This is a genomic window from Paraburkholderia fungorum, from assembly GCF_046026025.1.
GTDB classification, from domain to species: Bacteria; Pseudomonadota; Gammaproteobacteria; order Burkholderiales; family Burkholderiaceae; genus Paraburkholderia; species Paraburkholderia fungorum_E.
This window is the reverse complement of sequence record NZ_JAQQFL010000003.1, coordinates 339,711-395,595: the sequence shown is the minus strand read 5'-3', so window position 1 is coordinate 395,595 and position 55,885 is coordinate 339,711. Positions and strand designations below refer to the sequence as shown.

At 61.6% G+C, this 55,885-nt stretch carries 57 protein-coding genes and 1 pseudogene (1 of these 58 running past the window's edge); 42 read left to right on the top strand and 16 right to left on the bottom strand.

Annotated features, from left to right (window positions below):
* The 10 genes from PQR67_RS06095 to PQR67_RS06050 form a co-directional block, all read left to right on the top strand.
* Window positions 1-49: the end of a MarR family winged helix-turn-helix transcriptional regulator gene (locus PQR67_RS06095; protein ID WP_408455842.1), read on the top strand. The gene continues 509 nt to the left of window position 1, outside the view; 49 of the gene's 558 nt are visible here — the last part of the coding sequence; the start codon falls outside the window, past its left edge; it ends in the stop codon at window positions 47-49.
* Window positions 50-127: 78 nt separating this feature from the next.
* Window positions 128-979, top strand: coding sequence for an enoyl-CoA hydratase family protein (locus tag PQR67_RS06090; protein ID WP_408455839.1), 852 nt, complete (start codon window positions 128-130; stop codon window positions 977-979).
* A gap of 19 nt (window positions 980-998) precedes the next feature.
* Window positions 999-2,189 carry an acyl-CoA dehydrogenase family protein gene (locus tag PQR67_RS06085; protein WP_408455905.1) on the top strand — a complete coding sequence of 397 codons (1,191 nt, stop codon included), beginning with the start codon at window positions 999-1,001 and terminating at the stop codon, window positions 2,187-2,189.
* Window positions 2,186-2,629 carry an acyl-CoA thioesterase gene (locus tag PQR67_RS06080; protein ID WP_408455836.1) on the top strand — a complete coding sequence of 148 codons (444 nt, stop codon included), beginning with the start codon at window positions 2,186-2,188 and terminating at the stop codon, window positions 2,627-2,629. Before PQR67_RS06085 ends, PQR67_RS06080 begins: the two co-directional genes overlap by 4 nt.
* A complete protein-coding gene (locus PQR67_RS06075) occupies window positions 2,626-3,021 on the top strand; it encodes a RidA family protein (protein ID WP_408455833.1) in 396 nt (131 codons plus the stop codon). Before PQR67_RS06080 ends, PQR67_RS06075 begins: the two co-directional genes overlap by 4 nt.
* 75 nt (window positions 3,022-3,096) lie before the next feature.
* The gene (locus PQR67_RS06070; protein WP_408455902.1) at window positions 3,097-4,737 is read left to right on the top strand and encodes an AMP-binding protein; all 1,641 of its coding nucleotides are present in this window, start codon (window positions 3,097-3,099) and stop codon (window positions 4,735-4,737) included.
* 63 nt (window positions 4,738-4,800) lie between these two features.
* Window positions 4,801-6,024, top strand: a complete 1,224-nt coding sequence (locus PQR67_RS06065; RefSeq protein WP_408455830.1) for a dienelactone hydrolase family protein — start codon at window positions 4,801-4,803, stop codon at window positions 6,022-6,024.
* Between the two features lie 116 nt (window positions 6,025-6,140).
* Window positions 6,141-6,818, top strand: coding sequence for a glutathione S-transferase family protein (locus PQR67_RS06060; RefSeq protein ID WP_408455827.1), 678 nt, complete (start codon window positions 6,141-6,143; stop codon window positions 6,816-6,818).
* A 169-nt stretch (window positions 6,819-6,987) separates the two neighbouring features.
* Window positions 6,988-8,493, top strand: coding sequence for a DHA2 family efflux MFS transporter permease subunit (locus PQR67_RS06055; protein ID WP_408455824.1), 1,506 nt, complete (start codon window positions 6,988-6,990; stop codon window positions 8,491-8,493).
* 88 nt (window positions 8,494-8,581) lie between these two features.
* The gene (locus PQR67_RS06050; protein ID WP_408455821.1) at window positions 8,582-9,415 is read left to right on the top strand and encodes an AraC family transcriptional regulator; all 834 of its coding nucleotides are present in this window, start codon (window positions 8,582-8,584) and stop codon (window positions 9,413-9,415) included.
* Between the two features lie 8 nt (window positions 9,416-9,423).
* Here PQR67_RS06050 and PQR67_RS06045 read toward each other — a convergent pair.
* The 3 genes and pseudogenes from PQR67_RS06045 to PQR67_RS06035 form a co-directional block, all read right to left on the bottom strand.
* A pseudogene (locus PQR67_RS06045) lies at window positions 9,424-9,591 on the bottom strand (VOC family protein); the annotation flags it as partial.
* Window positions 9,592-9,618: 27 nt separating this feature from the next.
* Complete coding sequence (locus PQR67_RS06040; RefSeq protein WP_408455818.1) at window positions 9,619-10,254, bottom strand: alpha/beta fold hydrolase; 636 nt, start codon at window positions 10,252-10,254, stop codon at window positions 9,619-9,621.
* A 233-nt stretch (window positions 10,255-10,487) separates the two neighbouring features.
* On the bottom strand, window positions 10,488-11,411 hold the full coding sequence (locus PQR67_RS06035) for a LysR family transcriptional regulator (protein WP_408455815.1): 924 nt from the start codon (window positions 11,409-11,411) through the stop codon (window positions 10,488-10,490).
* 493 nt (window positions 11,412-11,904) lie between these two features.
* Between PQR67_RS06035 and PQR67_RS06030 the strand changes: the two genes are divergently transcribed.
* The 7 genes from PQR67_RS06030 to PQR67_RS06000 all read left to right on the top strand — a co-directional run bounded on the left by PQR67_RS06030 (window position 11,905) and on the right by PQR67_RS06000 (window position 20,690).
* The gene (locus PQR67_RS06030) at window positions 11,905-12,804 is read left to right on the top strand and encodes a tetrahydrodipicolinate N-succinyltransferase N-terminal domain-containing protein (RefSeq protein WP_408455813.1); all 900 of its coding nucleotides are present in this window, start codon (window positions 11,905-11,907) and stop codon (window positions 12,802-12,804) included.
* A gap of 270 nt (window positions 12,805-13,074) precedes the next feature.
* On the top strand, window positions 13,075-13,890 hold the full coding sequence (locus tag PQR67_RS06025; protein ID WP_408455899.1) for a class I SAM-dependent methyltransferase: 816 nt from the start codon (window positions 13,075-13,077) through the stop codon (window positions 13,888-13,890).
* A gap of 208 nt (window positions 13,891-14,098) precedes the next feature.
* Window positions 14,099-15,646 carry an FAD-dependent monooxygenase gene (locus PQR67_RS06020; RefSeq protein WP_408455810.1) on the top strand — a complete coding sequence of 516 codons (1,548 nt, stop codon included), beginning with the start codon at window positions 14,099-14,101 and terminating at the stop codon, window positions 15,644-15,646.
* A gap of 9 nt (window positions 15,647-15,655) precedes the next feature.
* Window positions 15,656-16,597, top strand: a complete 942-nt coding sequence (locus PQR67_RS06015; RefSeq protein WP_408455807.1) for a LysR substrate-binding domain-containing protein — start codon at window positions 15,656-15,658, stop codon at window positions 16,595-16,597.
* A gap of 113 nt (window positions 16,598-16,710) precedes the next feature.
* Window positions 16,711-18,462 carry an L-lactate permease gene (locus tag PQR67_RS06010; protein ID WP_408455804.1) on the top strand — a complete coding sequence of 584 codons (1,752 nt, stop codon included), beginning with the start codon at window positions 16,711-16,713 and terminating at the stop codon, window positions 18,460-18,462.
* 90 nt (window positions 18,463-18,552) lie between these two features.
* Complete coding sequence (locus tag PQR67_RS06005; protein ID WP_408455801.1) at window positions 18,553-19,719, top strand: CaiB/BaiF CoA transferase family protein; 1,167 nt, start codon at window positions 18,553-18,555, stop codon at window positions 19,717-19,719.
* Complete coding sequence (locus PQR67_RS06000; protein WP_408455798.1) at window positions 19,716-20,690, top strand: HpcH/HpaI aldolase/citrate lyase family protein; 975 nt, start codon at window positions 19,716-19,718, stop codon at window positions 20,688-20,690. Before PQR67_RS06005 ends, PQR67_RS06000 begins: the two co-directional genes overlap by 4 nt.
* Before the next feature lie 60 nt (window positions 20,691-20,750).
* Here the strand turns inward: PQR67_RS06000 and PQR67_RS05995 are convergent, their stop codons facing one another.
* Entirely contained in the window at window positions 20,751-21,353 is a 603-nt protein-coding gene (locus PQR67_RS05995) for an NAD(P)-binding domain-containing protein (RefSeq protein WP_494471406.1), read from the bottom strand.
* Between the two features lie 194 nt (window positions 21,354-21,547).
* Between PQR67_RS05995 and PQR67_RS05990 the strand changes: the two genes are divergently transcribed.
* The 4 genes from PQR67_RS05990 (at window position 21,548) to map (ending at window position 24,845) form a co-directional block, all read left to right on the top strand.
* On the top strand, window positions 21,548-22,477 hold the full coding sequence (locus PQR67_RS05990; RefSeq protein ID WP_408455795.1) for a LysR family transcriptional regulator: 930 nt from the start codon (window positions 21,548-21,550) through the stop codon (window positions 22,475-22,477).
* 298 nt (window positions 22,478-22,775) lie between these two features.
* Complete coding sequence (locus PQR67_RS05985) at window positions 22,776-23,651, top strand: hypothetical protein (RefSeq protein WP_408455792.1); 876 nt, start codon at window positions 22,776-22,778, stop codon at window positions 23,649-23,651.
* Window positions 23,652-23,868: 217 nt separating this feature from the next.
* A complete protein-coding gene (locus PQR67_RS05980) occupies window positions 23,869-24,081 on the top strand; it encodes a ParD-like family protein (protein WP_408455790.1) in 213 nt (70 codons plus the stop codon).
* Window positions 24,078-24,845: a type I methionyl aminopeptidase gene (gene map, locus PQR67_RS05975; protein WP_408455787.1), complete on the top strand. Its 768-nt coding sequence runs from the start codon at window positions 24,078-24,080 to the stop codon at window positions 24,843-24,845. Before PQR67_RS05980 ends, map begins: the two co-directional genes overlap by 4 nt.
* An 18-nt stretch (window positions 24,846-24,863) precedes the next feature.
* Here the strand turns inward: map and PQR67_RS05970 are convergent, their stop codons facing one another.
* Together PQR67_RS05970 and PQR67_RS05965 are read right to left on the bottom strand one after the other, a co-directional pair.
* On the bottom strand, window positions 24,864-25,766 hold the full coding sequence (locus PQR67_RS05970; protein ID WP_408455784.1) for a metal-dependent hydrolase: 903 nt from the start codon (window positions 25,764-25,766) through the stop codon (window positions 24,864-24,866).
* Between the two features lie 398 nt (window positions 25,767-26,164).
* On the bottom strand, window positions 26,165-26,602 hold the full coding sequence (locus PQR67_RS05965) for a PaaI family thioesterase (RefSeq protein WP_408455781.1): 438 nt from the start codon (window positions 26,600-26,602) through the stop codon (window positions 26,165-26,167).
* Window positions 26,603-26,773: 171 nt separating this feature from the next.
* Between PQR67_RS05965 and PQR67_RS05960 the strand changes: the two genes are divergently transcribed.
* Entirely contained in the window at window positions 26,774-27,250 is a 477-nt protein-coding gene (locus PQR67_RS05960; protein ID WP_408455778.1) for a winged helix-turn-helix transcriptional regulator, read from the top strand.
* Window positions 27,251-27,308: 58 nt separating this feature from the next.
* On the opposite strand, the gene PQR67_RS05955 is transcribed toward PQR67_RS05960, so the two are convergent.
* Window positions 27,309-28,118, bottom strand: coding sequence for a class I SAM-dependent methyltransferase (locus PQR67_RS05955; RefSeq protein ID WP_408455893.1), 810 nt, complete (start codon window positions 28,116-28,118; stop codon window positions 27,309-27,311).
* Between PQR67_RS05955 and PQR67_RS05950 the strand changes: the two genes are divergently transcribed.
* From PQR67_RS05950 to chrA, 7 genes are all read left to right on the top strand, one after another.
* Window positions 28,044-28,409 (top strand): hypothetical protein, encoded by a 366-nt coding sequence (locus PQR67_RS05950; protein WP_408455907.1) that lies wholly within the window; start codon window positions 28,044-28,046, stop codon window positions 28,407-28,409. The two genes, PQR67_RS05955 and PQR67_RS05950, sit on opposite strands and share 75 nt — an antisense overlap.
* Window positions 28,410-28,663: 254 nt before the next feature.
* A complete protein-coding gene (locus tag PQR67_RS05945; RefSeq protein WP_408455775.1) occupies window positions 28,664-29,539 on the top strand; it encodes a LysR family transcriptional regulator in 876 nt (291 codons plus the stop codon).
* A 103-nt stretch (window positions 29,540-29,642) separates the two neighbouring features.
* Window positions 29,643-29,975, top strand: a complete 333-nt coding sequence (locus PQR67_RS05940; protein WP_408455772.1) for an ArsR/SmtB family transcription factor — start codon at window positions 29,643-29,645, stop codon at window positions 29,973-29,975.
* Window positions 29,972-31,030, top strand: a complete 1,059-nt coding sequence (arsB, locus tag PQR67_RS05935) for an ACR3 family arsenite efflux transporter (RefSeq protein WP_408455769.1) — start codon at window positions 29,972-29,974, stop codon at window positions 31,028-31,030. The genes PQR67_RS05940 and arsB overlap by 4 nt, the downstream gene beginning before the upstream one ends.
* Window positions 31,027-31,449 (top strand): arsenate reductase (glutaredoxin), encoded by a 423-nt coding sequence (gene arsC / locus PQR67_RS05930; protein WP_408455766.1) that lies wholly within the window; start codon window positions 31,027-31,029, stop codon window positions 31,447-31,449. The genes arsB and arsC overlap by 4 nt, the downstream gene beginning before the upstream one ends.
* A complete protein-coding gene (gene arsH, locus PQR67_RS05925) occupies window positions 31,449-32,213 on the top strand; it encodes an arsenical resistance protein ArsH (protein ID WP_408455763.1) in 765 nt (254 codons plus the stop codon). Before arsC ends, arsH begins: the two co-directional genes overlap by 1 nt.
* Window positions 32,214-32,327: 114 nt before the next feature.
* Window positions 32,328-33,563 (top strand): chromate efflux transporter, encoded by a 1,236-nt coding sequence (chrA, locus tag PQR67_RS05920; RefSeq protein WP_408455760.1) that lies wholly within the window; start codon window positions 32,328-32,330, stop codon window positions 33,561-33,563.
* A gap of 55 nt (window positions 33,564-33,618) precedes the next feature.
* Here chrA and PQR67_RS05915 read toward each other — a convergent pair whose 3' ends face one another.
* A complete protein-coding gene (locus tag PQR67_RS05915) occupies window positions 33,619-34,488 on the bottom strand; it encodes a LysR substrate-binding domain-containing protein (protein ID WP_408455757.1) in 870 nt (289 codons plus the stop codon).
* Window positions 34,489-34,689: 201 nt separating this feature from the next.
* Between PQR67_RS05915 and PQR67_RS05910 the strand changes: the two genes are divergently transcribed.
* The 7 genes from PQR67_RS05910 to metC all read left to right on the top strand — a co-directional run bounded on the left by PQR67_RS05910 (window position 34,690) and on the right by metC (window position 41,340).
* Complete coding sequence (locus tag PQR67_RS05910) at window positions 34,690-35,514, top strand: transporter substrate-binding domain-containing protein (RefSeq protein ID WP_408455754.1); 825 nt, start codon at window positions 34,690-34,692, stop codon at window positions 35,512-35,514.
* Between the two features lie 10 nt (window positions 35,515-35,524).
* Window positions 35,525-36,217 carry an amino acid ABC transporter permease gene (locus tag PQR67_RS05905; protein WP_408455751.1) on the top strand — a complete coding sequence of 231 codons (693 nt, stop codon included), beginning with the start codon at window positions 35,525-35,527 and terminating at the stop codon, window positions 36,215-36,217.
* Between the two features lie 4 nt (window positions 36,218-36,221).
* Complete coding sequence (locus tag PQR67_RS05900; RefSeq protein WP_408455748.1) at window positions 36,222-36,914, top strand: amino acid ABC transporter permease; 693 nt, start codon at window positions 36,222-36,224, stop codon at window positions 36,912-36,914.
* An 18-nt stretch (window positions 36,915-36,932) separates the two neighbouring features.
* Complete coding sequence (locus tag PQR67_RS05895; protein WP_408455746.1) at window positions 36,933-37,688, top strand: amino acid ABC transporter ATP-binding protein; 756 nt, start codon at window positions 36,933-36,935, stop codon at window positions 37,686-37,688.
* Window positions 37,689-37,751: 63 nt separating this feature from the next.
* Entirely contained in the window at window positions 37,752-38,348 is a 597-nt protein-coding gene (locus tag PQR67_RS05890) for a cysteine dioxygenase family protein (RefSeq protein WP_408455743.1), read from the top strand.
* A 131-nt stretch (window positions 38,349-38,479) separates the two neighbouring features.
* Entirely contained in the window at window positions 38,480-40,069 is a 1,590-nt protein-coding gene (locus PQR67_RS05885) for a rhodanese-like domain-containing protein (protein ID WP_408455740.1), read from the top strand.
* Between the two features lie 77 nt (window positions 40,070-40,146).
* Window positions 40,147-41,340 (top strand): cystathionine beta-lyase, encoded by a 1,194-nt coding sequence (gene metC / locus PQR67_RS05880; RefSeq protein WP_408455737.1) that lies wholly within the window; start codon window positions 40,147-40,149, stop codon window positions 41,338-41,340.
* Window positions 41,341-41,409: 69 nt separating this feature from the next.
* On the opposite strand, the gene PQR67_RS05875 is transcribed toward metC, so the two are convergent.
* Window positions 41,410-42,015 carry a fumarate hydratase C-terminal domain-containing protein gene (locus PQR67_RS05875; protein ID WP_408455734.1) on the bottom strand — a complete coding sequence of 202 codons (606 nt, stop codon included), beginning with the start codon at window positions 42,013-42,015 and terminating at the stop codon, window positions 41,410-41,412.
* A 2-nt stretch (window positions 42,016-42,017) separates the two neighbouring features.
* On the bottom strand, window positions 42,018-42,890 hold the full coding sequence (locus PQR67_RS05870; RefSeq protein ID WP_408455731.1) for a fumarate hydratase: 873 nt from the start codon (window positions 42,888-42,890) through the stop codon (window positions 42,018-42,020).
* A 175-nt stretch (window positions 42,891-43,065) separates the two neighbouring features.
* Here PQR67_RS05870 and PQR67_RS05865 point away from each other — a divergent pair, with 175 nt between their 5' ends.
* Complete coding sequence (locus tag PQR67_RS05865) at window positions 43,066-44,088, top strand: ketopantoate reductase family protein (RefSeq protein ID WP_408455728.1); 1,023 nt, start codon at window positions 43,066-43,068, stop codon at window positions 44,086-44,088.
* 36 nt (window positions 44,089-44,124) lie between these two features.
* Here PQR67_RS05865 and PQR67_RS05860 read toward each other — a convergent pair whose 3' ends face one another.
* The 4 genes from PQR67_RS05860 to PQR67_RS05845 form a co-directional block, all read right to left on the bottom strand.
* Entirely contained in the window at window positions 44,125-44,943 is an 819-nt protein-coding gene (locus PQR67_RS05860) for a cupin domain-containing protein (RefSeq protein WP_408455726.1), read from the bottom strand.
* A gap of 24 nt (window positions 44,944-44,967) precedes the next feature.
* Entirely contained in the window at window positions 44,968-45,594 is a 627-nt protein-coding gene (locus PQR67_RS05855; RefSeq protein WP_408455723.1) for a flavin reductase family protein, read from the bottom strand.
* Between the two features lie 28 nt (window positions 45,595-45,622).
* Window positions 45,623-46,585 (bottom strand): amidohydrolase family protein, encoded by a 963-nt coding sequence (locus PQR67_RS05850; RefSeq protein WP_408455721.1) that lies wholly within the window; start codon window positions 46,583-46,585, stop codon window positions 45,623-45,625.
* A 96-nt stretch (window positions 46,586-46,681) separates the two neighbouring features.
* Window positions 46,682-47,854 (bottom strand): porin, encoded by a 1,173-nt coding sequence (locus PQR67_RS05845; protein WP_408455718.1) that lies wholly within the window; start codon window positions 47,852-47,854, stop codon window positions 46,682-46,684.
* Between the two features lie 390 nt (window positions 47,855-48,244).
* Here PQR67_RS05845 and PQR67_RS05840 point away from each other — a divergent pair, with 390 nt between their 5' ends.
* From PQR67_RS05840 to PQR67_RS05820, 5 genes are all read left to right on the top strand, one after another.
* Complete coding sequence (locus PQR67_RS05840) at window positions 48,245-49,564, top strand: MFS transporter (RefSeq protein ID WP_408455715.1); 1,320 nt, start codon at window positions 48,245-48,247, stop codon at window positions 49,562-49,564.
* Window positions 49,565-49,598: 34 nt separating this feature from the next.
* Complete coding sequence (locus PQR67_RS05835) at window positions 49,599-50,330, top strand: HpcH/HpaI aldolase family protein (protein WP_408455712.1); 732 nt, start codon at window positions 49,599-49,601, stop codon at window positions 50,328-50,330.
* A gap of 151 nt (window positions 50,331-50,481) precedes the next feature.
* A complete protein-coding gene (locus tag PQR67_RS05830; protein ID WP_408455709.1) occupies window positions 50,482-51,249 on the top strand; it encodes a DNA-binding transcriptional regulator in 768 nt (255 codons plus the stop codon).
* A gap of 354 nt (window positions 51,250-51,603) precedes the next feature.
* Window positions 51,604-52,962 carry an MFS transporter gene (locus PQR67_RS05825; RefSeq protein WP_408455706.1) on the top strand — a complete coding sequence of 453 codons (1,359 nt, stop codon included), beginning with the start codon at window positions 51,604-51,606 and terminating at the stop codon, window positions 52,960-52,962.
* 84 nt (window positions 52,963-53,046) lie between these two features.
* Entirely contained in the window at window positions 53,047-54,495 is a 1,449-nt protein-coding gene (locus tag PQR67_RS05820) for an aromatic amino acid lyase (RefSeq protein WP_408455703.1), read from the top strand.
* A 94-nt stretch (window positions 54,496-54,589) separates the two neighbouring features.
* Here the strand turns inward: PQR67_RS05820 and PQR67_RS05815 are convergent, their stop codons facing one another.
* A complete protein-coding gene (locus PQR67_RS05815; RefSeq protein WP_408455700.1) occupies window positions 54,590-55,345 on the bottom strand; it encodes an SDR family oxidoreductase in 756 nt (251 codons plus the stop codon).
* Between the two features lie 66 nt (window positions 55,346-55,411).
* A complete protein-coding gene (locus PQR67_RS05810) occupies window positions 55,412-55,813 on the bottom strand; it encodes a nuclear transport factor 2 family protein (RefSeq protein ID WP_408455697.1) in 402 nt (133 codons plus the stop codon).
* Window positions 55,814-55,885 lie beyond the last annotated feature (72 nt).

The window sequence follows — 55,885 nt, the reverse complement described above, 5'->3', positions numbered from 1 at the left end:
GCGCCTGGGCAAACTCAAACAACATCTGCTCGACAGTCTGAAAGACTGATCCGCACCGAGCAACCATCTTGCATGGGACCCGAGTAAGACGCTAAAGCGTCAACTCTGGTCGACACAGGAGACACGCATGACACGATCCAATACCGACGCGCTGCTGGCCGGCAACCGCCTGACACTCGCCGGCTACGAGGCGCAGCACTTCGGCTGGTCGGTCGCCGACAAGGTCGGGACGATCACGTTGAATCGCCCGGAACGCAAGAACCCGCTGACATTCGAATCGTACGCGGAGTTGCGCGATCTGTTCCGGCAACTCGCCTATGCAACCGACGTGAAGGCGGTTGTGATCCACGGCGCGGGTGAGAACTTCTGCTCCGGCGGCGACGTACACGACATCATCGCGCCGCTGATCGATCTGCCCATGCCGGAACTGCTGTTGTTCACCCGCATGACCGGCGACCTGGTCAAGGCGATGCGCCATTGCCCGCAACCCATCATTGCCGCGGTCGACGGTGTGTGCGCCGGCGCTGGCGCAATTCTGGCGATGTCGTCCGACATGCGGCTCGGCACCGCTCGCAGCAAGCTCGCGTTTCTGTTCACACGCGTCGGCCTCGCCGGTTGCGATATGGGCGCGTGCGCGATCCTGCCGCGCATCATCGGTCAGGGACGCGCATCGGAATTGCTGTTCACCGGCCGCTCGGCGAGTGGCGACGAAGGCCACGCCTGGGGCTTCTATAACCGCCTGTGCGAGCCGGCAGCGCTGCTCGCGGACGCGCAAAAGCTCGCGGCCGATCTCGTCGCCGGTCCGACTTTCGCGCACGGCATCACGAAGAAGATGCTGCACCAGGAATGGAGCATGAGCATCGACGAAGCGATCGAGTCGGAAGCGCAAGCCCAGGCCATCTGCATGAGCACACGTGATTTCGAACGTGCGTATAACGCGTTTGCCGCGAAGTCGCGTCCCGTGTTCGAGGGAGATTGAATTGAGCACTCACAACGATATGGATCTGCACAGCGCGCTGGCCTGGCCGTTTTTCGAACCCCGTCATCGCGAACTGGCCAAGGGTATCGAGGCATGGTGCCGCGAGAATCTCTCGCACGTCAAGCACGATGACGTCGACGCGACCTGCCGGCGCCTCGTCCGCGAACTCGGTGCGGCAGGCTGGCTGACCCACGGTGTCGGCGGGGTTGCCTATGGCGGACATGGCGACACCATCGACACGCGCGCCGTCTGCCTGTTGCGCGAGACGCTCGCGAGGCATTCCGGTCTTGCGGACTTCGCGTTGGCGATGCAAGGGCTCGGCTCAGGCGCGATCTCGCTCGGCGGCACGCATGAGCAAAAGACGCGTTATTTGCCACGCGTCGCGAACGGCACGGCCATCGCCGCCTTTGCGCTGTCCGAACCGGAAGCGGGATCGGACGTCGCCGCGATGGCCCTCTCAGCGCGCGAAGACGGTGACTTCTACGTGCTCGACGGCGACAAGACATGGATCTCCAACGGCGGCATCGCGGATTTCTACGTGGTGTTCGCCAGAACCGGCGAAGCACCGGGCGCACGCGGCATTAGCGCCTTCATCGTCGACGCCGACACGCCGGGTCTGGAAATCGCCGAACGCATCGACGTCATCGCACCGCATCCGCTGGCGCGTTTGCACTTTGCCGGCGCACGCGTGCCGCGCAGCCAGATGCTCGGTGCCCCCGGCGAAGGCTTCAAGCTCGCGATGCGTACGCTGGACATCTTCCGCACGTCGGTCGCCGCTGCGTCGTTGGGTTTCGCGCGTCACGCCATGGCTGAAGGCCTCTCGCGTGCGGCATCGCGCAAGATGTTCGGACAGACGCTCGGTGATTTTCAGTTGACCCAAGCCAAACTGGCGCAGATGGCGTTGACGATCGACAGCAGCGCGCTGCTCGTTTATCGCGCGGCGTGGCTGCGTGATCAGGGCGAAAACGTCACGCGTGAAGCCGCGATGGCCAAGTGGCATGCCAGCGAAGGCGCGCAACAGGTGATCGACGCGGCCGTGCAGCTGTATGGCGGCATGGGCGTGCAAAGCGGCACCGCCGTCGAGATGCTGTACCGCGAAATTCGTGCGTTGCGGATCTACGAAGGCGCGACCGAAGTGCAGCAATTGATTGTCGGCCGCGATCTGTTGAAGGCACACGCCGCGGAAGTCGCCAAGGACGCGGCGCGATGAACACGACCTTCGAAAGACCCGTGCGCATCCGCTTTTCGCACTGCGATCCGGCCGGCATCGTGTTCTTTCCGCAATATCTGGTGATGACCAACGCGTTGGTCGAAGACTGGTTTAACGAAGGCCTGCGGATCGACTACGCGCAGATGATCGCGCAACGGCGGGTCGGCTTGCCGATCGTCAAACTCGATTGCGAATTTTCAAGGCCGAGCCAGATGGGCGAAACGATCACGCTGTCGCTCAAGGTCACGAAGGTGGGGCGGCGCTCGATCAACATTGAGATCGTCGGCCGGCACGCCGACGAAATCCGCTTCAGTGCGAAACAGGTGCTGGTCACGACATCGCTCGAAAGCGGGTCATCCATCGACATTCCCTCCGACATCGCGAGCGCACTCGCGACGTTCGCTCCACAGCCCGAACCCATCGAGGCACATCGATCATGAAAAAAGCTCTCCTCCCTGCTGGCTGGATCAAGCCCCGCGGCTACGCGAACGGCGTTGCGGCAACCGGTACGCAAGTGTTCATCGCCGGCCAGATCGGCTGGGACGAACAGGCGCGTTTTCAGACCACGGATTTCGCACAGCAAGCGATTCAGGCGCTCAAGAACGTCGTCGCCGTGCTGCATGAAGCGGGCGGCAAACCTGAACACCTGGTCCGCCTGACGTGGTACGTCACGGACAAGCGCGAGTACCTCGCCGCGCTGAAAGATATCGGCCGGGCGTTTCGCGAGCTGATCGGCGACTACGACATCGCGATGAGCGCGGTACAGGTCGTTGCCTTGATCGAAGACGAAGCCAAGGTCGAGATCGAAGCAACGGCAGTGATTCCCCAATAAGCGCAGCACACGAAACACGCAACCCACCAAGCCAACCGAAGCGCATTCAGCCGGCTCAACGCCCGGGAGACCATGATGGAACCGTCAGCACACGTCGATACCTTCGCGCGCGACAATCTTCCGCCGCAGGATCAATGGCCTGTCTTTCTGCTCGACAACCCGGACGTTGCCTACCCGGCGCGCTTCAATTGCGCGACGGAATTACTCGACAGAACGATCGAAGCGGGACATCGCGACCGTCCCGCGATCTGGTCGGATGTGGATGGAAAGCCGCAGGCGACCACGTACGGTGAGTTGCTTGCCTTGGTGAACCGCAGCGCGCATGTGCTGGTCGATGAAATGGGTTTGCAGCCGGGCAACCGTGTGCTGCTGCGCGGACCGAACACCTTGCATATGGCGGTGGCCGCGCTCGCCGCGTTGAAGGCCGGTCTCGTCCTGGTGCCCACCATGCCGCTGCTGCGTGCGAAAGAACTCAAGCAGATCATCGAGAAGGCGCAAGTCAGCGCCGCGCTATGCGACGCACGTCTGACCGATGAACTCGCGCGCTGCAACGATCCTCAGGACGAGTTCCACTGTGCGGGTCTCAAACAAACGCGCCTGTTTCACGACGATTCCGCCGATTCGCTCGACAGCCTCGCGCTCAGCAAACCGGACGACTTCACCGCGTGCGACACCGCCGACGACGACGTCTGCCTGATCGCCTTCACCAGCGGAACGACGGGTGCACCGAAAGGTTGCATGCACTTTCACCGCGACGTGCTGGCGATGTGCGATCTGTTTCCGCGGCACGTTTTGAAGCCTTCATCGAGCGATGTGTTTTGCGGCACGCCGCCGCTTGCCTTCACATTCGGCCTGGGCGGCTCGTTGTGCTTTCCGCTGCGAGCGGGTGCCTCGACGGTGCTGATCGAGCGGCTCACGCCCGAGACCTTGCTGCAAACCGTCGAACGCTTTCACGCGACGGTCATGTTCACCGCGCCGACCTTCTATCGGCAAATGGCGCCGCTTGTCACGCATCACGACGTTTCGAGCCTGAAGAAAACGGTTTCGGCGGGTGAAGCGTTGCCGGATTCGACACGCCGTCTATGGCACGACGCCACGGGCATCGACATGATCGACGGGATCGGCGGCACGGAGCTGATCCATATTTTCATCTCGGCGCAAGGCGGCGAAATTCGCCCGAATGCCATCGGCCGCGCGGTGCCGGGCTACGTCGTGCAAGCCGTGGACGATGCCATGCAGCCGGTCCCGGCCGGCACCATCGGCAAACTCGCGGTACGCGGGCCGACGGGTTGCCGCTACCTGGCCGACGAACGCCAGACGAAGTTCGTTCGCGACGGCTGGAACCTTCCCGGCGACTCCGTCTACCTGGACGAAGACGGTTACGTGTTTTATCAGGCCCGCGCCGACGACATGATCGTCTCCGCCGGCTACAACATCTCCGGGCCGGAAGTGGAAAGCGTGCTGCTGCAGCATGACGCGGTGGCGGAATGCGGCGTGATCGGCGTGGCCGACGAGACGCGCGGGCAGATCGTGAAAGCCTTCGTGGTGCTGAACCCAGGTTATGCGCCAGGCGACGAACTGGTCGCGCAACTGCAGGATTTCGTGAAGAATAGCGTGGCGCCGTATAAATACCCGCGCGCCATCGCATTCCTGAAGTCGCTGCCGCGCACCGAAACGGGCAAGCTCAAGCGCTTTGAATTGCGTACGCTGAAGTAGCCCCTCATGTAACCCTTCATGTAACCTCTCACGTAGTTCCTTTTCCTGCCGGAGACACACCGCATGGCTGACTCTTTCATCGAAGTCGTCGCCCAGGACGGCGGCCGTTTCAACGCCTACGTTGCGCGTCCGGCGCAAGGCTCGGGCCCGGGGCTCGTGCTGCTGCAGGAAATTTTCGGCATCAACGAGACGATGAAGTCGGCGGCCGACCGCTTCGCCGAAGAAGGCTACGTGGTGCTGGTGCCGGATCTCTTCTGGCGGATCAAGCCGGGCATTTCGCTCGGCTACGGCGAAGCCGATATGAAGCAGGCGCTCGACTGCCTCGGCCGCTTCGATGTCGATCTCGCCATCGACGATATCGCGGCAACGGTCGCGACATTGCGCGGATTGCCGGAGCAGGCCGGCAAGGTAGGCGCGGTCGGCTACTGTCTTGGCGGCAAGCTCGCGTTCCTGAGCGCGGCCCGCACCGACGTGGATTGCGCGGTCAGTTACTACGGCGTCGGCCTGGAAGCGCATCTGGACGAAGTGCCCGCCGTGCGCTGCCCGATGGTGTTCCATTTTCCCGAAAACGACGCACACTGCCCGCCCGACACACGCGAGCGAATCAGCGCCGCATTGCGCACGCGTCCGCAAATCGAGCAATACGTGTACCCGGGTTGCGACCATGCGTTCGCCGCAGCATCGCGCCCGCAATATGACAAACCCGCCGCGATGATGGCCTATTCGCGCACGCTCGCGCTGCTGCGTAAAGTGCTGGGACCGGTCTACGATCTGAACGCGTTGTGGGAGGCACATTGCTACTACGAGTTCGCCACGCGCGACGTCGATGCAGTCATGCCGACCATGGTCGCGCAACCTTACGTCAATCACGTCCCCACCATGACGGGCGGCGTCGGCCATGACAGGCTCAAGCGGTTCTACACGCATCACTTCGTCAACTCGAATCCTGCCGATACGAAGCTGATTCCAATTTCGCGCACGATCGGCGCGGATCGCGTCGTCGACGAATTCATTTTCAGCTGCACGCATAGCTGCGAAATCGACTGGCTGCTGCCCGGCGTCGCGCCAACCGGTAAATATTTCGAAGTGCCAATGCTGGCCGTGGTGTGCTTTCGCGGCGACAAGCTGTACAACGAGCACATCTATTGGGATCAGGCTTCCGTGCTGGTGCAGGTCGGCTTGCTGAATCCCGAAGGGCTGCCGGTGGCCGGTATCGAAAGCGCGCGCAAGCTGCTTGATGAGACCTTGCCGTCGAATCAGTTAATGGGCGCGAAGTCCCGAGTGTGACGGTTGGCCGGGTTGGCCGGGGATGACTGTGTTTGACCCGCAGCGGGCAACTAGAGCCCCACCTCGGCGCAACACCCCTATGATGTGACTCTTCACAGGCCAACCACTCTCGACCTATGCTGATCGTCCATCATCTGAACAACTCCCGCTCGCAACGCGTGTTGTGGCTGCTCGAAGAACTCGGCGTTCCGTACGAGATCAAGCGCTACGAGCGCGACCCGAAAACGATGCTCGCGCCGCCCGAATTGCGCGCGATCCATCCGCTCGGCAAATCACCGGTCATTGTGGACGACGGCCAGACCATCGCCGAATCGGGCGCGATCATCGAGTATCTGGTCGACAAGTACGGTCAAGGCCGCTTCGCGCCTGCTGCGGGCACGCCCGAGCGTCTGCGTTACAGCTACTGGATGCACTATGCGGAAGGCTCGGCCATGCCGCCGCTACTGCTCAAGCTGGTGGCGCTGCGTATTGCCGGCGCGCCGATGCCGTTCTTCGCCAAACCGATCGCCCGCAAGATCGCCGCGACGCTCCAGTCGAGTTTCATCGATCCTCAGTTGAAGCTGCATCTCGGCTACATCAATAAGGAATTGGGCACGACCGGCTGGTTCGTCGGCAACGATTTCTCGGCGGCCGACGTTCAGATGAGCTTTCCGCTCGAAGCCGCCACCGCGCGCGGCGGCATGGAAGGACAGATTCCCGCCATCGTCGATTTCCTGAAGCGCATTCACGCCCGGCCGGCCTATCAGCGGGCGTTGGAGCGCGGCGGCAAGTACGAACTGCTGGGCGGCGATTGACGGCCAGACGCGCCCAGGAAATCGTAGTTGTAGCTCGAAAGTCGCGGGTGCTAGACTAAATTCCCCATTGCCATCAACGGGTTGCCGACCGGATTTGTGACTTCGTGCCGAGCGGCGGCGCGTCCGGCATCCGCTCGCACCCGATCGATCAAGGCAAAGGAGTCCCTGCATGACCCATTCCATCCACGGCAACAAACGCTGGCTGGCGCTGATCGTTCTGTGCCTCGGCGTGCTCATGATCGTGCTGGATACGACGATCGTGAACGTTGCTTTGCCGTCGATCGCCGCGGACCTCGGTTTTACCGAGACCTCGCTGGTGTGGGTGGTCAATGCGTACATGCTCACGTTCGGCGGTTGCCTGCTGCTCGGCGGGCGGCTAGGCGATCTGTATGGCCACCGCAAGCTGTTCCTCGGCGGCATCACGCTGTTCACGCTGGCGTCGCTCGCATGCGGCATGGCGAATTCGCAAATCCTGCTGGTGGGCGCGCGTGCCGTGCAGGGTTTGGGCGGCGCGGTCGTCTCCGCTGTTTCGCTGTCGCTGATCATGAACCTGTTCACCGAGACCGGCGAACGGGCCAAAGCGATGGGCGTATACGGCTTCGTCTGCGCGGGTGGTGGCAGCATCGGCGTCCTGCTCGGCGGCCTGCTGACCAACCTGCTGAGCTGGCACTGGATCTTTCTCGTCAACTTGCCGATCGGCATCGCCGTCTACGCGCTGTGTGTCGCGCTCCTGCCGTCGGCGCGTGGCCATGCGCATGGCGAACGGCTCGACGTAGCCGGCGCAGTGACCGTAACGGCTTCGCTCATGCTCGCCGTGTACGCGGTCGTGAACGGCAATGAAGCCGGTTGGACCTCGGCGCAGACGCTGGGCCTGCTGTTCGCCGCGCTCGCGCTGCTGGCTGTGTTTCTCGTTATCGAAGCGCGCGTGCAGCATCCGTTGATGCCGCTCGGTCTGTTCCGCCTGCGCAATGTCGCGACCGCCAATGTGGTCGGCGTGTTGTGGGCAGCAGCCATGTTCGCGTGGTTCTTCATCTCCGCGTTGTATCTGCAGCGCGTGCTCGGTTACCGGCCCTTGCAGGTCGGGCTCGCGTTTTTGCCGGCCAATCTGATCATGGCGTTCTTTTCGTTGGGCCTGTCGGCGCGCGTGGTGATGCGCTTCGGTCTGCGCGTTCCGCTTGCCACCGGGCTGCTCGTCGCCGCATGCGGGCTCGCGCTGTTCGCGCGGGCACCGGTCCACGGCAGCTTCGTGCTCGACGTGCTGCCCGGCATGATCCTGCTCGGCTTCGGTGCGGGCATCGCGTTCAATCCCATGCTGCTGGCCGCCATGAGCGACGTCGATCCGAGCGATTCGGGACTCGCGTCCGGCATCGTCAATACATCGTTCATGATGGGTGGCGCGCTCGGCCTCGCGGTGCTCGCCAGTCTCGCCGCCGCGCGCAGCGACGCGATGCAAGCCTCGCAAAGCGCCGCGGCGGCTCTTAATAGCGGCTATCACGTGGCATTTCTGTTCGGTGCGATATTCGCTGCGGCAGCGGGTGTGCTGGGTGGTTTGCTGTTGCGGCCGGGGCAAGGTGACACTCGCGCGGACGCGGATGGTCACAGTCACGGTCATGGCGTATCGGTATCGGAGCATCCTCGCGCCGCCGGCAACGAAGCGACGACTGAAAACTATTGACGGGCGCGGGGCGAATATAGAGCAAGCGCGATCAAATGGGACGGGGCTCGCCCGGCTATGCTGGTTTCATGCAGACACGAGAGCAGAAATGAACCCCGTCGGAAAAGCGCTCTGGTTTATCGAAAGCCATTTTGCCCGCGTGCTGACGCTCGACGAAATCGCCAGCGGCGGATGCGTGTCGCGCTTTCATCTGGCGCGCGCGTTCGAAGCGGCCACCGGGTTTTCGGTGATGCGCTATGTTCGCGCACGCCGCTTGAGCGAAGCGGCACGGCACCTTGCAGAGGGCGCCCCCGACATCCTGGCGGTCGCCGTCGACGCGGGTTACGGCTCTCACGAAGCATTCACGCGTGCGTTTCGCGAGCAATTCGGCCTCACACCCGAAGCGCTGCGCGCGCGTGGTCACCTCGACAACCTTGCCCTCGTGGAGCCGATCAGAATGGACAAACTCTCTCTCACGCATCTCGACCCGCCGCGTTTCGAAGACGGCAAACCGTTTCTCGTCGCGGGCCTGAGCGAACGCTATACCTGCGAAACCACCGCCGCGATTCCTTCGCAGTGGCAGCGCTTTGGCGAGCACTTCGGCAGAGTGCCGGGCCAGGTCGGCAACGTGGCGTATGGCGTCTGCTACAACGCTGACGATGCCGGCAATATCGACTATCTGTGTGGGGTCGAAGTCAGCGACTTCTCGACCTTGCCTGCCGAGCTGAGCCGCTTGCGCATTTCTCCGCAACGCTACGCGGTGTTCAGCCACCGTGAGCACGTCTCGACCGTGCGGCACACCTGGAACACGATCTGGAATGAATGGCTGCCGGCATCGGGACATGTCCCCGCCGACGCGCCGAACTTCGAACGCTATGACGAAAAATTCGACCCGGTCAGCGGCATGGGCGGGCTCGAAATCTGGCTACCGTTGAAGGCTTGATGGAAGAGTTAAGCCTCGGGCTGGTGGCAAACCGCTTCGATGTTGTGCCCGTCCGGACCGATGACAAAAGCAGCATAGTAGTTCGCGTGGTAGTGCGGGCGCGGACCAGGCGCGCCATTGTCTTTGCCACCCGCCTCGAGGGTCGCGCGATAGAAAGCGTCGACTTGCTGGCGGGAGCACTATCCACGGTCGTGTGCTAACGCTTAAAGCGATGCCCGCTCCAGAAACTTTCTGATCTCGAGAGAGTAGGCGCCAGGATGCGAGAACCTGAACATGTGACCGGTGCGCGGCATGATGACTTCCTGCGAATCCTTTATGCCGTTCAGGAGGATCCCCGCGGCCTCTTCGCCGATCAGCTTGTCTTCCTCGGGAGTCAGGATCAGCGTGGGGACGTCGATCTTCTTCAGCAAGGCCGTATAGTCCGCCTTCTCGATCGAGCGCAGGCGGTTGATGTAGGCTTTGTGGGGCGTCTCCTTGACGAAGAAGGCCCGACTCTTGCCGGTTGACCAGGGGATCTCCCCCTCCTTGTCAAACGACGAAGCCAACTGCGCTGCGTGGACCCGAAGAGTCGTCTGCCGGTAAAAGGGCCCGCTGAAGAACGGTGCAAGCGCTGCCAGCGTCTTGAGCAAGGGTGACGTGATCGGGCTCCTGGCAAAACCACCAGAGAGCACCAGGCCCTTCAGGCCCTGCGGCTGCCGCGTCGCAACCGCGATCGAGGAGACCGCGCCATACGAATCGCCAACCAACACATAGTGCTCGAGGTCCTTCACCTGGTCAGCGATGAAGTCGGCCAACGTTTCCAGCTCGCACACGTCGTCCGGCAAACGAAGGGTACGCATGGGGCGGCTCTGCAAGTGGGTCAACTGGTCAAGCTGCCACGGGGCCCCTGCGAAGCAAGGGATCATGACCAGGGTGGGCTCTGTTTTCACGGGGTATTCCTGGCGGGTTGAATAAACGACAACCGAACTCTAGGAGGCCCGAGGCATTCGATCCAATGGCATTTACACACCATGTCGATGCACGAGATTCATGGCCCCGGGTCGCTCCAGCCGCGGCAAGCCCCAGCCGATGTTTAGTCGGCGATCATCATGTTCGTAATCCACTCAACGGCGGGCTCGTTGGCGCGCCCTCGGGCTCGAATAACGAGCACCTCCCAGCCCGGGAGCGCCAGGGGTAGCTCAAAAAGGCTCAGTTGCGCGGTCTCCTGCAGCCGCAGTGCGACCCGCTCGGCGATAACTGCAATGGATTGCGAAGCGCCGACCATGAACGGAACAGCCAGAAAGCTGGGGCAGGTGGCGGTCACCTTGCGGGTACGGCCGAGGGCCTCCAGCGCATCGTCGACAGCGCCCCGCGTATCCCCGCGCGGTGAGACCAGAATGTGAGGCAACCGGGCGAAGTCATCGAGTTCCATGTGCAGCTTCTTGCCTCGCTTGACCAGAGCCGGGTGCCCCTTGCATGCGATGCCGACGAAACGCTCCTGATGCACAAGCCGGCAATCAAAACGCTGCGGGATCTGGGCAAACGAACCCGACCCCAGCACGATGTCGAGCTCGCCACTGTCCAACATGCGCAGAGAGGATTCGGTATCGGCCGGTCTGAGCTTCAGCACGGCGCCCGGCGCCGCAGCCTGGATCCTGGCCAGAACAGGGGCAATGACGGTCAAGATGGCGTGATCGGTGGCGGCCACCGAGAGCGTCGCTTGCAAACGGCCTGGATCGAACGGGCCACGTGGACTGGCAACGAGCCTGACCGACTCGAGCACCGCCGCCACGCGCGGCATTAACTCGATGGCCAGCGGCGTCGGCTCGATCCCGCGAGGGTGGCGAATGAAAAGCTGGTCAGAAAAAGCAGTACGCAGCCTCGATAAAGCGTGGCTGGTTGCCGACTGGGACAAATGCAATCTTTCGGCGGCGCGGCCGACATGCCTTTCTGCCCAAAGCGCCTCAAGTACAACCAGCAGGTTGAGATCGAAACGCGTCAGATCCAGGGGCCTCATGCGGTATTAGCCTCTTCATTCATAACTCGAAGCACGGAACAAAAGGACTGAGTGGTGGCCCTGCAAAGTGGGCCGTGGCCACTCCGAACTCGGGAGCATTGGCTGAGGTACAGACCGTATGCCGATAGATTGAAGCACACGATGGGTCGATAGGCGTCAATTACCCGCGATGCTTACATTTAGATATTTGATGGACGCCTCGTCAGGAGACATCGGCAGCCTGACAAATATATCGGCGCAATAGACGAATGCTTGAGGACAACGTCCACAGACTCTGTTCAATCCATGTCCGCAGACTTCATTCTGCGCATCGGTCGATTTGGGGCATTCCCCTTGCGGACTCTCACCAGAAACCCAGGCAGATATTCACAACGTGTCGCCGCCGGCACCAGGCGAACGTTCAGCTATGATGCTCCGAGCTACCGGTTGCAAGCTATAACCCCGCTACCGGTGTTTCCAGATCAACCGTCGTGCTTCGAAAGAGGAATCTCCGATGACTATTCAACGAACCGGCCACAGGTACCGTGATACGGCGACAGGCAAGACTATCGATGTCTGGTTTCCTGCTTCTGGCGCCGGAAAGAAGCGTGGTTGCCTCGCCGAGAAAGTCGGTGTTATTTCGGCAGATTTTGTCGAGGTAGTGATCGAGTCGCTTGACGCCCCTCCGGTCTCGACGGAAGAAGCCTATCTGCGTTTGCATCTGCTTTCCGAGCGCAGTGTCAAACCCAACGAAATCAATCTCGACGGTATTTTCGGCCTCTTGCCCAATGTTGCCTGGACATCCGCGGGCCCCGTTTTTCCAGGGAATCTCGACGATCTCCGGGACCGGCTGGCAATCGAGCACCACCATCTTACGGTGTCGTCGGTCGATAAATTTCCGCGGATGACGGACTACGTCGTACCCGAGGGCGTGCGGGTTGCCGACGCGGATCGCGTGAGGCTCGGCGCCCACCTGGCGAGTGGCACGACGGTGATGCATGAAGGATTCGTCAACTTCAACGCGGGCACGCTTGGCGAGTCGATGGTTGAGGGGCGCGTCACGCCGGGCGTTACGGTTGGCAAAAATTCGGACGTCGGCGCCGGCTCATCCATCATGGGCACACTCTCGGGCGGGGGCAAAAGCAGGAACGCAATCGGCGAACGCAGCCTGCTAGGAGCGAACGCGGGAATCGGCATTTCACTGGGAGACGAGTGTATTGTCGAAGCCGGTCTTTACGTCACGGCCGGTACGAAGGTGAAGATGCCCGATGGTACCGTCGTATCGGCAAGACAGTTGTCCGGTCAATCCGGCTTGCTGTTTCGTCGAAACAGCCAGACCGGAGCGGTTGAGGTACTGCCGACCGATTCCTCGCGGTGGGGTGGCCTGAATACGAGCCTGCATAGTAACGATTGAGTGGCGTCGGTCTTCCGCGCGATCTCTGACTTGACCGCGTGCTACGGGAAATACCTGATCGGACGAAGCTCAGCATGTCAAAACAATATCTCATTCCAACCACGTGGCCCTCTCGCCAGATAACCCGGCGCTCCGCATGTAAATAATCGTGTGAATAGAAGAGGTCAGGTGCAAGTCGGAATGGTGAGTTACCGCACACAAACAGATGCCTGCCAGGTGTAGTTTGTTGGGGAGGCATTTGAATCGAGAATTGACGTGGCACTCACCGATATGCAGGATCAGATCAACCGTGCGGTGTGGAGCAGCCGCAGTGGACGGAACGGGTTCGCCGTGGCCAGCGGCTGGACCGATCCTGGCGAGGCGGCAGCTTTTGCCTGGGTGGCGCAGCAGGTGCAACACCAGCCGATTCTCGATGTAGGCGTGGGCGGCGGCAGAACCGTCTCCTTGCTGACGGCAATAAGCAATGACTACACCGCAGTCGATTACACGCCCGAAATGGTCACGATTTGCCGCCATAACCATCCGGGCATCCGCGTGCAGCAGATGGACGCTCGCGACATGTCGGCCTTTCCAGATGAGAGCTTTGAACTGGTCGTATTCAGCTACAACGGGATCGACGCGGTGGATTACCCTGGGCGTCTCGCCATCTTGCGGGAGTTCGCCCGCGTGCTGAAGCCAGGCGGCCTGGCACTGTTTTCGGCCCACAACCTGCATGGTCCGAGCTACCGTCAAAACCCGCGGCATCTTCTACGCATGCCTAACCTGTCGGCAAATCCGATTTCAACCTGTATCGATGTTGCGAGGATCGGATATTCGCTGGCAATTGGCACCCTCAATTACCTGCGCTACTCGCCGCTCAATCGTGAATTTGACGGCTACGCAATCCGCGTTTGCGCCGCACACGAATTCGGCATCGTTATTATGTACACCGATATGGATGCGCAGCGTCGCCAGCTTGCCGAAGTTGGCCTGCACACCGAGGCGGTGTTCGGAAACGCGACAGGGCAGCGCGTGCAGGAAGGTGACGATGTGAGGAACGATTCATGGTTCCACTTCATCGCACGCAAGGTGGCGGCACGCCCATAGCAGATCCACGACACACGAACAGCACCAGCAGCCCAAGCCGGTCATTGGATCGACCCTATGCGGGTGGTACGATGGTCGCCACAACGCCGCCGCGCGGGCGGCAAGCTGCTCTTCTCCTGGGTGGATTGACCACCACTCATCGTCAGCGAAACCGCAGCCTCTTTCGACACCCCATGGTGGCGCTCAGGTCGCTTGAAGGAATTTCTCTTTGATCTACGACGTCGTGATCGCCGGTGCCGGCCCCGTCGGCCTGTTTCTGGCTTGTGAACTGCGCCTCGCGGACCTCTCGGTATTAGTACTGGAGCAGGCCGAGGACCCGGGCTCTCCCCTGAAGCGACTTCCGTTCGGCATGCGCGGCCTTTCTGCTCCCACCATCGAAGCGCTTTACCGTCGCGGGTTGCTAAACGACGTTGCTGAGTCCCAACCCGCGAAAGATGACCAGGCCAGCCGCAGCGCTTCGGCTGCCGGACAAGGCGCGCAACAGCCGCGCCGCCAGGTGGGCCACTTCGCCGGCATCCCTTTTGACCACGACAACGTCGATACTTCGAAGTGGCCATATCGCCTGCCAGGTCCCGCCGGCACCAGCATGGCGGCCGATATGGAACACATCGAGTCTGTCCTCGCCGCTCGCGCAAGCGCGGCGGGGGTCGAGATCAGGCGTGGACTCGGCGTCGAAGACTTCAACCAGTCTGATGAAGAAGTCACGATTCGCGCCGGCGGTGAGACTTTTCGCGGACGCTGGCTCGTCGGCTGCGATGGCGGCCGCAGTATCGTGCGCAAGGTTGCCGGCTTTGAGTTCGTCGGCACCGATCCCGAGTTCACCGGCTACTCCGTTCGAGTCGAGATGGCGGATCCGGACAAGCTCAAGTCGGGCCGTAACTACACGCCGACGGGCATGTATTTCCAGTCCCGGCCCGGGACCATTGCAATGGTCGAGTTCGACGGTGGCGCTTCTCACCGAGCCCAGCCGCTCACACTTGAACACGTGCAGGGCGTGTTGCGCCGTATCTCCGGCGCCGACGTCACCTTGACCGCTCTCCAGCTTGCCACCACCTGGACTGATCGCGCGTATCAGGCGACGGCTTACCGCCAAGGCCGCGTACTGCTCGCGGGCGACGCCGCGCACATCCATTCTCCGCTGGGCGGCCAGGGGCTCAACCTTGGGCTCGGCGACGCGATGAACGTTGGGTGGAAGCTGGCGGCCACTCTACGCGGCAACGCGCCGGCCGGTCTGCTCGACAGCTATTCGAGCGAACGGCATCCGGTGGGAGCACAGATCCTCGACTGGTCGCGCGCCCAGGTCGCGCTCATGCGGCCAAGCCGGTATTCGCGCGCACTCGAAGCCATCATCCGCGATCTCATCGGCACGCGTGACGGCGCGACCTACTTCGCCGAACGCGTATGGGGAATTTCTCTGCGCTACGATCTTGGCGGCAACCACCCGCTGGTGGGCCGCAGCGCTCCCGATTTCGAGTTGACCGACGGGACGAAGCTCGGCGAGCTTCTCTCGAAGGGAAGCGGCCTGCTTCTGGACTTCGACGCCCGGCCATCGCTTCAAGCCCTGGCGAGCCGCTGGTGTGACCGGATCGCGTATGTCGGACGTGATGTCAAGGATCGGCTTGGCTTGAGCGCCGTGCTCGTGCGGCCCGATGGCGTCGTCGCCTGGGCCGGCGAGGCCTCCCCTCACCTCGAAGAGGCGGCTCAGGCCGCGTCGCGATGGTTCGGCGAACCCGAAGCAGCGCGTAAATCTGCCTAAGCCGGTCTCATGGATATCCGCCAGCTCAAATACTTCGTTGCTATCGTCGATTGCGGCAGCCTGTCGAAGGCGGCCGAGCAGCTTTGTGTGGCTCAGCCTTCGCTCAGCCAGCAGGTCGCCGGACTCGAAACCGAGCTGAAAGCGACGCTGCTGCTGCGCAGCCACCAGGGCGTCCAGCCGACCGAAGCCGGTCGCGCACTCTATCTTCGCGCTCGCGACGTGCTTCGCCAGATGGCGCAGATTCCGCTTGCGGTGCGCGTAAACGGCACGGAATCCGGGCAGGTTGCGATCGGCTTGCCGACCAGCGTCGCAGTCGTGTTCGCGCTACCCGTGTTCGATTATGTACGGCGTCACTATCCCGGCATCCGCTTGCAGATCGTCGAAGGAATGAGCGGATACCTCGCCGAATTGATGGCGAACGGACGGCTCGATATGGCCATCCTGTTTCGCGAATCGGAAACGCGAGGCGTCTCGGTCCATCCGCTTTTCGAGGAGAACCTGTTCGTGTTCGGCCAGATCGCCGGCATCGGCCCGGCGCAAGACGTATCGTTGCGTCAGCTCGCGCACGTGCCGATGGTTCTGCCGAGCGAGGCGAACGGCTTGCGCGTGTTGATCGAGCGTGCCTTTGCGCGCGAAGGCATCGAGCCGGATATTGTCGCCGATATCGACTCGCTGCCGACCATGCTCGCCATCGCGCGTCAGGGGGAGGTCGTGACGATGGTTTCGTCGGATGCGTTCGGGCGCAACGCCGCGGACCAGCATCTGATCCATCGGCTGATCGATCCGGAAATCAGCCGTCCCGTCGGCTTGTGTGTGCCGAATGCGCTGCCCACCAGCGCCGCATCGCTGGCGATTCAGAAAGTCGTCACACGGCTCGCGGCTGAACTGGTCGAAAGCGGCGTCTGGTCCGGCGTGCTGCACCACAACGACGCCGGCACCGGACAGATATAGGCGTCACCTATACCCGGTAGCTCCAATCGGTATTTCACGCCGGCACGGCGCGCGTCTACATTGTGGCCTTCGCAGTCGATAAAAGATGCTCGCGAAGAGCCCGAAGGAGACGCATGTATACCCAGATTTTCGACCCCGTCGCGCATTCGATAGGGGCCTCCGCATTTTTCGCCGTGCTGCCCCTCCTCACCCTGTTCGTTCTGCTTGGCGTCCTGCGCTTGCAGGCGCGATGGGCAGCGCTTGCCTCACTCGCCGTGTCGATGGCGGTCGCGATCTTCGTCTACGGGATGCCTGCCGGGCAGACGGCCAGCGGCGCACTCGAAGGCGCCGCGATCGGGTTCTTTCCCATCATCTGGATTGGCATCAACGCAATCTGGCTGTTCAAGCTGACTCAGGAAAGCGGCCACGCCGACGTGCTGCGGCGCGCGCTCGCCCGCGTCAGCGCCGACCAACGCGTGCAAGCGGTGCTGATCGCGTTCTGTTTCGGCGCGCTGCTGGAAGCGCTGGCCGGCGGCGGCGCACCGGTGGCCATCTGCGCGGTGCTGCTGATCTCGATCGGTATCGAGCCGTTGAAGGCCGCGGCGGTTTGCCTGATCGCGGATACCAGTCCGGTCGCGTTCGGCGCGCTGGGTTTGCCCATTACCGTGCTCGCCAAGATCACCCGTTTGCCGGTTCATGAGATCAGCGTGATGGTGGGACGGCAAACGCCCCTGCTGTCGCTCTTCATTCCGTTGATCCTCGTATTTATCGTCGACGGCCGGCGCGGAATCAAGGAAGTCTGGCCGCTCGCGCTGGTCGCCGGGGTCGTATTCGCGTTCGCACAATTTGCAGGGTCGATGCTGCTGCCGGTCGAACTCGTCGATATCGTTGCGGCACTGATCTGCGCAGGCGTTGCCATCGTGTTCCTGCGCGTCTGGTCGCCAGGCGTGTTGCGCGCCGACCTGGCCGGTGCGGGAGCGGTCGCGGCGAGTTCGGGTGATCATCAACGTCTCGACACCGGTCGCGGCCTCGCGAGCGCATCGCACAGCGCCACCATGGCCATGCCGATGCCAGGCTCCGGCGCGCATTTCCATCACGCAGCCGCGCGAGGCAGCGCACCGGCCGACGTGGCCCAGGCGGTCGATTCGCGCGCGGAGCTCCTGCGCGCGCTTGCGCCCTACGCCGCCGTGATCCTCGTCGTCGCGGCGACGCAGATCGGTTTTATCGGCCATGCCCTGGGTGTCGTCACGTCGACGTTCGCGTGGCCCGGCCTGCATGTGGTCGATCCGAAAGGCCATGCCGTATCGGCTGTCAGCGCCAAGTTCGAATGGCTGCTTTCCGCCGGCTCAATCGTATTGATCGCCGGTTTGCTGTCCACGCCCATCCTCAAGGTCAGCGCGCCCGTTGCCACCCGGACCTATCTGAAGAACCTTCATGAACTGCGCTGGGCGGTGTTCACCGTGTGCTGCGTGGTCGGCGTGGCCTACGTGATGAACCTGTCGGGCCAGATCGTGACGCTTGGCATCTGGGCAGCCAGGGCGGGCCCGGCTTTCGCACCGGTCTCGCCGATCCTCGGCTGGTTCGCCACGGCCCTCACCGGCTCGGATACATCGGCCAATGCGCTGTTCGGCATGTTGCAACTCACCACCGCGCATCACACTGGCCTGTCCGACATTCTGTTGACCGCCGCCAATACGTCGGGCGGTGTGGTCGGCAAGGCGATATCGCCGCAGAACCTCGCGGTCGGCGCGGTGGCTGTCGGCATGATGGGCAAGGAAGGCGTGCTGTTCAGACGCGTGGCCGGCTGGACAGTGCTGATGATCGCGGCGCTCAGCCTGCTGGTCTACCTCCAGTCCACACCGGTCCTCGGCTGGATGGTGCCGTGATCGGCCAGAGGTCACCACCGTGCTGTTCCGTGCCGCAAGAAAAGCCTGGGCACCTGTTTTACGCATTGAAATAGCGAGGATACGCAGAAGATGAACCATCCACTGAATGACATCACGGTCGTCTCGATCGAACAGGCGATTGCCGCACCGCTGGCAAGCCGGCATCTGGCCGATTGGGGTGCGCGCGTCATCAAGATCGAGCGTCCTGAGGTCGGCGACTTCGCCCGCAACTACGATACCGCGATGGATGGCCTGTCGAGCCAGTTTGTCTGGGCCAATCGCTCGAAGGAAAGTCTCGCGCTCGACATCAAGACCGGGAGCGGGCAGGAAACGCTTGAAGCGCTGCTCGCCCGTGCCGACGTCTTTATCCAGAACCTGGCGCCTGGCGCGGCCGAGCGCCAGGGCCTCGACGCGAAGTCCCTGGTCGCCCGCTTCCCGCAACTGATCGCCTGCGATATTTCCGGCTACGGCTCCGCCGGACCCTACAGCGACAAGAAGGCCTACGACCTGCTGGTGCAGTGCGAGACCGGCTTTCTGTCAATCAACGGGACGCCCGAGACGCCGTCGAAAAGCGGTCTCGCGATTGCCGACATCGCGACTGGCATGTATGCGCTGAACGGCATCCTGATGGGCCTCTATCAGCGCTCGCGCACCGGCAAAGGCATGGCGTTCGAGGTCTCGCTATTCGATGCGCTGACCGAGTGGATGAGCTATCCGGCGTACTACACGCGCGGCCGCGGCGAACCGGTGCCGCGAAGCGGCGCCCGGCACGCGACGATTGCCCCGTACGGTCCGTTTGCGACCGGTGACGGCAAGACGGTTTTCTTCGGTATCCAGAACGAACGCGAATGGCTCAGCTTCTGTTCCGTCGTGCTGGACGACGCTGCAATCGCGGTCGAGCCACGCTACGCGTCGAACTCTTCACGGGTCGCGAATCGCGAGGCGTTGGAACGGACGATCGAGCAGCGCTTCGCCGCGTGGAGCAGCGAGCAGGTGCTGGAACGACTCGATCGCGCGGCGATTGCGAACGGCATGATGAACGACGTCGAAGCGCTCCTCGATCATCCGCAATTGCGCGCGCGCAATCGCTACCGCAGCGTCGAAACGGAGCGTGGCCCCCAGGATATGTTCCTGCCACCGGTCACGATCCCAGGGATCGAACCGGTGATGGGTCCGGTGCCCGCGGTCGGCCAGCATACCGAGGCCATCCTCGCGGAAATTGCAGCCGGTACTCACTCGCAGCGGAGTAACTCATGAGTCGATACGAACCGAATCCGAAGCGGCACCCACGCATAACGCGCACCACACGCACCACACGCACCGTGCTCGCCGTGCCTGGGCATCGCATCAACATGCTGCAATCGGCGGCGGCTTGCGCGGCCGATGCAGTTTTCATCGATCTTGAAGATGCCGTCCCCCTCGACAGGAAAGACGACGCGCTCAGGACAGCCGTGCAGGCGCTCGCCGAACTTGACTGGGGCGACAAGACCGTCACTGTCAGGATCAATGCGAACGAACGTGGTATCGACGAACACGAAGTCCGGACATTGACCGCCGAAGCGCCGCGGCTCGACTCGATTCTGGTTCCAAAGGTGGAATCGGCGGACGTCGTGGCACAGGTGGAGCAATTGCTGGCCGCCCGGCCCGAGTCATTCGCGCCGCTGGAGATCGAGGCGCTGATCGAGACGGCGCGCGGCGTGGTGAATGTCGATAGCATTGCCGGCGCGAGTGACCGGCTCACGGCGTTGCACTTCGGTGTCGGCGACTTTTCGGCATCCATTGGCGCTCGCAACGTCGAGATCGGCGGCACACACGCCGGTTATGCCGTCACGCTCAAAGATGAAACAGGCCACTACACCACCACACCTCTTGACCTCTGGACGTATCCAATGATGCGGATTCTGATCGCCGCACGCGCTTTTGGGCTGCGTGCGATCGACGGTCCATGTGGGGCTTTCCGCGATCTCGTGCTGACGCGCGCCTGGGCGTTGAAAGCGGCGGCGATGGGCTACGACGGCAAGCAGATCATCCATCCCGGGCAGATCGAGCCGACCCGTTCGGCATTCTCGCCGACCGACGATGAAGTGCGTGCCGCCCGCCGAACGGTGGAAGCGCTCGAAGCGGCGCAAGCCGCGGGCCTCGCCGCCATTTCGCTCGATGGCAAGCTGGTTGATTTCGCAAACGTACGGATGGCCCAGCGAATCCTTGCGATGGCGCAACGGAGCTGAGTAGACCATTGCGGAAGACGGTTCTTTGTGAAAAACACCGTCTTCCGCGTACTTCATTGGCTATCCTAACTTGACGAGATTGAGCACCGGCAACGGACCACCTGGAATCTGAACCAACCGTCCCCCGCCTTCGAGCGAACCCAGGTCGATGCCGAAGAAGCCGAGTTGCCCGATCAGTTCGCTCACAGCCGATTTCGCCTGTGCGTCGTCGCCCGCTAAGAACAACACGCGGTGTCCGCCCTCGGCCTGCGGATCGTCGGAGATCAGGTGCGCCGGCAGATGATTGAACGCCTTCACGACGCGTGCGCCTGGCACGAGGTCCGCGACGGTCTCGCTCGACGTCCGGCCGTGCAATTCGGCCGGTTCGAACCGCGGGGCCTCGATCGGATTGTTTGCGTCGATCACGATGCGTCCGCCGAAAGCCGGCAGCCCGGCAAGGGCGGACGGCAGCTTCGACCAGTTCACCGCGACGAGGACGATGTCCTGCGCGGCCGCTTGTTCGCGCGTGCCCGGCGTGATCGAGGGGCCGAGTTCCCGCGCGAGGTCCGCGAGCGAATCCGGACCCCGGCTGTTCGCGATGATGGCTTTGAGGCCTTTGCCCGCCAGCGCTTTCGCGAACGCGGACCCAATGGCGCCTGCTCCGATGATACCGATGGTGCTCATAACGATGCTCCTGGTGAAAGGTGATGAATCAGGTGAATCAGGGAAAAAAGCCGCCGACCTCTGCGTCAGCAGGCGGGGAAGACGTGTGACGTTCATTCCCCAAGGTTCCATGAGCGAATCTTGCCGCCTTAATTGCTCGATGATTAGCCGGTAATTGCTTGAATTATTTTCAATCAATGCTTTAAGATTGCCGGATGGAAACCCTCGCCAATCTCGAATCGTTCGTGCGCAGCGCCGAAACGGGCAGCTTTTCCGCAGCCGCGCGGCGTCTTGCACTGACGCCCGCTGCGGTCAGCCGGAACGTCGCGCTGCTGGAACGCAATCTCGGCGTGCGACTGTTCCAGCGCTCGACGCGCAAGCTCACGCTGACCGAGGCGGGAGAGCGCTTTCTCGTGGAAATTGGCGGCAACCTGGATGCGCTGCAGGCAGCGATCGCGTCCGTCTCGACGGATCGCAGCGGACCGGCTGGCGTGCTGAAAGTCAGCATGGCGCCGACCTTCGGCATCACGTACGTCATGCCGCTATTGCCGGCGTTCCTTGCACGCTATCCGATGGTTCGCCCGGATTGGCACTTCGAGAACCGCCAGGTCGACCTGATTGCAGAGGGCTACGACGCGGCGCTGGGGGGAGGCTTCGATCTCGCGCCGGGCCTCGTGTCGCGCGCGTTGGCGCCTGCGCATCTCGTGGCGGTGGCGTCTCCTGCCTACATGGCCGGCCGCGCGCCGCTAATCGATCCCCGAGATCTGACGAAGCTCGAGGGCATCGTGATGCGCTCGAGCCGCACTGGCCGCGTGACCCACCGAACGATGCGTGATACAGCGGGCGCTGAAATGCCGGCGCAACTCAGCGAGACCATCATGGTCAACGACCCGGCAGCGATGCGCGAAGCGGCGATTCTCGGACTGGGGGTGGCGCTGCTGGCGGTGTCAGACGTGCTGTCGTCGATCGAACGGGGAGAACTCGTGCGATTGCTGCCGTGCTGGTATGCGGACGCCGGGGCGATTTCGATCTACTACGCAACGCGAGCGCTGTTGCCGGCGAAAACACGGGTGTTTGTCGACTTCGTTGTCGAAGCGTTCGAGCGGGAGCGGTTGGCCGAGAGGTTGGCAGGCGGCACCGAATGAGTCGAACATCGCCGGGTTGATGCTGTCTGGTTTCGACAGCCATCTGGTGTCTCGACGCCGGGCAGCGTCGCGTCAACGTCATCTGCGGGCCAGCGGGTTTACGCCCAGTGGCCGCGGTACGTTTTTCGTACCTCGTCTATCTGATGTTCTCCTAGAATCTCACTCAATCCGGACGCCTCTTCACACTCATCGGACCGGCCTCGTCGTGAACACGGCGATAAGCTTTTCGCATCAGCAATCGTTTTAATTTCAACCAGCCGAAACGCGGCACTAGCGTGTCGCGAGACCAGGAGGAGCGATGTCGTACTCATCAGTGTCTGCCATTCTGGCATTTCAGGATTCCAAAGAAGCCGCCTTGTATTCAGATCGCATTGTGCCGATTGAGCTTGCAGATCTCATTCCGCTTAGAGGGTCCGGCGACCTCGAACTCTTTGAAATCCTGCCCAAAATACTGCCGGGCTCCCTGGTCGACACAAGCGCCCCACGCTCAGTGCATCCGGAAATCCTAAGTTACGTCGCCAAGTACCTGATCGCATTTCCTGACGCTTTGGGGATTCACACGCTCGCATCAGGCGAGTCCCTCGAAGACAGGGCTCGTAGCCAGATTGCCAATCTTCAGAAAAGCATGGCCGCGCTGCTAAATTCAGTCTCCGAGCCAATTGCAGGCGTCCACGGCGTGGACCTGACTGCGTCCGCTGACTCCAAGACCGACGACGTCTCATGTCAGTTGATTGGTCTACATCTTGTTGACATTAGCGGCGTTAGCTGGCGGCATCTCATCGAGTTTCGGGAAGACGCGGCCTCGCTGCAGGCGTTACGAAATCTTCGACTATTTATGCAGGAGAAGTTTGACGGAAAGTCGAAAGACTTCATCCGCGATTCGCTGCTTCTGGCCATCGACAAACATGACACCGCGGTAAAGAAATGGGGCTTTGAAACCAAGCAGGCAGTCCTTGAAAGTATCTTTTCGTCCAAGTCACTTCAGGCGTTGGGAGCCGGGACGATCACGATAGCGCTCGGCGCCCCCATTGCATTAGGGGCTGCTGTCGCCGCCGCCTTTGAGATTGGTTCTTTTTCTCTCAAGATCGCCACCAAGCGTCGAGGCCTTGCGGAGTTTCGTCGCTTTGATCCAGTCACGTACCTCGTGTCTGCGCGTGGACTTTCCGAGGCCTGATCTCTTCACCCCGACAGTCCAGTTGCACACGGCCCGAAAGGCGCGCGACTCGCGCAGCCGGGCTCGACAGCATGACTGGCCGTTCTGGCCGGTCATGCGCAAACCTCGAACCCACTCCTGTCAGAAACTCGCTTGGTCGACGAAGCGGCAAAGATCGCTTGCGCTGCCGATGGTTCGGCGTATATGATTTGTATACGATTCATATATTGAGGGTGTCATGGGTATTGTGAATATCGACGATGATCTGCACGATCAAATACGCAAAGCGAGCGCCGTTTCGTGTCGGTCGATCAACGCGCAAGCGGCGTTCTGGATCAAGATTGGCATGTTGTGCGAAATGAATCCAACGCTGAGTTTCAATGAGATCGTTGCCCGGGAACTCCGAGCCGCGGGCGTGATGGAGCAAGGCGTCAAAGTGGCTTTGACATGACCAAGCGCCCCGAAGAAATCGCATTGCTTGCCGAGTCAGGCAAGTTGCTGGCGGATGTGTTTGGCTATCTGGACCGGCTGAGCCTGATCGGCATGTCGACCATGCAGATCAACAATCTGGTCGACGGCCTCATCGTGAATGATCTCAACGCACGCCCGGCAAGCAAAGGCCAGTACGGGTATGCCTACGCACTTAACGCCTCCCGCAACAATGTGGTTTGCCACGGCGTGCCATCCACGACCGATATATTGCAAAACGGGGATATCGTTAACTTCGATATCACGTTAGAGAAAAATGGCTATATCGCCGATTCCAGCAAAACATATCTTGTCGGTGAAGTATCGCCGCTGGCTGAACGGCTTGTGCAAGTGACCTACCAGGCTATGTGGAAAGGCATCAAGGCCGTTCGTCCTGGCGCCAGACTTGGCGATGTGGGGCATGCCATCGAGCGGCACGCCCGGAGAAACGGCTATTCGGTCGTCAGGGAATATTGCGGGCATGGTATCGGGCGTGAAATGCACGAACCTCCCCAAGTGCTCCATTGGGGCAAGCCGCGAACGGGTCTGGTGCTGCAAGAAGGCATGGTGTTCACCATCGAACCCATGATCAACCAGGGGCGGCATGCCGTTGAGACCGAAGAGGATGGCTGGACGGTCGTCACGCGTGACGGGCAACTGTCCGCGCAGTTCGAGCACACTGTAGCCGTGACCCAAAACGGCGTGCGGGTCTTGACGTTGCGCCCCGAGGAAAAGATGCTGAACTGATGGGCCGCCGTGCGGCTTTTATGCCACGTCGAAGCGACCACTCGCTGTGATTGCGGGCCCTTGCCGTTCGGTGTTCGCGGCGACAATCCCATCGACACGCGCCAGATGATGGCGATTATCGTGATCCCATGGATGGAAACCCGGTCGGAAGAAACTCAGCCATTCACCCGCCATGCGCGGAAACACGCCATGGCGCGGACCGTAAAGAAACCGGATTACCCGCCCCATGCCACGCACGCGCTGGCCTGCATACCGGTCGGAACGTATCAGGCGGATATGCAACAGGAACACGACCGGCCAGAACGTCAGCGTCGTCAGCAGAAACACGCCAACGCGCAACAGATAGCGCGCCAGGCCCGGCTTGATTACTGCATCCCAGACGTCGAAAGACACGGCCTTGTGTTCGGTTTCCTCAAGCGCATGCCAGAGCCACATCTGCCTGTAGCCCTCCTCCGATCCTTCCAGGCGGGAAGAGTCGTCGAGCAGCAGGCCCGCGATCATCGCCGTGTAGTGCTCGACAGCGACGGTAAGGGCGAGTTGCATCGAATGCGGCAGCACCCGTTTCATCCAGTCCAACACTTTCCACACGCGTTTGTCGAGCTTCCGGGCGGGCAGGCGGTTGGCCTGCAACAGTTCGTTGTACTCCACATGTTCCCGGCTATGCATCGCTTCCTGGCCAATGAAACCGAGCACCTGCTTCTTGAGCACCGGGTCGTCGATCTGATCGCGGTAGTGGCGCACGGAATCCATGAAGAAACGTTCACCCGCCGGAAACAACAGCGATAGCGCGTTGAAGAAGTGTGAGACCTGCGTGCCTTGTCCGTGCCAGTCTTTCGCGCGCTCGACCGGAAGATTGAAACGCACATCGCGACGCACGGGCATCACGAACACCGGGGCCGACGGGGGGCTTGCATCATTCATCCATGTCTCCTGTTGAACGCCGCCCATGGCGCGAGGCCCGGGATTCGGCGGGACGGCTCACCGGACATAACGGCGACGGGTTTTCGGTAGGTCGGGTGGCCGGCGCGCATGCCTCACATCGGCGGACACTCATTCAGCCAACCCCGGCACGAACCGGAACACCTCGTGAAAATACCGACTAAGCCGGCAATCGTTACATTTATCAATGTAACGATACGATGATGTGGTCGTGGGATGCAAGGCGCGGGTTAGGGGCGAACTTCCAAACGCGGCGCCGGACCCGCCGGATCGGTGGGCAACCGCGTGCCCGATGAGCACAGGAGCCATTCGACACGTTTTCTGTCGAGGCTGTTTGCGTTGACGAGCCCTGGTCGCCAGGCCGTAGCACTAGCCGTGCATTACGTCGGGCGCTGGATTAAACAGGTCGCCGACGCGTGCGCCACGATCTTGCCATCCGGCGTTTTCAACGTCCCTTCGGCGACGCCGAGGCTCTTTGAAAGATGGATCACACGACCTTCCCCCACCAGATCTACGTCGCGCGGTACCGGGCGCAACATCTTTACGTGCAAATCGATGGTGCCATAGCCCACTCCCGCTTCAAGCATGGTGTGCACGGCGCACCCCGTCACTGAATCGAGCACCGTCGCGGCGAATCCTCCATGCACACCGCCCAGCGGGTTGAGGTGACGGTTGTCGGCCCGAGCGGTGATCTTTACGTAGCCGCTCTCGACCTCGTCGAGATCCATGGGGATGGTTTCCGAAATAGACGCGCGAGGTAGATCGCCGGCGGCCCCGGCGCGCAACAATTCAAGGCCTGACATGGAAAGGAAATTCATCGGAAAGCTCCTGACGTTGAGTTGGGCGTGATACGAACTTACTAAGTTCCAATTTAGAACTGATTGTCGGCACCGGCCTATTCGATGTCAATGCCGAAGCACCCGGTAGAACCGAGAGACAGTTCTATAATGGAACCCACCGCCCTGTATCCGTGGCTGAGGAAACTGCTGATGAAATGGAATGATGTTGGGACGATGCAGTGTTCGGTGGCACGCACACTTGCCGTGATCGGGGATCGCTGGACCATGCTGATTCTGCGCAATGCATTCCTCGGCATGCGCCGCTTCGAAGCATTTCAGTCACAACTCGGTCTCACGCGCCATGTGCTTGCCGAACGGCTTGCGCGTCTGGTTGATGAAGGCGTCATCGTCAAGAAGCCGTATCAGGATCGGCCGGTGCGCTTTGAATACCGCCTGACGGAGAAAGGCCTCGACCTGTATCCCGTGCTCCTTGCGCTGACTGCCTGGGGCGATCGCTGGAAGGACGACGGCAACGGACCGCCCATGGTGCTAAGGCACCGCACGTGTGGCCACGTGATTCGTCCGTTGACAGTCTGTTCCGAGTGCGGCGAGCCTCTCGATCCGCGCGAAATCGAGCCGCAGCGTGGGCCAGGATGGGGAATCGAGGAAAGCGAACCCACAGAGTGACGGGGACCTTCACCGCTCCCCGAAGCGGACACTCCAAACAGGAAGGCGCTGGATGTTTCTAAGCGAACTTCGTCGTTGCGAACAACACGTGTCCACCGCCGGAGGGTGGTTTTCCACTTTCCTCGGTCGGTCTGGCAGCCATTGTTGCCTGCTCAAGATAACGGGAAATCAAGCGGCGGCCCATAACATCGTCGATCTCCGAGAAGCCCAGCCTGCGCAGCTTTTCGTGTAACGCGGGTGGATCGAAATAGCTTAAAAATGGCTCGCCGGCGGCAGCCACACGCGCCGCTCTTACTTCGTGCAACGCCAGCAGCTCCGCGGAAAACGAAATCGGAGGATCGCTGTAGTCGAACACCACCTCCGCGCCGCCAGCGAGACTGGCAATTGCGCCCAGCGTCAGGTCAATCGCCTGTTCCGTCAAATAAGGAACGACACCGAGCCAAATGAAAAAGGTTCGCTGCGTTGAGTCAAAGCCGACGGCATGGAGCCCATCCAGCAGCGTATCGCTTTCGAAATCGACCGGCGCATAGATCAGCGAATCCGGCCTCTCTATGCCGGCTTGCTCAAGCCGCCTTCGTTTCCATGCTTGTGTGGCCGGATGATCGACTTCGAAAATGCGAGTATTGCCGGGGAGTCGACTACGGTACGCAAACGTATCCAGGCCAGCACCGAGTATCACGATCTGCCGCACGCCGCGCTGTTCGACGGCGTGCTCGAGGGCCGCTTCGGCGTAGCTTGATCGAGCGGCGATGAACAATCGGATTCCGCGTCTCGACATCTGCAATTCGTCGTCATGCCGCACGTCCTCGGCTTTCATTCCTACTATCGCGAGGGCGAGCGGATCACTGAAAATTTTCCCCTCTTCCACCACCTGATGAACGGCGCGATGAGTGGCTGCAGAAAATGCTGTACGGCTCGGTTCCTGTTCTCTCATTTCACTCCCGATGGCTATCACGCATCACAAGTTCGTAAGGCGAAGGCGCTGGCCCGCTACCCGGTACTTTCCCGTTCGATTTGCTCGACTGGCGTTTGCGACAGCTTTGACTCCATCATCGACCGACCGTTCCTCGCCGCTCGCGGCCCCTGGAACTGCCTGGGTCAGCGCGGCCACCGTCGGCGGGAGACGACCGCGAAGCTCACCGCGATCGCACCCGTCTGAACGTGGGTATCGTCTGCCGAGGGTACGTCGGAGAAACGAGGGCGGCGCTCCCGACCCGCTAAAAGTGCCGGCGCGGGTTCAGGATCGCCTGCGCGGCCGTCAACCGGGAGATCTGCGCAGCCTGTGCGCTGTGCTCGACGCTTGGGGTCCGATGAGTCCATGAGTAATCGCGTGTTGAAAGACATATCCGTATTGAACAATTCAATCGTCGATTAGTAAAATGAATGATTCGATCAAAATGATAACCACACGGAATGGAACTGAAACTGCTGAGATCATTCTTGTCGGTCGTCGAATTGCGTCATTTCGGGCGCGCGGCGGACGCTTTGCATTTGAGCCAGCCGGCATTGAGCAAACAGATCGGCGCGCTGGAGGCGAGCCTGGGCGCAAAGCTGTTCGAGCGGGGGCGGCATGGCGCGGAACTGACGCGGTTCGGGGAAACTTTCCTGCCCGATTCGCAAGCGCTCGTCTACGACGCGGACGAGATTCTCGCGCGTGCGCGAGAGGCAAGCGGTGGCAGGCGTGGGCATTTGCGGATCGGCATTTGTCTGTCCGTGCTGACGATTGCGCCACGGATCATTGCTGACTTCCGTCAGCAGTATCCGGACATTGCCATCGCGCTGAGCGACCTGCCCTCAGCCGAGCAAACGCGCCGCGTTCTGGCGGGGAAGCTGGATGTGGGCTTTATGCGGGCACCTTCGATCGACGGCCTTTCGTCTCTCCGCGTAATGGACGAAACACTGGCGCTGGCGTTACCTCCAAGCCTGGAGCGCGTGCGTCTTCCCGCCGATTTTGACAAGCTGAACGAAATGGGTTTCCTGGCGTTACGGCGTGCGCGTGGGGCCGGACTCGCGGCTCAAGTCGAAGGCTGGTGTCGCGAACAGGGCTTTGTCCCGAACGTGACTCAACAGGCTGACGATATGCAGTCTGTCCTGGCATCGGTTGCTGCCGGAGTCGGCGTCGCGTTCGTTCCCTCGCGTGCGCAGCATCTGCTTCGGGACGCTACCGTCCTGCCACTTCGCGGAAGGTGCGCGAAATGGCGCATAGGACTGGTGTGGGAGGATGCACGGAAGAATCCCGTTACGTCACGATTCGTCTCGTTTGTGCGCGCCGCGCTGAAAGGCGTCTGATTCGTCTCTCAAGAATCGACCACACCGAGTGCAAAAATTCGCACAAGAATCGTCATTTCAATAATCCTTGAAATATAGAAATGAATGATTTATTGTTTCGGGCATGGACTCAAACCTCGTTGTACGCGCACTGAGCGCGCTCGCCCATGAATCGCGTCTTGCGATCTTCCGCTTGCTGGTCGTCGCCGGGACGGACGGCATGGCGGCGGGTGAAATCGCACAGCAGCTCGGGCTTTCCCCTTCCAGCTTGTCGTTCCATCTGAAGGATCTGTCACATGCAGATCTGGTGAAGCCACGGCAGGAGGGACGATTCATTATCTACACGGCGAACTTCGACGCCATGACGGGACTGATCGGTTTCCTGACAGAGAACTGTTGCGCAGGCGCGACCTGCGCCGCGAGTGATCTCACGAACTGCTGCGCGGACAAACCATGAACCGCACGCCAATCGGATTTTTCGAGCGTTACCTGACGGTCTGGGTTGCGCTCTGCATCCTGAGCGGGATCCTGGTCGGACGCGCGTTTCCCCAACTGTTCCAGGCAATCGGCCGCATGGAAGTGGCTCAGGTGAATCTTCCGGTCGGCGTGCTGATCTGGGTGATGATCATTCCGATGCTGGTCAAGATCGACTTTGCCGCGATGACCCAGGTTAAGAGCCAATGGCGCGGCATCGGCGTCACGCTATTCGTGAACTGGTTCGTCAAACCCTTTTCGATGGCATTGCTCGGCTGGATTTTCATCCGCCACGTATTCGCGCCGTGGCTTCCCGCCGACCAGCTCGACAGCTATATCGCCGGCCTGATCCTGCTGGCCGCGGCCCCCTGCACGGCGATGGTGTTCGTGTGGTCGCAACTCTGCAAAGGCGATCCGTACTTCACGTTATCGCAAGTGGCGCTCAACGACTCCATCATGATCGTTGCCTTCGCGCCACTCGTCGCGCTGCTGCTCGGCTTGTCGGCAATCACGGTGCCGTGGGATACGCTGATTATTTCGGTTGTGCTGTACATCGTCATCCCCGTCATCCTCGCCCAGTTGTTGCGTCGGCATCTGTTGACCAGAGGCGAAACGCATTTCCGGCAAGCAATCGCACACCTTGGTCCGTATTCCATCAGCGCATTGCTCGCGACACTGGTGCTGCTATTTGCGTTTCAAGGGCAAGCGATCGTCAAGGAACCGCTGGTTATCGCCATGCTTGCGGTGCCGATCCTGATACAGGTGTTTTTCAATTCGGGCCTCGCGTACCTCCTGAATCGGCGGCTCGGCGTTGCGCATTGTGTTGCCGGCCCTTCCAGTCTGATTGGCGCCAGCAATTTCTTTGAACTGGCGGTCGCCACGGCAATCAGTCTGTTCGGCTTCCATTCCGGCGCAGCCTTGGCAACGGTTGTCGGCGTGCTGATCGAAGTACCGGTCATGCTGTTCGTCGTTGGCATTGTCAACCGCTCGCAGCACTGGTACGAAACGAATCACAGCATCAAGGAACAACCGCTATGAACGTCACGATCTATCACAACCCCGATTGCGGCACGTCGCGCAACACGCTGGCCATGATCCGTAATGCGGGGATCGAGCCGGAAGTCATCGAGTATCTGAAGACCCCGCCTGATCGAGCTACGTTGAAGCGTCTGATCGAACGCGCGGGCCTCACCGTGCGCGCCACGCTGCGCGAGAAGGGCACGCCGTATGCCGGACTCGGCCTCGCCGAGACCTCATTGAGCGATGACCAGTTGCTCGACGCAATGATGGAACATCCGATTCTGATCAATCGCCCATTTGTCGCCACACCGCTTGGCGTTCGCCTGTGCCGGCCTTCCGAGCTGGTGCTCGACATCCTGCCTGTTGGGCAGAAAGGCTCATTCACGAAAGAAGATGGCGAGCAGGTGGTCGATAGCGAAGGAAAGAGGCTTCTCTAATGGCGCAAGACATTCCGAACGTCAGTGCCCCGCACCTCGACACACCTGATCTGCGGAAACTGGACTCACGCACGGTTTCGCAACACGCTCCAAGAATCCTTTTACTGTTCGGCTCGTTGCGCTCGACCTCATACAGCCGCCTTCTTACGCTCGAAGCCGAACGCATCCTGCGTCACTTCGGTGCGGAAACACGGGTCTTCGATCCACACGGCCTGCCGCTTGTGGACAGCGTGCCGGCCGATCATCCGAAGGTGGTCGAACTGCGCAAACTCTCGGAGTGGTCGGAAGGGCAGGTGTGGTGCAGCCCGGAACGTCACGGAACCCTGACAGCAGTCTTCAAGAACCAGATCGACTGGTTACCGCTTGAGAGCGGTGGGGTTCGTCCAACGCAAGGCCGCACGCTTGCGGTGATGCAGGTGTGCGGCGGTTCGCAATCATTCAACGCCGTGAACGCACTGCGCATTCTCGGCCGATGGATGCGTATGGTGACCATCCCGAATCAATCGTCAGTGGCAAAAGCCTGGCAGGAGTTCGACGCCAATGGCCGGATGAAATCATCCGCATATTACGATCGCGTCGTCGACGTGATGGAGGAGCTGTACAAGTTCACGCTGCTGGTGCGCGACCGCTCGGACTACCTGACCGATCGCTACAGTGAACGGAAAGAAGCGCACCCGGGGCTTGCAACGACACTGGCAGCCGCCGCCATGAACCATGAAGCGGTAACCGCCAATGCAGACACTGACGACAGCGAAACGGAATGACGGCGCGACGCAGTCATACGAATGAGATAGATCGACAGGACATCTCACGGAAGTGGGTAAGCGCGCGGATCATGCGGCCGTGCTGATATTTTCAATCTGGAAACCTGGCAGTCCATGGAAAACGGCATCAGCTCACCGCATCCGACTCGGGCGAACACCGCGCTGGAGGTTCTCGCCGTGTTTCTCAAGTTGGGGTTGACGTGCTTTGGCGGTCCAATCGCCCACTTGGGATACTTCCGCCGCGAATTCGTCGAGCGCCGCCGCTGGCTCGACGACGAAACCTTCACCGATCTCGTCGGACTCTGCCAGCTCCTGCCAGGACCGGCGAGCAGCCAGATGGGATTCTCGATTGGTCTCCTGCGAGCCGGGTGGCTCGGAGGACTCGCGGCCTGGTTCGGATTTACGCTGCCTTCCATGCTGCTTTTGCTCAGCTTCGCGGTCATCGCTCCTGGCCTTGGCGGCCCAGGCGGTGGCGGCTTGATCCACGGCCTGAAACTTGTTGCGGTCGCGGTCGTCGCCCAGGCCGTTTGGGACATGGCACGGCGCTTGTGCCCGGATCGCCGCCGTGCCGCGATTGCACTCATCGCAATCGCGGGACTTAGCCTTCTGAGTACCGCTTATGCGCAGCTCATCATAGTCGTTCTCGGCGCTGTGCTCGGACTCGTGTTGTGCCGAACAACGGCATCGTCAGACACCAGTCGTGCACGACAGCACCATCACGAATTTCACGTTTCCCGAAAGATGGGGGCCATCGCGTTGATCCTCTTCTGTGTCCTGCTGATCGGACTTCCTGCGCTGGCCAGACTCAACACGGATCAAGCGGTCAAGGTGTTCGAGGCCTTCTACCGCTCGGGTGCTCTCGTATTTGGCGGCGGTCACGTTGTGCTCCCGCTTTTGCAACAGGAAACCGTCGCGACCGGCTGGGTCTCTTCGAGCGATTTTCTTGCCGGCTACGGTGCGGCGCAGGCGGTCCCGGGCCCCCTGTTCACGTTCGCCGCATTTCTTGGCTGGAGCATGGCGGAAGCACCGAACCACTGGACCGGCGCATTGATCGCCACGGTGAGCATTTTCCTGCCGGGCCTGCTGCTCGTGCTGGCGGCGCTGCCCTACTGGCAAGCACTGCGTTCCAGCCCGTCAATGACTGCGTTGCTTGCGGGGGTGAATGCCGCAGTCGTTGGACTTCTGGCAACTGCACTGTACTCACCGGTCTGGATAAGTGCCGTTCTCTCGGAACTCGACTTCGCCATCGCAGTGATCGGTTTCTTTCTGCTGACGCGCTGGAAAACCCCGCCGCTTGCTGTCGTTGTGCTTTGTGTGCTGGCCGGTATTGCCGAAGCGACCTGGCGCTGAGACGGACGAACACGGCCTTCAATGCACACGTCTCCAAAGGATGCGGCCGCGCCGCTCACGCGAACTGAGGGCCGAAACGCGTCGCAATGTGTTCGCTCGAATCGAATAGTTCGCGCAGAGTCGGGCTCCTACAACCGGGTTGCACGTAAAGATAAAACGCGACTTCCGGCAGGCGCGGCAACCCATCCGCTTCGGTCAGCACGCGCATGTTCGCGTCGAGCAATTCGGTCGTCCGGGCAGTCACGCCCAAGCCGGCGCTAATGGCCGCCTTGATCCCCACGAGCGTCGGCGAAATATAGCTGGTTCGCCACAGGATCTGGCGCGCGTCGAGACACGAGGTCGACACCTGGCGAAACAGGCTCAGTTCGTCGGCCATCACCAACGGCACGGGCGCGGTTGCGTCAAAGATGAAGTCCTCCGCGCAGATCCATACCATCGGCGAGGTGCGCAGCTTGATCCCCGGGAACGCATCGTCATAGCGCGTGGAAATCGCCAGATCCAGTTCCTTGTCGCGCAACGCATCCATCAGGAACGGGCTGCGGCCGACGTTGATCTCCATCTGCAACTCGGGCGAGAGCTTCGACAGACGCCGCAGAAGGTTCGGCAAGATCGAGTCCGCCACGTCGTGCGGCGAGCCGATGCGAATTTTCTCGATTGGCCCACGGGTCTGTATCACCTGCACCGCCTGGTCGTTCAACGCCAGGATCTTGTGCGCATAGGCCATAAGCCGGGTGCCGTCGGGTGTCATGGACTTGTGCCGGCCACGCTTTTCGAATAGCGCACAGCCCATTTCCTGCTCGAGCCGCTGCATCTGTTGCGTCACGGCGGACTGCGTGCGGCCCACGCGCTCGGCCGCCGCCGCGAAGGTTTCATGCTGTGCGATCGCCATGAACGTGCGCAACAAATCGATATCGAGGTTTCGCATCACCTGCTTGGCTCTCTTCGCTCACTTCAGAATTCTTAATGCTTTCGCGTTAAGAATTAAATTGTTGCCCGTCATTCTCGCGATAACCTGCTCGACACTCAAGCAATATTTAAGGGATTGGCAATCACGTCGGCGCGCCGCGGTCACCCAGCGTGACGCGGAAGCGGGGAATCAGCGTCATTCAATCGGAGACGAAAGACCATGTGGCAACAAAAACTGGCTGTCCTTATCTTCACAACGACTGCCATCGCCGGCGTCGCGCGGGCCGACGCGCTGGCCGACATCAAGGCGCGCGGCACGCTCGTGTGCGGCACGCAGAATGCCAGCGAACCTTATGCCTTTCCCGATACCGCCACGCGACAGACCGTCGGCTTCGATGTCGATGTTTGCCGCGCGCTCGCGCAGGGCCTCGGGGTAAAACTCGACCAGCGCGCGCTGTCGACCGACGCGCGAATCGCCGAACTCAAGACACATCGGGTGGACCTGCTGGCCGCCGCTATGGCGTGGATGCCGGCGCGTGCGACCCAGGTCGACTTCAGCGACCAGTACTTCGTTGCGCCGATTCGTGTGCTGGTGCGCGCCGATTCGCCGATCCAGACGCTCACGCAGCTCGCGGGCAAGAAGATCGCCGCGTCCGAAGGCTCAAGTTCGGCGGCGGTCGCGGTGACTCGCCTGCCCGACTCGAACCTGCTGACCTTTCACGACATTTCGTCCGCCTACCTCGCGCTGCAACAACACAAGGTCGACGGCCTGGTCGCAGGTCAACTGATCCTCGCGCGCTTTGCCAACGAGGCGGCACAGAACCACGGCCAGCAGTATCGGCTGCTCGCGAGCCCGGTGTTCGAGGAGCGCTGGGGCGTGGTGATGAACAAGAACGAACCTGCGTTGATGGCGGCCGTCAACAAGATCCTCCTCGACTACGACAAGACCAACGGCCTGCAAACGAGCTTCGACAAGTGGCTGGGCACGAACTCCGTCTACAAGTTCACGCGCGACTACAAGGTCGAGCCCATCAAGGCACAGTGATTCCACGACAATGTTCGATCTCTCGTTCCTTCTCGACGACGGTTACCTGACGCTGTTACGAAACGGCGTGCTGACCACGTTGCGGCTGTTCGTCGTTTCGGGTCTGATGGCAAGCGGCATCGGCATCGCTCTCGCCACGCTGCGCGCACTGCCTATCCGCATCTGCAAGGCGCTTGTCGTTGTGATCGTCGAATACCACCGCAATGTGCCGGTGCTGGTGCAGATTCTCGTCTGGTATTTCGGCGTGCCGCAGATCCTGCCCGAATCGCTCAAGCTATGGATCAACGCGGGCAATACCGAGTTCTTTCTCGCCGCCGTCGCGCTCTCGCTGAACTCGGGCGCGTTCGTCTCCGAGGACATCCGCTCCGGGCTCCGCGCCATACCCTATACCCAGCAGGAGGCAGCGTGGTCAGTCGGCCTCACGTATCTGCAGTCGTTGCGCTACGTGATCTTGCCGCAAGGCATCCGGGCCGCGCTGCCGGCGCTGCTCAACCAGGCGCTGCTGTTGTTCAAGAACAGTTCGCTCGCTATGGCCATCGGCGTGCACGAACTGCTCTATCGCACGAAGCAGATCGACAACCTTACGTTCCGCACCTTTGACATCTTCCTTGTCGCCACCGTTCTGTACCTGATCGGCACGCTGGCACTGATGGCGCTGTCGGAACACTTTGTCAACCGCCGCACGGCGCCTACAGGAGTGTGACGTCATGTTCGACATCCTGCATGACCACCTGGCGCTCTTCCTTGTCGGCGCATGGCCAAACGGCCCTCTCGGCGGTGTGGCAAGCACGCTGGTCCTGGCGGCGCTCGGGCTCGCCGCATCGTTTCCGCTCGCGATCGCTATCGGCATGGCGCACGTCTCGCCGTGGCGCTGGCTGCGCGCCGGGGCCGGCGTATGGACGCGCCTCGTGCGCGGCATCCCGCTGCTGCTGATTATCTTCTGGGCGTATTTTGCCGTACCGCTGCTGGTGGGCGCCGAAGTCTCGGCCTTCACCACCGCGGTGTGCGCGATCATCGTCTACGAGAGCGCGTTTCTCGCGCAGATCGTGCGTGCCGGCCTCGAGAGCCTGCCACGCGGCCAGATGGAGTCGGCACGCTCGAACGGTTTGTCATGGCTGCAAAGCATGCGCTATGTGCAGTTGCCGCAGGCGCTCACCAACATGCTTCCGTCGATCGTGAATCAGTCCGTCTCGATCATCAAGGCGACCTCGCTCGCCTACGTGATCGGCGTGCCTGAACTCACCTATTCGGCAGCCCAGGTGAATACGATCACGCTGACCAAGCCGTTGCAAACCTTCATGGTGCTCGCCGCTTTCTATTTCGTGCTGTGCTTCGCAATCTCCCGTTTCGCCGGGTGGCTGGAGCGCCGCGTCGCCCGTCATCGCATCGGGCTCGCGTAATCAGGAGACCACTACACCATGCTCGCATTCGAGAACGTAAACAAGTACTACGGCACCTACCACGTGCTCAAGGGAATTGACGCGAAGATCAGCCGGGGGGAAGTTGTCGTCGTGTGCGGTCCGTCAGGGTCCGGAAAATCGACGCTGATCCGCACCGTGACGCGCCTCGAAGCAATCCGGAGCGGACGCATCCTGTTCGAGGGGCGCGATGTCACCGCGCGTGAGAGCAACCTCAACCGGCTGCGAGCACGAATTGGTTTTGTGTTCCAGAGCTTCAACCTGTTCCAGAACCTCTCCGTGCGGCAAAACCTCATTCTTGGGCCGACCAAGGTACTCGGGATGTCGCGCGACGCGGCCGTCGCTCAGGCTGAAACGCTGCTCGCCAAGGTCGGGCTTGCAACGAAGATCGACGCCATGCCGGCCAATCTCTCCGGCGGCCAGCAGCAGCGCGTGGCGATTGCCAGGGCACTGGCGATGAAACCGCCGCTCATGCTGTTCGACGAACCGACCAGCGCGCTCGATCCCGAGATGGTGCAGGAAGTGCTGCAGGTGATGCGTTCGCTTGCCGACGAAGGCATGACGATGATGATCGTCACCCACGAGATGGGCTTCGCACGGGAAGTCGCGAGCCGCGTCTGGTTCATGGACCAGGGCGAGCTGCTCGAAGACGCGCCTCCCGCGCAGTTCTTCGATCGTCCCACCCATGCGCGCGCACAGCGTTTTCTGCAGGACGTGCTGCGCCCCGCGCCTCACACCGCTAGCCTGGTCGATTGATTCCTGATCGCCTCAACAACTTCACGACTCATTTTTTCTCAATACCGTTCGGAGAATCCCGTTATGTCCACGCTGCCCGTTCCTCAACAACGTCAGGCCGCCGTCGCCGCGTCCATTGCCGCCATGAAGGCCACACTGGCACGCGAGGGCGAGACTCGCACCGCGCTGGCGGCGGTACTCGAAGAGGTCAAGGCCCTCGCCGCATACAGTGGGTTCTGGCAAGACGCTGAGTTCCCGGCGCCGGCCGAAGGCGAGTTGCAGGCGCGTTACCTGATTTCGGAAGACCCGAACCAGACCTACGCGCTGTACCTGAATGTCATGCGTCCCGGCAAGAAGATCACCCCGCACAACCATACGACGTGGGCCTGCATCGCCGCGGTCCAGGGGACGGAATACAACTACGTCTATCGCCGTACTAACGACAACACCACCCCCGGCGTCGGCACACTGGAAGTAACCGACACCGTCGTCGTCGATCCGGGTCACGGCATCGCGCTCGCGGCCGACGACATCCACGCGGTCGAGATCAAGGGCGACACGCCGATACGCCATCTCCACATGTACGGTCGCGCGCTCGAAACGCTGACCGAGCGCATCACATTCGATCTGGCCACCGGCCGGTATCAGATCATGGACATCGGCGTCAAAACGCGCCGCTGATTCGCGCGCGTTCCGGGACGGCGCTGTTGCCGCTCCGGGACCCGCCTTACCTGACACACCCTGTTGCCGTCCACCGCAGCGTTGCTCGCGGTGCGGCCCCGTTCATCCTTTCGATTCGATCTCCTACGTTCATGACATCGCTGGTTACCGCAAAAGACCTGAAAGCCTGGCTGCACGACGGCGCCGAAATCGCGCTGTTCGACGTGCGCGAGCACGGCCAGTACGGCGAGGCCCACCTGTTCTACGCCGTGCCCTTACCGTTCAGCCGGCTCGAGATCGACGCCCCGCGTCTCGCGCCGCGCCGCACGGCACGCGTAGTCGTGTACGACGGCGACGGCACCGTGGCGTTCGAAGCCGCCGAGCGCCTCGAAGCCCTCGGCTATACCAACGTGTTCGTGCTGCAGGACGGCGCACCAAGCTGGACCCGTGCGGGCTATACGCTGTTTGCCGGCGTGAATGTGCGGTCCAAGGCTTTTGGCGAGCTTGTCGAAGCGGCCTTCCATACGCCCCGCGTGACCGCGCGCGAACTCGCGGCGATGCGCGATTCAGGCGCCGACGTCGTCATTGTCGACGGCCGTCCGCTCAACGAATACCTGAAGATGACGATTCCGTCGTCAATCTGCTGCCCCAACGGTGAGCTGGGCTACCGTATCCGCGAACTGGTGCCGAATCCGGACACGCCGATCGTCGTCAATTGCGCGGGGCGCACGCGCAGCATCATCGGCGCGCAGACGCTGATCAATCTGGGCATTCCGAATCCTGTCATGGCGCTCGAGAACGGCACGCAAGGCTGGTTCCTCGAGGATTTCCCGCTCGAGCATGGCAGTACGCGCCGCTATCCCGATGCGCTCACACCCTCGGCAGTCGAAGACATGCGACGCGCGAGTCAGCAACTCGCCGGGCGCTTTGACGTTCCTGAAATCGACCGTGCCACCCTCGCGCGCTGGGCCGACGAACGCACGCACAGCCTGTTCCTATGCGACATCCGCACGCCGGAGGAATTCGCCGAGGGCAGCTTACCCGGGGCGCAGCATACGCCGGGCGGCCAGTTGATCCAGGCTACCGACCAGTACATCGGCGTACGTCACGCGCGTCTCGTCCTGTTCGATGCGGACGGCGTGCGCGCCGCCATTGTCGCCAGCTGGTTGCGCCTGATGGGGCACGACGCTTATGTCCTGCGTGACGGCTTCGCCAGCGGGGCATCGTTGCCGGTCGCCGCCCTGGCCGTGTCGCCGGCATTGCCCTCTATCAGCGTCAAGACCCTTGCCGACGCGCTGGCGGCCGGAACGGCGCAGGTCGTCGATCTGCGGCCGAGCATGGCCTATCGGAGTGGGCACGTGCCAGGCTCGACGTGGGCCATTCGCGCACGACCACCTGCATTCGCAGCCGGCCTTGATATCGTGCTGGTGGCCGACGACGAGCGTATCGCGGCGCTCGCGGCCGCCGACTGGCGTCGGCAAGCGCCGCACGACAACGCACGCATCATGCTGCTGGCCGGCGGTTTTGCCGCGTGGGCAGCAGCGGGGCGCCCCGTCGAGGCCACACCCGATTTGCCTCCTGACAGCGAATGCATCGATTACCTGTTCTTCGTGCACGACCGGCACGATGGAAACAAGGCGGCCGCGCGACAATACCTGGCCTGGGAAACCGGGCTGCTCGCGCAACTCGACGCCGAGGAGCTGCGTGACTTCAAGGTCGGTTCGCATACCGCAAGGCCGTAGCCGTCGATTGCCACTGCGAATCCATGAGATCGAATTTACCGGACGCTTGACGTCCGGTCATCACAAGCGGAACCGACATGTCATCGAAATCCTCATCGCAAGGTTTGGCCACTCGCCTCGTCAAGGGCGGCATGTCGCCGGCTTTCGAAGGCGGACGCGCCGTCAATCCGTCTGTCGTGCGGGCGTCCACCGTTCTGTTCGAGTCGATGGATGCACTCGAAGACGCCCGCCGCAGACGTGACAACGAACGGATGTTCACTTACGGAGCGCGCGGCAATCCCACCGGCTTCGCGCTGGAAGACGTCGTCGCGCAGCTCGAAGGCGGCTACCGCACGCGGCTTTTCCCGACCGGACTGGCGGCGATTTCAATGGTATTCATGGCGTTCGTGCGCCCCGGCGATCACGTGCTGATCGCCGACTGCGTCTACCAGCCACTGCGGCACTTCGTCGATACGTTCCTGCGGCCATGGGGTGTCGAGGCGACCTACTTTCGCGCTGACGGCAGCGACCTCGTGCAGCAGATGAGACCCGCCACGAAGCTGGTCTATGTCGAATGCCCGGGCTCGCTCGTCTACGAGATGTGCGACCTGCCGGCTCTCGCCGATATCGCGCATCGCCACGGCGCGTTGCTGGTCGCCGACAACACCTGGGGTTCGGGCATGCAATACCGGCCGCTCGCGCTGGGCGCCGATGTCTCCGTGATGGCCGCGACCAAATACCTCGGCGGGCACTCGGACGTCATGATGGGAACGTTGACGACCACGCGGGAGAGCTGGCAACCAGTCGCCACGATGTGCGACGCGCAAGGCGTTGCGGTCAGTCCCGACGACGCCTACCTTGTGCTGCGCGGCACGCGCACGCTGGCCGCCCGTCTGACGATGCATGAACGCCATGCACTCGACGTTGCGCATTGGCTAGTGGCCCACCCCGCTGTGGCGCGGGTGTACTGTCCCGCACTTCCCGATCACCCCGGCCACGCGCTGTGGCAACGCGACTGCACCGGCACGAACGGTCTGATCTCCTTCGAGTTCGCCAAGGCGGGTCCGGCCGCGGCCGCACGCTTCGTCGATTCGCTCGAGCTTTTCGGCATCGGTGCATCCTGGGGCGGTTTCGAAAGCCTGGCGACGGTCGCCAAAGTCGCGAGCACCCGCACGTGCGCCGACTGGTCAAATGCCGGTCCCATCGTACGTCTGCACATCGGCCTGGAGGACCCGCAGGATCTCATCGGCGATCTCACGCGAGCGTTTGCGCAGATTGGCGAAGAGCTCTGAATCTTTCCCGCTCCGCGTGCCGCCGGATTTGCGCCCGGCGGCGGCCCTGTCAATTGTCGCGTCCCTCACCTACGCATCAAGATCACGCAAGATCCCCGGCATCCGCGCCACGGCACGTTCGTGCAATTGCGTATAAAGGCTATTGCCATGCGCGTCGATCGCCACGGTCGCGGGTCCGAGTTGCTCGACTTCGAGCGTGAGCAAGCGGAACTGCGAGATGTACTCGGTCCAGTTCATCGCCACGACGCGGCGCAGCGAGGCCGACAGCAGATGCGCGCCGCCGCCCAGAAACGACAGATACACGCAACCGCATTCGCGCAACGCCGCTGCGCTTGCTTCGTCGAGCCCACCTTTGCCGCCTACGAGCCGCACGCCAAGCCCCCGGATCAAGGCGGGCATCCACGGGTTGTAGCGGGTGCTGGTGCTCGGGTTCAGATAGAGCGGCACGGGGCCATCCGCCGTTTCGTCGACGTAGGTGCTCAAATGGAAGAACGCCCCATCGCGCAAATCGACCGGCAGCGGTGCGCCCTGCTCCACCGCCTCCGCAAGCCGACGGTGCGTCGGCAAACCGATGCTCACGGTGATCTCACCCGATAGCCGCACCATGTCGCCGAGTTTCAGATCGAGCACGCTCTCGCGCGTGAGCGGCAAACGCAAATCGTGAATCTGGCTCATCGTTAGCACTCCATGAATTCGACGCGGCCATCGCCGTGAATGCGTGCCGCCGTACGCCGATTGATCCAGCAATTGAAGCACACGGCAACCGGCACGAAGCCGTGACTCGCGGCATAGTCGATATGCACGGCCATCGCCGTGGTGTCGCCGCCCGTTCCCATCGGCCCGAAGCCCATCGCGTTGACGGCGCCGAGCAGGCGCTGTTCCATGCGCGCAAGGATGGGCTCCGGGTTAGTCTGGCCAAACGGACGCAACATCTGCTCTTTCGCGAGACGGGCCGCATAGTCGAACGTGCCGCCGATACCCACGCCGATCACGAGCGGCAGGCAGGGCTGCGATCCGGCGCGCAGCATCGTGTCGAGCACAAAGCGTTCGATCTGCTCCAGAGTCGGATACACGAACGCATCGATGGCTTCCCAGCGGCCCGTGCCCATCGCTTTCGGCGCGCAGACAATGTCCACGTAGTCGGCGTCGTCGATCACGTCGAAGCTCACGATCGGCATGTCCTTGCCCGCGTAGCTGCGCTCGTGTGTCAGCGGATTCGTGACCATCTTGAGGATCGGCGGCGAGATGTTCGCCGCCAGTTCCGCAAAACCCTCGCGGATGGCGGCGCGCACGGGTCCGTCAAACTGAACGCGTGTGCCGATCTTGATGCTGTAGGTCGGAATGCCGACGTCGCTACAGACCAGCGTGCCATTACGCCGTGCGCCATCGGCACTTTCGAGCATGATGGTAAGCGTTGCCTTGCCGGTTGGACTCGACTCGACGCCAGACGCTTGCTGCAAAAACGCGCGCGTGTCATCCGGAATCGTTTTTAGCGAGCGTTCGTAAAGTTGCGCGGTGACTCGCTTAAGAATCGTGCTGTTAATCGGCATCGTTGAAATTCCTGAAGATGGAACGGATCCTGCCTACCCGTCGGCCAGTCGCCGTGAACCGAGGGTTCACGTGCTCGCACAAGATTCCGGCAGGAGAAAAGCAGGCAGAAAGTACTGGATGGACAACGCGCACCGGCGAAAATAAGTGGATCCCTTCGATAACATTAAATCCACCATGAACGATTTCCACACGCAAGCGCGACGCATCGGCATCATCGGCGCGGGGGCGATCGGCGGCCACTTCGCCGCCCGCCTCGCGCTCGCCGGGCACCGCGTATCGATACTCGCACGCGGCGCCACGCTGGACGCGCTTGCCACACCCGGACTGCGCTATACGTGTCCCGGCGAAGCCGAGCGGATCATCGCGGTAGAGGCTCACGCGAATTGCGCGGACATGGGGCCGCAGGATCTGGTGATCATCGCGCTGAAATCGCACGCGTTGCCCGCCATCGCCGCGTCGCTCACGCCGCTCGTCGGCCGTGAAACCGTCGTGCTGCCGGTGGGAAACGGTCTGCCGTGGTGGTACTTTCTCGCACCCGGCAATCCGCTCGAAGGATTGCGCCTCGCGAGCGTCGATCCGCGGGGTGACATCGAACGCGCGCTGCCGTTCGGCCAAGTGCTCGGCGGCAGCGTGATGGCGTCGTGCAGCTCGCCCGCGCCCGGCGTGGTGCATCATCACAGCGGCGGCAAGATCGTGATCGGCGAACCGTGCGGCGGCATCAGCGCGCGGGCACGCGACTGGGCCCAACTGTTGACGGCCGCCGGTCTGCCGACCACCGCGAGCGACGACGTGCGCCGCGACCTGTGGCTCAAGCTCCTCGGCAACGTGTGCGCCAATCCGTTGAGTCTCATCACGCAGGCAAGTACCGACCGTCTTGTCGACGATCCGGGCACGCGCGCCATTTTCGAAAACCTGATGGCCGAATGCCTCGCGCTCGGCCGGCACGCCGGTCTCACGCTCGATATCGACGTAGCGCAACGCATTGCCCAGACGCGCCAGCTCGGCGCGATCAAGACTTCGATGTTGCAGGATCTCGAAGCGGGGCGCCGCGTCGAACTCGACGCGATTCTCGGCGCTCCGCTGGAGTGCGCGGCACAGCTCGACGTTGCTGTGCCCCTCATGCGGACGGTGTTTGCGCTCGCCCGTTTGCGTGCGGCGCAGGCGGGCCTCGATGGCGGACATACCGGTTCTCGCTAACGATCAGACTCAGGTCAAACTCGAGTCAGCCACGGGTCAGCCGCGCGTGTAATCAGCCGAGTTGGCGACCCATCCCTTGTCGATGAAGTCCGTGCGCGGCGGCGAGAACACGTCGATCAAAAGATGGCGCCCCGTGCCGACGCCTTCGGTGGTGTGGATCAGATGAACCGGAATCGAGATCATCGAAGCCGGACCGGCCTCGAGATGCTGATCGTCGCGCCACTGGTTCGCATCGGCGCCCCATTGCACGCGTAGGTGATGAATGAAATGTCCGTCGATCGCGAGCGACCCCTGCTCGAAATTTGTGTGGCTGTGCGGGCTGAGCTGCGAGCGGTCGCGCGCGTCCTGATACTCGACCCAGTTGATGCTGAGCGTGTCGGATTGCAGCATCTTCAGGCGCGGCTTGTCGGCTGGCGGCTTGATGCCGTCGATGCTGATCACCTGCAGTTCGCCGTTCGCGCGCGTGCGTCGATAACCGGCATCGCTGGCGACAATGCGCGGATCACCCGGCGCATAGTCCTGTTCGTTGAGTGCGGCGCCTGGCGCGAGATCATCGCGTGACGACGCGATCAGCACGGCGCGGCCACCGCCGTTCGGCTTCACCGAGACCTCGCCCGCGGGCAGCACGCAGACACTGCGACCCGGCACGGACTGCACCGCACCTTGTCCGGTGCGCACTTCAGCGCCGGTTTCGTCGGGTAGGAGCAGCAGCAGCTCGTGCGCGCTGCGCGCTTCGAAGCTCTTGCCATCGCCTTGCAGCCATTGCACGAAGAAGTTCTGGCCGCGCGTCACGGTGCCTGGCGCAAGATCGTAGACAGCGGTTTTCCGCACGCTGGTGTCGGTTGTAGTCGTCATGTTCGGTTCCTTCTTTATGGGGGGTCAGTCGCGCCGCGGGCTTGGGCGGCCCAGTACGTCCATGCGGCCGACGGTGGCATAGCGGTTGCCGTCGAGGCGGGTCAGCGGTTCGGTGCGGGCCGTATCGAAACGCCCGTCCGCGTCGATGAAACGATTGTCCAGATGCACGCCGACAACACGCCCGAACACCACATTGCTGGCCGTCTCGCCGGGCCCCGTCGGCTCGATGTCGACGATGCGCAGCAAGCGGCACTCCATGCTGGCGGGCGAGGCGGCCACGCGAGGCGGCTTCACCATCACGCTCGGTGCCTTGTCGAGCCCGGCGAGTTCGAACTCGTCGGTGCCGTAGGGCGCGTCGATCGAACTGAGATTCATCTGGTTGCGCAAATCCCAGGTCACGAGATTCGTCACGAACTCGCCGGTCTCGCGCACATTCTTAATGGTGTCCTTCTCGTGCCGGTCGGCCGGCGCGTTGCACGAAAAGATCACCACGGGCGGCGCAGTCGAGACGAGATTGAAATGCGAGAACGGCGCGAGATTCACCTGCCCTTTGCTGTTCATCGTGCTGATCCAGCCAATCGGGCGGGGCGCGACGATCGCATTGAACAGCGTGCGCTTGAAGTCCGGTGTGGTCGCGGGGTCTAGAAACATTGTTATCTCCTTGTACGACTCGGATTGCTCAGCGGCGCGCGCCGCCTTTCACGAACACCTTCTTGCCCGTCTCGTAGAGCACGGCGTGGCGCTCCGCGTCGGTGAGCAACGTCGTGGCGTCGAGCATGCGCTGCACCATATCCTTGTACGTGCCCGACGAGGTGCCGATATCGGAGCCCCACATGATGCGATCGGCGCCGAACATATCGACGGCCTGACGCAGCACGTCACGCGCCGGGGTATCCGTCTCACGGTAGATGTCGAGGTTGATCGAGGTGAACTTGAAGAAGATATTGGGCTCGGCGGCGAGCGGCACGAAGCGCGCGTCGAAACCGTAGTTGTCGTCCTCGACTTCAGGTTCGAGCATGTGGTCGAGCACGACGCGCAAGTTCGGGAAGCGCCGCGCCAATTCGATGATCGCCGGCACCGACGGGCCACCGCCGCCGATCGCCAGCACTTCCAGATCCATCACGATGCCGTATTCGTTCGCAACGGCCCACGTCTCCAGCGCACGCGGCGAATTCAGCCACGGCATGGTGCCGTCGGCTTCGCGTCCGCCGAACAGGCGCACACCTGCGAGGCCGTGTTTCTCGATGTAGGAGCGCACTAGCGCCGGCGTACCTTCGTCTTCCGCATCGAGAATGACGACGGCGGAAAACGTGTCGGGGTGCGCGTCCGACGAGTCGAGAATGTAGCTATTGTCGAAGCGGTAGGTCATGCGTTTTTGCACCGCGACCGCGCCTTCGACGTGTTCTTCCTGCATCCACCGCAACATGCGCGCGACGTCCGGCACTTCATTGACCGGATTGGCGCCATGCTTGCCGCCCGGCAGGCCGATCACGCCGGGCAGGCGTGGCGGCGCATTGGGCGAGCGCTTCATCGGGTTGCGCGGGTAGCGCGTCAGGTCGTCCGCCACGAGATGCGCGTGCGAGTCGAACAGTTTGACGGCTTGACCGGCAGGAGAATTCGTGGGGTCTTGCTGGGAAGGCATGTCTTCTCCAAGGAGAGATAGGTTGCTAAAAGGCGCATAGCGCTATGCCGCCGGCTTCGCGATAGGCCGATCGAGCGGCAACGCTACGCATCGCGGCTAGAAAAGATGGCGAATGCCGAGCAGCACGGCGTTCTGCGTATCGGTCGCCGACGGCGTCGCGGAGGTCAGCGCGGCCACCGCACGGTGTCCCGTCGAATCGAAGCCACCCGCCGTCTCGCGCAGCAAGACGAAATAAAGGTCGGTTCGCTTCGAAAGCGAATAGTCGGTGCCGAGACTCCACTGCTGATAGCTGGCGCCGCTCTCGCCGTTATACGAACTCGCGCGCGTGTACGTGTAGGCAACGCCGAACTGCAGCGATGGCGTCATACTGTATTTCAGATTCGCTTCGCCCGTGTTGAACGTGGCGGTCGCGCCAATTTCACCCGCCGGCGGTTTGGCGCCCGCGACCGGCGTGCCGCCGATATTGAAGAACTTCGTATTCGTATAGATACCGCCGACCGTGAACGAACCGATCGCATACGAAGCACCTGCCCCCATGACCTGTTGTGACGCTGCTGTCGCATAACCGCTGAAGACCGGGCTCGAGAAATTGTTGCCGGTCGTGCTGCTGGTCGCGTTGTTGCCGAACAGCGAGTAGTTCGGATTCTTCACGTACAGATAAGCCGCGGCGAACTTGAACGGCCCGTTGCCGTAGTCGACGCCCGCGGAAATCATCTGGTTCTGCGCCGTGTTGCCCGCGATGCCGCCAAGACTGTAGGTGGCGCCAAACTGCAATCCGCGATAACGGGGACTCACATACTTGATCGCGTTATTGGCGCGTTCGGTGCCGTCGACGTCGTCGAGTCCGGCCGGGTGGTATCCCCAGCCCGCGCCGCGCGCCGCCCAATCGCTGCCGGCGGAAAACGGGCCCAGATAGGTCGACAGTGTCAGGTACTGACGGCCTAGCGTCACCGTTCCGTAAGGTGTGGCGACGCCGACGAAGGCCTGCCGGCCGAACATCAGCCCGGCTTGCAAGGCGCCCGTCGTGGTGGTGAAGCCGTTCTCCAACGTGAAGACGGCCTTGTAGCCGCCCCCCAGATCTTCAGTGCCGGTCACACCAAAGCGCGATGCGCTCTCATTGCCGCCGGCAATCGCGGATTGGGACTTGCCGCCCGCGTTGCTGTTGTAGCGAAAGCCGGCATCGACGATGCCGTAAAGCGTCACGGTGCTTTGCGCATGTGCCGTGCAAGCGATACCGCAGGCTGCCATCAGGGACAATGTTCTTTTCATCGGGGTCTCCTCTCCGTGTCTTGGCCCGTTCGCGTTGCGTCACGGACTTTCAGTTTTTCGGATTTTCAAAGTCGGCGAACGCGCGCTGTTGGCGGCTATCACGTTCGACGCCTCGTATGGTTCCATGCGACACGCGCCGGTCCAAGCGCGTTTCAGAAACTTTTCGCAGACCGAAAAGCGGGGGATGCCACGCTGCCGTGAAAAAATAGCCGGTTCAGCATGAATTCCGCCACGCGAAATCTGCCCGATTCGCACTTGAAGCGCGGCGTCGGAGCGACATAGGATTGCTCACCGTGGGTCCGATCTCGTTCAGAGGCCGCGCATAGATAGATAAAAGCCGGTGCCGCGCGTCTCACGCGCTACCAACCGGTCCGCCACATTGGAGGAGAGATGGAGATTTCAGTTGCCACGCCGGTCAGCCAGGCAGTGACACACGATGAACGCCTGATCCGGCGTGTCTGGTGGCGCATCATGCCGCTGATCCTGATTACCTATCTGGTGTCGGTCATCGACAAGATGAACGTCAGCTTCGCCAAGCTGCAGATGGTGCATCAGATTGGTATGACGGAAACGGCTTACGGTCTGGCGTCGTCGCTGTTCTTCATCGGCTATCTGGTCTTCGAGATTCCAAGCGCACTCGGCGTACACCGCTTCGGCGCGCCGAAATGGTTTTTCCGCATTGTGCTGAGCTGGGGCATTGCGACCTTGCTTATCGCGTACATCTCGTCGGGTTCGGCTTTCGCGGCGCTGCGGTTTCTGGTCGGTGCTGCGGAAGCCGGGTTGTATCCGGGCATCGTCTACTACCTGAGTGTATGGTTTCCGCGCCGCTATCAGGTGCGCGCAATCGCGCTTCTGACGCTCGGCAGCGCGCTCGGCAACATGCTCGGCTCGGCGTTCGGCGGCCTGCTGCTGTCGCTCGACGGCGTCTGGCAACACGCAGGGTGGCAATGGGTGTTTATTGTCACCGGCCTGCTTGCGCTCGTGCTCGCGCCAATCGTGCTGTTCGGCCTGCCGCGCAGTGTGGAGACGGCGTCGTTCCTCGACCCGCGGGAGCGCAGCCAGCTTGCACGCATGGTGGCTGACGAAGCGCCGGCCACTCATCACGAAGGCAGTGTCTGGAGCGTGCTGTGCGATCGCAAAGTGCAGGCGTTTGCGCTCGGCTACACGTGTCTGCTCACGTCGCTCTACGGGCTCATTTACTGGTTGCCGACCGTGATCAAGGGATTCGGCGTCTCAAGTTCGCTCAACGGTCTGCTCACGATGATTCCGTGGGCGCTCACCGCCGCGCTTTTGCTGATCGTGCCGCGCACGCTCAAGAACGAAAACCAGGTGCGCATGGCCGCCGCGATCATCGGCATGGTCGGTTGCGTGGCGTTTGTGACCAGCCTGCTGGTGAGCGATCCGGCAGCGCGCTATGTCGCGCTGGTGGTGGGCACGCCTTGCACGTCGCTGCTGCTGCCGTGCTTCTGGTCGCTGCCATCGAAGTATTTCAGCGGACGTCGCGCCGCCACGAGCCTCGCCGCGATTAGCAGCATCGGTAACCTCGGCGGCTTTCTCGCGCAGAACGCGATGCCGCGGATCGACAAGGCGTTCGGCCACCCCGGCTCCGCCATGCTGCTGCCGGCCCTTTGCCTGCTCTTGCTTGGCTGCACCGCGCTTGCCATGAGGAGCACGCGAGTTCGCGCATCGGTCAACCAGACCGCGCCCTGATAGACCGCTTCCAATCTGCTTTCATCCCTTATCCATGTCTACAAACACGCACGACACCTCCACGCGCCAGATCGGCACTTTCGTCAAAACCGGCGCGCCGCAGATCATCGAGATTCTCGGCGGCGCGGGACTCCACTTCGCGGTGATCGACGCGGAACATGCGCCGTTCGACCGCGCCACGCTCGACATCATGGTGCTCGCCGCGCGCTCCGTGAATTTGCCATTGTTCGTGCGGATTCCCGACATGAACGCCGCGACGATCCAGTCCGCGCTCGATCTCGGTGCCTCGGGACTATTGGTGCCACACGTCGATTCCGCGCACGAAGCGCGCACGCTGGTCGCCCGCACGCGTTTCATCGACGGCGAACGCGGCTTCTCCAGTTCGCCCCGCTTTGCCGGTTACGGCGCGATGGGCATGGAAAAGGCCGTCGCGGCAGGCAACGGCACTGTCGTTATGTGTCAGATCGAGAGCCGTGCGGGCTGTGCCGCGGCGCGTGAAATCGCGAACGTGGACGGCGTGTCCGGTCTCTTTGTCGGTCGCGCCGATCTGGCCTTGTCGTTCGGCCTGACCAGTGCTCGCGCGCCCGACGTGATGCAGGCCACCGTCGAGGTGCTGGACATCACGCGGCGTGCCGGCAAGACCGGGGGCGTGGCGCTCGGCGAAGTCAGCGAGTGTGCTGAATTCGAGCAGATGGGCGCGACGTGGTTCGTTATCGGATCGGATCAGTCGATGCTTCGCAAAGGCGCGCTGACGTTGATGGCCTGATTGCGGGGCAGACCCGCGGCGTGACCAGTCCAGGTCGGCGAGGCCGGTGAGGTCGGTCCGGGTACGTTAAAAACTGCGATAATCCGGGTTTGTCGAAGGGCAAGCGTCAGATCGGCCGACGCGCGCCCGACCACCCAGGCAAGGCGATACGATGGCGGAACGCGAATCTTCGATTCGGGCAGTGGAGCGGGCAATCACCCTTCTGCGTGCCCTGAACCAGATGCCCGTTTCGACGCTCGACACCCTGCATCAGTTGACGTCGCTGCCCAAGCCCACGTTGATCCGGCTACTGCGGACCTTCGAAGAGCTGGGTCTCGTTGCACGCGGCGCGCGACCCGGCGAATACCGTCTGCTCGACGGCGTCAACGCATTGAACTCGGGCTATCACCATGTGCCGCGCGTGGTCGAGATCGCCGCGCCGCTCGTGCGCAAACTCACCGAAGAGATCAAGTGGCCGATTGCCGTCGGCATGCTCGACGTCGACGCGCTAGTCGTGCGCTACAGCACGATTCCGTATTCGCCACTCTCACTGCTGCATTCGTCGATCAACATGCGTCTAAGCCTCGTTTCGCGAGCATTGGGACGTGCGTATCTCGCCTTCTGCTCTCCCGAAGAACAGGAGATGCTGCTCGAAGTTGTGCGGCAAAGTCATCATCCCGAAGACCGGCTCGCGCAGGATCGCGAAGCTGTTCAGACGATGCTCGATCAAACTCGCGAGCGCGGGTATGCGCTTCGCGATTCCACCGTACGGCCGGTGTCCGGCACTATCGCCGTGCCGGTGATGGCGAAGGAATTCGTGGTCGCCTCTATTGGACTCACATGGTTTTCTTCCGCGCTTACAACGGAGAAAGTCGTCGATCGGTACCTGGGTCAGATGCTCGAGGTGTCGCGGCGAATTTCGGAGCAGTTGGAGAACTAGTGAGTGAAGTCTGGCGGCTGTGCGGCTATCGGCCAGTCACAACCGGGGGTCGCTTCCCCTCCTTTCCGGCAGGTGGAATTTCGCGGAGTTGTGCTTGGCCGCAGGCAGGGCACACCGTACCATTTGTCGAATAGAAGAGTTTATCGCGGGTATCGCTGGACACATTCCATTTCTTCGCCAGCGACCGTGTAGTCGATCTATTTTTTAGCGCCGTCCGCGCTGCAGATATTCAATGAAAGACAGGATATTTCGGGCCATGCAACATGGCTCAATGCAATGTCTTCAGCATTAATCTTCTAATTCGCAAATTTAAATTCTGGACAAAATAATCAAGATCCAGATAAGGAGGAGACTGTGGCGATCAAGAAAGAGGTCCCGTGGAAAGCGGTAGTGGCATCCACCGTGGGCAACGCACTCGAATGGTATGACTTTCTGGTTTACGGGTACCTGTCCGTCATTATCGCCAAACAGTTTTTCCCTGCCGATAATCCCGTTACCTCAATGCTTTTGACCACGGCTACTTTTGGCGTCGGCTTCGTCGTCCGGCCCATAGCCGGGATTGCCATTGGTATCTATGCAGACCGTGCCGGGAGAAAAGCGGCGCTGTCTTTTGTGATTCTCCTGATGCTCGTTTCAACAGCCATGCTGGCCTTCTCGCCGACCTATAGCCAGGTCGGTATTCTTGCCCCGATCATTGTTGTCTGCTCACGGATACTGCAGGGCATTTCGGTCGGCGGTGAGTTCGGCAGTGCCACCGCGCTGCTGATCGAATACGCGCCGCCCGGAAGGCGAGGTTTCTATGGTAGCTGGCAGATGTTCTCGCAGTCGATCGGCGTGTTTCTGGCGACGCTCATGGGCGCCCTGCTAACGAGCGTGTTCACCGCCGACGCATTGTCGTCATGGGCCTGGAGAATTCCGTTTCTGCTTGGCTTGATCATTGGGCCGATCGGCTTCTATATTCGCCGCAATCTGCAGGAACCCGAAATTTTCCTGAAAGAAACGCAACACAATAAAGTCTCGATCGCGGAAATATTTCGCCGCTACCCTGCGGAACTGTTTGTGTCTTTCGCGTTGAGCGCGGTGACGAACATCATGGTTTATGTGCTGATCGCCTACCTGCCGATCTACGCGGTTCAGTCCCTCAAGACCTCATTGAACGCACCGTTCATCGTTCTCACGGTGTCGTTACTGGTAAGAATGGCGCTCGTTCCGTACTTTGGCCATCTGTCTGACAAGATCGGCCGCAAGATAATCATGGGGGTAGCGCTCATTCTCTTCGCGCTGCTGATCTACCCCGCGTTTATCTGGTTGAACATGTATCCGACCACCACGTCTCTACTCATCATGGAGCTGGGATTTGCATTGCTCATGGCAGCCACCTTGGGCCCCGTGTCGGCAACACTTGCGGAACTGTTTCCAACGCATATCCGCTCGACTGGCCTGTCCATTACCTATAATCTGGCTGCGTCATTGCTGGGTGGGTTCACACCGTTTCTGCTGACATGGTTGGTCGCGAAAACCGGCGACAAGCTCATGCCGGCTCACTATCTGGTCGGTTTTCTGATACTCGGCGCCGTTTCACTGCTGTTCTATAAGGAATCCGACATAAATAGCGCCCTGACAGACCATGGCAACCGCGAGTTCGCCGAGAACGACGTTGATCTCGTTGATCTCGGTGCTCAGGCCTGCCAGGCTGCACGAAAGGCAAATTGATCTGATTCACTTCTCTGCCGTGGACGACCACGGCAGGACGAACGGGCTTAGCCAATCCATACAACAAGCCGGAGGCAGTTTCAGATGAGCAAAACAGTGACTATTGATGGTCAAACCTTAACAGCGCGACACGTGGTGGAGATTGCGCGGTTCGATGCACATGTCGCTCTTGCTCCGGAAGCCATGGAACGCATGCACGCTGCCCGGCGAGTCGTGGAGCAAGCGGTCACCCGCGGCGATCGGGTTTATGGCGTGACAACCAGCGTGGGTGCCAAGACAGGTGTTCCGCTCGAACCGGCACGTATTGAAGAATTCAACCGCCGGCTTTTACAGACCCACAACTTCGGCCACGGACCCACGGCGCCAGACGAAATTGTGCGCGCGATGATGGTCATTCTCGTGAACTCCATGGCCTCCGGCAGGCTCGGCGTTCGCCCCTTGCTAGCCACCATGCTGGTCGATGCGCTCAATAGCCGCCGAACGTTTCGTGTGCATCAGTGGGGATCGATAGGTCAGAGTGACATGTCGCCGGTGGCGGATCTGGCTTTGGCGCTCTACGCTGACATCACGTTGACGTCAGGCGAAGCGCTGGCGCTTCTCAATTCCAGCGCACTTTCGCTCGGCACGGCCGCTATGGCCATTGACGATCTGCGGCGCCTGCTGAAATCATGGACCATCGCCTCTGCGTTGAGCATGGAAGGTTTCGCCGCCAACCCGTCCATTCTTTCGCCCGCTGCGATTCGTTCACGACCATTGGAAGGACTGCGGATCGCCGCTGAGTTGATTCGTGCGCAGCTTGATGGCAGCTACATTCTGGGAAGCGATGGTCCGCGTCATCTGCAAGACCCCCTTTGTTTTCGTTCTCTGCCGATTACATTTGGAAATGCGTTCGATAGCTTTGCATTCGCCGAGAAACAGATCTCCATCGAACTGAATGCCAGTCAGAACAACCCTATCGTGTCGATCGAGGACGACACACTGGTGTCGGTGGCCAACTTCGACATGCTGTCGCTGTCGATGGCGCTCGACACCGTGAGGTTAGCCTTGTCGCCCGTTGTCACCAGCGCCACGGAGCGCGTTGCAAAACTGACGGACTCGTTCTGGTCCGGACTCCCTGTGGGTTTGATCGACGAGGACAGCGTTGGGTTACCCGGATTCAACGGATTGGCGCAATTTCACAAGTCGCTGGCGTCGGAGGCGCGCCTGCTCGCAGCACCGACGGTAATCGAACTGGCCAGTTCCAGCCATTCGAACGGCAACCTCGATCGCGCCAGCATGGCGACCGTCGCGGCACGCCGCGCGCGCGAAACGGCAGAGCTTTGCAAGTCGCTTCTTGCGATGGAGCTGATGGTTGCCGCTCAAGCCGTTGAAATACGTAAAGCCACACCGCTTGGGGCCTCGACTACGAAGCTTCTAAAATTCGTCCGAGGCCTTGTGCCCTATGCGGCTGGACACGAGCGGGTGCCTCATCCCACGCCACTGCTGGCCGCCCTCGAATCGAGGGAATATGACCTGAGTGCGATCGTAGCGTGAGTTGCGTTTTTCTCGTGGCAAAAACCCGCCTTCCGGGCCGGGTTTTTGCGAACTAGCCATAGCTGCCCGCGTCATCTATGCGCGAGGCAGTAATTCACCCACCAAACACTTCCACCATCTGCGCATTCAAGCCATTCACGAAGGCGTGCTCGCCAGGCCCCGGGTTTCCGCGGAACTGCTTCGCACCTTCAACCAGCACCTCATCCACATCCGTTCCGAGGACAGCGATCGTTTCGTCGATAAAGGGCTCAAGCGGCATCGCCTGTTCGGCTTCGCGGCTGTTCATGAGGTCCGTGCGCACCCAGGGCGGCGCGATCTCGAGCACGCGAACCTTCGTATTCCTCAGCATGAAGCGTTGCGAAAGAATATACGAATGCAGCGCCGCCTTGGTCGACGAATACACTGCCGTCACCGCCAGCGGAACAAAGGCCAGCACCGAACTGGTATAGGCGACGACAGCGTCCTCTTTAGTCTTGAGATGATCGATCAGCGCCGACGTCATGCGGATCGGCCCCATGAGGTTGGTCGTGATGGTGGACACCATCAGCGCATCGTCGATGTGCCCGCCTGCCTGGTCAGGCTGCATGACCCCGGCGTTGTTGATCAGCACGTTGAGGTCGGGATAGTCCGCGATCAGTTGCGCCGCTACCTTTTCGATGTTGGCCGGGTCGGTAATGTCGAGCTCGATTGAAGCCATGCCGGGATTCGCCGCGACCACCTCGTCGAGATGGCTGCGCCGGCGGCCACTGATGATGACCTTGTTGCCGCGCTTGTGGAGCGCCTCGGCTAATCCACGGCCAATGCCCGAACCGCCGCCCGTGATGAAGATCGTGTTTCCTGTGAGTTTCATGATCGTTTCCTGTTGATGTTGCAGTTGAGTTTGAAATTGAGGTTGCTGTAGTTAAGCTCGATACGCTCAGGCCGGAAACCGCTCGCCGAACATCGGCAGACCGCTCGCGGATTCGGCCCGGGTCGCTTCGTCCTGCAGAACGTCCCAGTGTTCGGCGAGCTTGCCGTCTTCAAAGCGGATAACGTCGGCGGCAATCCACGCGGCGGAGCGGCCGATCCCCGAGAAGCGTCCATGCGCAATGACGTAGTCGCCCTCGGCCACCATCAGATGGTTCTCATAACGCGCGGTATCTGGCAGCGCGCGAACCAGATCGAACAGACCGTCGCGTCCCGGTGCGATGTGGGCGCTATGCTGGATGTAGCGGTCGGACCACAAGCGCTCGGCGGCAGCGTAGTCGCGCTTGTTGAACAGGGTGTCGAATGCTTCCAACGCGACCGCCTTGTTCTGCTCAGGGGTTGTCTTCGCCATGTTGAGTCCCTCTTTAACGATTCAGTTGACGACGCGCTCAGGCGTCAGATAGCCGTTGTGCCCCCGCTACCT

Excerpts from the sequence above, each read along its gene's own strand:
- PQR67_RS06090 (WP_408455839.1), top strand. The coding sequence starts at position 128 with ATGACACGATCCAATACCGACGCGCTGCTGGCCGGCAACCGCCTGACA.
- PQR67_RS06085 (WP_408455905.1), top strand. The coding sequence starts at position 999 with ATGGATCTGCACAGCGCGCTGGCCTGGCCGTTTTTCGAACCCCGTCAT.
- PQR67_RS06080 (WP_408455836.1), top strand. The coding sequence starts at position 2,186 with ATGAACACGACCTTCGAAAGACCCGTGCGCATCCGCTTTTCGCACTGC.
- PQR67_RS06075 (WP_408455833.1), top strand. The coding sequence starts at position 2,626 with ATGAAAAAAGCTCTCCTCCCTGCTGGCTGGATCAAGCCCCGCGGCTAC.
- PQR67_RS06070 (WP_408455902.1), top strand. The coding sequence starts at position 3,097 with ATGGAACCGTCAGCACACGTCGATACCTTCGCGCGCGACAATCTTCCG.
- PQR67_RS06065 (WP_408455830.1), top strand. The coding sequence starts at position 4,801 with ATGGCTGACTCTTTCATCGAAGTCGTCGCCCAGGACGGCGGCCGTTTC.
- PQR67_RS06060 (WP_408455827.1), top strand. The coding sequence starts at position 6,141 with ATGCTGATCGTCCATCATCTGAACAACTCCCGCTCGCAACGCGTGTTG.
- PQR67_RS06055 (WP_408455824.1), top strand. The coding sequence starts at position 6,988 with ATGACCCATTCCATCCACGGCAACAAACGCTGGCTGGCGCTGATCGTT.
- PQR67_RS06050 (WP_408455821.1), top strand. The coding sequence starts at position 8,582 with ATGAACCCCGTCGGAAAAGCGCTCTGGTTTATCGAAAGCCATTTTGCC.
- PQR67_RS06040 (WP_408455818.1), bottom strand. The coding sequence starts at position 10,254 with ATGCGTACCCTTCGTTTGCCGGACGACGTGTGCGAGCTGGAAACGTTG.
- PQR67_RS06035 (WP_408455815.1), bottom strand. The coding sequence starts at position 11,411 with ATGAGGCCCCTGGATCTGACGCGTTTCGATCTCAACCTGCTGGTTGTA.
- PQR67_RS06030 (WP_408455813.1), top strand. The coding sequence starts at position 11,905 with ATGACTATTCAACGAACCGGCCACAGGTACCGTGATACGGCGACAGGC.
- PQR67_RS06025 (WP_408455899.1), top strand. The coding sequence starts at position 13,075 with ATGCAGGATCAGATCAACCGTGCGGTGTGGAGCAGCCGCAGTGGACGG.
- PQR67_RS06015 (WP_408455807.1), top strand. The coding sequence starts at position 15,656 with ATGGATATCCGCCAGCTCAAATACTTCGTTGCTATCGTCGATTGCGGC.
- PQR67_RS06010 (WP_408455804.1), top strand. The coding sequence starts at position 16,711 with ATGTATACCCAGATTTTCGACCCCGTCGCGCATTCGATAGGGGCCTCC.
- PQR67_RS06005 (WP_408455801.1), top strand. The coding sequence starts at position 18,553 with ATGAACCATCCACTGAATGACATCACGGTCGTCTCGATCGAACAGGCG.
- PQR67_RS06000 (WP_408455798.1), top strand. The coding sequence starts at position 19,716 with ATGAGTCGATACGAACCGAATCCGAAGCGGCACCCACGCATAACGCGC.
- PQR67_RS05995 (WP_494471406.1), bottom strand. The coding sequence starts at position 21,353 with ATGAGCACCATCGGTATCATCGGAGCAGGCGCCATTGGGTCCGCGTTC.
- PQR67_RS05990 (WP_408455795.1), top strand. The coding sequence starts at position 21,548 with ATGGAAACCCTCGCCAATCTCGAATCGTTCGTGCGCAGCGCCGAAACG.
- PQR67_RS05985 (WP_408455792.1), top strand. The coding sequence starts at position 22,776 with ATGTCGTACTCATCAGTGTCTGCCATTCTGGCATTTCAGGATTCCAAA.
- PQR67_RS05980 (WP_408455790.1), top strand. The coding sequence starts at position 23,869 with ATGGGTATTGTGAATATCGACGATGATCTGCACGATCAAATACGCAAA.
- map (WP_408455787.1), top strand. The coding sequence starts at position 24,078 with ATGACCAAGCGCCCCGAAGAAATCGCATTGCTTGCCGAGTCAGGCAAG.
- PQR67_RS05970 (WP_408455784.1), bottom strand. The coding sequence starts at position 25,766 with ATGAATGATGCAAGCCCCCCGTCGGCCCCGGTGTTCGTGATGCCCGTG.
- PQR67_RS05965 (WP_408455781.1), bottom strand. The coding sequence starts at position 26,602 with ATGAATTTCCTTTCCATGTCAGGCCTTGAATTGTTGCGCGCCGGGGCC.
- PQR67_RS05960 (WP_408455778.1), top strand. The coding sequence starts at position 26,774 with ATGAAATGGAATGATGTTGGGACGATGCAGTGTTCGGTGGCACGCACA.
- PQR67_RS05950 (WP_408455907.1), top strand. The coding sequence starts at position 28,044 with ATGCCGCACGTCCTCGGCTTTCATTCCTACTATCGCGAGGGCGAGCGG.
- PQR67_RS05945 (WP_408455775.1), top strand. The coding sequence starts at position 28,664 with ATGGAACTGAAACTGCTGAGATCATTCTTGTCGGTCGTCGAATTGCGT.
- PQR67_RS05940 (WP_408455772.1), top strand. The coding sequence starts at position 29,643 with ATGGACTCAAACCTCGTTGTACGCGCACTGAGCGCGCTCGCCCATGAA.
- arsB (WP_408455769.1), top strand. The coding sequence starts at position 29,972 with ATGAACCGCACGCCAATCGGATTTTTCGAGCGTTACCTGACGGTCTGG.
- arsC (WP_408455766.1), top strand. The coding sequence starts at position 31,027 with ATGAACGTCACGATCTATCACAACCCCGATTGCGGCACGTCGCGCAAC.
- arsH (WP_408455763.1), top strand. The coding sequence starts at position 31,449 with ATGGCGCAAGACATTCCGAACGTCAGTGCCCCGCACCTCGACACACCT.
- chrA (WP_408455760.1), top strand. The coding sequence starts at position 32,328 with ATGGAAAACGGCATCAGCTCACCGCATCCGACTCGGGCGAACACCGCG.
- PQR67_RS05915 (WP_408455757.1), bottom strand. The coding sequence starts at position 34,488 with ATGCGAAACCTCGATATCGATTTGTTGCGCACGTTCATGGCGATCGCA.
- PQR67_RS05910 (WP_408455754.1), top strand. The coding sequence starts at position 34,690 with ATGTGGCAACAAAAACTGGCTGTCCTTATCTTCACAACGACTGCCATC.
- PQR67_RS05905 (WP_408455751.1), top strand. The coding sequence starts at position 35,525 with ATGTTCGATCTCTCGTTCCTTCTCGACGACGGTTACCTGACGCTGTTA.
- PQR67_RS05900 (WP_408455748.1), top strand. The coding sequence starts at position 36,222 with ATGTTCGACATCCTGCATGACCACCTGGCGCTCTTCCTTGTCGGCGCA.
- PQR67_RS05895 (WP_408455746.1), top strand. The coding sequence starts at position 36,933 with ATGCTCGCATTCGAGAACGTAAACAAGTACTACGGCACCTACCACGTG.
- PQR67_RS05890 (WP_408455743.1), top strand. The coding sequence starts at position 37,752 with ATGTCCACGCTGCCCGTTCCTCAACAACGTCAGGCCGCCGTCGCCGCG.
- PQR67_RS05885 (WP_408455740.1), top strand. The coding sequence starts at position 38,480 with ATGACATCGCTGGTTACCGCAAAAGACCTGAAAGCCTGGCTGCACGAC.
- metC (WP_408455737.1), top strand. The coding sequence starts at position 40,147 with ATGTCATCGAAATCCTCATCGCAAGGTTTGGCCACTCGCCTCGTCAAG.
- PQR67_RS05875 (WP_408455734.1), bottom strand. The coding sequence starts at position 42,015 with ATGAGCCAGATTCACGATTTGCGTTTGCCGCTCACGCGCGAGAGCGTG.
- PQR67_RS05870 (WP_408455731.1), bottom strand. The coding sequence starts at position 42,890 with ATGCCGATTAACAGCACGATTCTTAAGCGAGTCACCGCGCAACTTTAC.
- PQR67_RS05865 (WP_408455728.1), top strand. The coding sequence starts at position 43,066 with ATGAACGATTTCCACACGCAAGCGCGACGCATCGGCATCATCGGCGCG.
- PQR67_RS05860 (WP_408455726.1), bottom strand. The coding sequence starts at position 44,943 with ATGACGACTACAACCGACACCAGCGTGCGGAAAACCGCTGTCTACGAT.
- PQR67_RS05855 (WP_408455723.1), bottom strand. The coding sequence starts at position 45,594 with ATGTTTCTAGACCCCGCGACCACACCGGACTTCAAGCGCACGCTGTTC.
- PQR67_RS05850 (WP_408455721.1), bottom strand. The coding sequence starts at position 46,585 with ATGCCTTCCCAGCAAGACCCCACGAATTCTCCTGCCGGTCAAGCCGTC.
- PQR67_RS05845 (WP_408455718.1), bottom strand. The coding sequence starts at position 47,854 with ATGAAAAGAACATTGTCCCTGATGGCAGCCTGCGGTATCGCTTGCACG.
- PQR67_RS05840 (WP_408455715.1), top strand. The coding sequence starts at position 48,245 with ATGGAGATTTCAGTTGCCACGCCGGTCAGCCAGGCAGTGACACACGAT.
- PQR67_RS05835 (WP_408455712.1), top strand. The coding sequence starts at position 49,599 with ATGTCTACAAACACGCACGACACCTCCACGCGCCAGATCGGCACTTTC.
- PQR67_RS05830 (WP_408455709.1), top strand. The coding sequence starts at position 50,482 with ATGGCGGAACGCGAATCTTCGATTCGGGCAGTGGAGCGGGCAATCACC.
- PQR67_RS05820 (WP_408455703.1), top strand. The coding sequence starts at position 53,047 with ATGAGCAAAACAGTGACTATTGATGGTCAAACCTTAACAGCGCGACAC.
- PQR67_RS05815 (WP_408455700.1), bottom strand. The coding sequence starts at position 55,345 with ATGAAACTCACAGGAAACACGATCTTCATCACGGGCGGCGGTTCGGGC.
- PQR67_RS05810 (WP_408455697.1), bottom strand. The coding sequence starts at position 55,813 with ATGGCGAAGACAACCCCTGAGCAGAACAAGGCGGTCGCGTTGGAAGCA.